The sequence below is a fragment of the Streptomyces sp. NBC_00083 genome (assembly GCF_026343295.1).
In the GTDB taxonomy this organism is placed as follows: Bacteria; Actinomycetota; Actinomycetes; order Streptomycetales; family Streptomycetaceae; genus Streptomyces.
Window position 1 is genome coordinate 3,130,201 of record NZ_JAPELY010000001.1, and the last position, 56,476, is coordinate 3,186,676.

The window sequence follows — 56,476 nt, forward strand, 5'->3', positions numbered from 1 at the left end:
CAGAACGCCAGCGCGCGGCTGAGCGCGGTGGCCGGCGCCTTCGGGTCGCGCGCCCAGGCGCGATGCTCCGCCAGATGGTCGTCGAGCGGCGTCGTGGTGGCAGGCTGCCGCTCGGCCGCGCACGCCGCGAGCAGGACGTCCATGATCTCGGAGGTGGTCCGGACGGTGTCCTCGGGCGCCTCATAGCCGGGTACAGGGGTGCCGTAAATGAGGAAGTAGCGCTGAGGGTCCTGCAGAGCCCAGTGGCGCATGGCGTCCGCGAGGCCGGCTAGATCGGTGCCGGCCACGGCGTGGGCCCGGAACGTGTCGGCGAGGCTGCGGTAGGCATCCCGGATGAGTTCGGTGATCAGGTCGTCGCGGCTCGCGTAGTAGCGGTAGAGCGCCGGCCCGCTCACCCCGATCTGCTTGGCGATCGCGTTGAGGGACAGCGCCGACGCGCCCGCGCTCGCGATCTGCTCCCAGGCGTGCTTCTTGATCTCTTCGCGCACCTGGGCGCGGTACCGCTCCCGGGGAGTCCTTGCTTCCGGCTCGGCCACGACCGCCTCCTCCACGCTGGCGACTGCATATCCAGTCTGTGGTTAGAGGTTATCACTGTCACTTTTGACTCTCACGACATGTCGGTGTGGCAGGAAAGATCCCCTCGGCCCAGCTCCGGAGCCGTCCGGTCTCCCGGCCCGTCAGTCCGGCAGCCGCGCCCCGCGAGTCGGCCCGGACTCGACGGGGAGCGGTGTGCGGTGCCGCACGGCAGACGGAACCGGATCGGCACCCAGATGTCGTGGGCGCGGGCCGCGGCGCAGCGGGTGCACGTACGGCGGGCGACGCCTGACTAGGGGCGGAGCCCCGCGAGCAGCGCGCCCGCCCTGGCGACGCCGCTCGGCCCGGCGTTCCAGTCGGCGCTCATGGGGCTGATGGCGACCTTGCCGGAGTTCACGGCTTCCACGTCGCCGCCCTTGGCCGGGGGCTGCGGCGCGAACTTCGCGCCGATCTTCCACGTGCCGTCACCCGCGTCCGTGAACTCCGGGACGAGAGGTACCTGGGGGTCCTGGAACGTCAGGGCGGCGCCCTTGGCGATGCCCTTCCCGTCCGCGCCGATGACCGGATAGTTGATGTTGAGCCCCACGCCGCGGGGCAGCAGGGGCCCCGACTCGGCTCGGTCCTGGAGGCGATGGATGAGCTTGGCCAGGAAGTCGACGGTGGGCTTCATGGCGTTGACCGTGGCCACCGGGTCGGGCGCGGCGAGTCCGCCCGTGCTGACGGCGATCGCCGGCACACCGGATTCGAGTCCGGCTATGGCGCCGCCCACGGTCCCGGAGTGGGTGGCCAGACCGGCCACGTTCGGGCCGAAGTTGGTGCCGGAGACCACCAGGTCCGGCGCGCGGCCCCGGAAGACCTCGGCGAGCCCGAAGGCGACCGAGTCGCCCGGGGTGCCGTCCACCGCCCATACCTTCGCCGCAGGATGCTTCACCGTGAGGCTGGTCCCGCTGAGCATCTTCGTCCCGGCGCCGCTCTGATTGGTCAAGGGCGCGACGATCGTCACGTCGTAGCCGGCCGAGGTGAGGCGCGCGAAAGCCGCCTGGATGCCGGGCGCGTCATAGCCGTCGTCATCGGTGAGCAGGATGCGCAGGGGAGCGTGGTGCGCGGGCCGGGGCGACGCCGCCGCCGGGACCGCCGCGGCGACAGCCGGCGTGCACAACAACAGTGCGGCCAGCGGCAGAGCGCGCTTGCGTCTCACAATGTCTCCTCGATGTAAGGGAGTTGATGGGACCGGCGGCCGCCCGACCCTCGACAGGCGACCGCCGGAGCTGTGGGTGTGCGTCGGGTCAGCGGACGCTGCGGATCGGGAGGATCGCGAGTGCCCCGATGAGGGACAGCGCGCCGCCGATCAGGAACAGCGCGCTGTAACCGCCGAACGCGGTGACGATCGCGGAGGCGACGAAGGGGGCGACGATCTGGGGCCCGGCGTTGGCGATGTTGAGGACGCCCATGTCGCGGGCGGCGTCCTCGGCGCTCGGCAGGACCAGCGTCACCACGGCGGTGTCCACCGCCATGAAGCACCCGAAGGCGAGCCCGTTGAGCGCGCTGAACACGATCATGCCGGTCCACGTCGGGCTGAGGACGGGAATGACCGTGACGAGCCCCGCCAGCGCCGCCGACGCCCCGACGAACACCTTGCGCCGGTTCCAGCGGTCGGACAGCAGCCCGCCGACCACGGTCGAGATCGCCATGCACGCCATCGACACCGGCGTGAGGATCGCCATCGCGGCCGCCGGCTCCAGACCGGAGGGAAGTGCGATGTGGTCCTGGAGGATGTACAGCTGATAGCCGATGACGGAGAAGTAGCCCAGCACCATGAGGGCCCGGCCGATGAAGGCCCACCGGAAGTCGTGGTGGGAGAGGGCCGACAGAAGCGCCGCGAGCCCCTGGCGCCGCGCCGCGGCCGGCGCGGGAGCCGGCGTCTCGCGCGGCACGTCGCGGAACGAACTGGCCAGCAGCACGGCGGCCGCCGCGACCAGCGCGCCGAAGACGAGATAGCCCGCGGTGATGCGGTCGGACAACTGGGAGGCGACGAGCACGCCGACGCTGCCTCCGATCGGCAGCGCCAGCCCCACCAGCGCTGAGGCCGTGCCGCGCCGGGCGACGGGGATCCGGTCGGGGACGATCGCCGTGACCGCCGCTTGGTAGACGTTCATGGTGGCCTGCACCAGACACCAGCCGATGCCCACCATCAGCGCGGTCCGTACGTTGCCGAGGAAGGCGAGCCCGGCCAGCGAGGCGAACGCGCCGCCCAGGATCCACGGATTGCGCCGGCCGCTGCGGTCGGAGAGCGCGCCGGCGATCGGGTTGAACGCCGTCGCGAAGACCGCGCTCACCCCGCCCACGAGCCCGAGCACGGCGACCTTGTGCGCCGGGTCGATGTCCGCGATCTGCAGGGGCAGGAGTACGGACCCCACGCCCATGTAGACGGCCAGCATGGAGGCATTGGCGACCAGGAGCAGCAGCATGAGCCCGCGCTGCCAGGACCCGACCGGGACGGCATCGGTAGTGGCAGCACCGTCCGAGTCGACAGGGTCGACAGGGGTGGGGGTGTCGCCGGGGCTGTGGGGCTCGGTGAGTTCGTTCGTGGTCATGACGGCCGCCGATGGGTGTGTGCCGTATTACGGCTGTCGAAGACGGACATGTCGACTCCTCGGGGACGGAGCAGAGGGGAAGGAGGAGGGGGAGAGGAGGGGAGAGGGGGAGGGGCCACGGCAGCGAGAGTCGCTCGGGCAGGGAAGAATTTCAGCCAGATGGTTACACGTGTTAGCGGTGTATGGGCATTGTGTAGCACCCCGTGGGGGAGTGGCGCTAGGGGTGGTGAACGGGAAAGGGTGGGAGGGGACTGGGGGGTTGATCGCCTCGGAGGGGGTGTGGCCTGCGCGTATGGATGGGGAGCGGGCGTATGGCGTGGCCGAAAAATGTATTGCCCTTGTGTCGGTCGCCGCCTAGGCGCCATACTCACCGCCGCCGCGCCCTTACTGCTTGTCGCTCACCCATGTGTCATCGGCGGGGCGGATTATCGCCTGCTGCCTGCTGCCTGCTGCCTGCTGCCTGCTGCCTGCTGCGTGGGCCGTGACGTGCCGCCGCATTGATCATGACGGCGCGCGATCGGTGTCACCGTCTATGCGGATATTGGTGGCGGCCGGTTGGGGGCGGGCTGGGTTCTCCGCAGGGGGAGCCTAGGGGCGTCCCATAAGTGGGCTGCCTCCATGGGGAGTTGCTGCCTTTGAGTTCACCCACGCGTGCAGATCATGCATAGGGTCGACCGTGCCATCCATGCGGTCTGTCCACCTGCGGGGGCCTCGCAGGTGGGTGCTGTCCCGTCCGTGAGCTGCCCGTACGTGGGCCCTGGGGTGGGGGCGCCATGGGGGCGCGCCGTCCGTCGGGCTTGCGCACGCTTGGGTGCGGGCCTGGTGTTGGCGCCGCCCGTATGTGGTGCCCGCGTATGTGGCGCCCACGTAGGTGGTGCCCACGCGCTTGGCGTCCTCGCGTGGGGCGCCGCACGCGTGGTGCCAGGGCATGTGGCGTCCTCACATGTGGGGCTCGTACGTGTGGCGCTCGACTCCTCCGTGTGGCGCCCGCACGTGTGGGGCTCGCACATGTGAGGCGTGGCCTTGGTTCGCCCCGAAGCCCAGCGGTGACCCCGACTCACCCTTCGTGCCGGGCCGCGCCCACCCCACCGAGCTACGCGCCCTCCGCTCCTCTCCTCTCCCCACCCGTTCCCTCTCCCCAACTCCACTCCATTCGCCGCCCCTTGCCCTCGTGACCTGAGAGGTCCGCCATGTTCACCACACCCCCAGTGTTCGCCCCTCCGCCGACCCCCGCGCCGCTCCTTCGTGACCGTCGCCCCGCTCGGCCTCCCCGGGGCGCCGCGATCGCCGGAGGGGTGCTTCTGCTCTCCGCTCTGGCCGTCGGGCTCACGCTCCGGGGTGGATCGTCCCTGTTCGGCGGCCTGGACGCGCCCTGGGTGAGGTGGGCGGAGGATCCGGGCGAAGGGGCGGCCACGGACTTCGCCGATGTCCTCGACCGGCTCGGCGGCCCGATCGGAACGCTCATTCCGCTCGTCCTGGTCGGAGTCCTGTGCGTCTACGGGCGGTGGCGGTCGGGCCTGTTCGCCTTCGTGACCGCCGTCGTCGCGAACGTGGTCGTGGTGCTCCCACTCAAGCAGGTCGTCAACCGTCCGAGACCGCCCCACCCGCTGGTCCTGGTCAACGACGGGTCCTTCCCCTCGGGCCAGGTGTTCACCACGGTGACGCTCGTGATGGTGATCGCGATCGTGGCGTTCCCTCCCCGGGCGAGACGTTGGTGGTGGCCGGTCGGCGCCCTGTATGCCGCCGCCATGATGTGGAGCCGTACATGGCTGCACGCCCAGTGGTTCAGCGACACGGTCGCCGGCGCCATGGCCGGGGCAGGCACCTGCCTCCTCCTGTGGCGCGCCTTCGCCACCCTGCTGGAACGAGAAGCCGTACGAGCGGCGGACGCCCGGCTGTTCTGAGGAGCCGTGTGCGGGAGGAGCGGCGGGCACACCCCCGGCCCGCGACCCCAGTCGAGTATGTTGAATTCTTGACGTTCGGCGAAAATGCGCCATATGGTCGGGGTGCGGGCAGCGCCCTCGTCGCGCAGCCTGGATGAGGAAGGAACGCTCATGGACAACTCACCGGACCGGGCCCCCGTCGTCGACCTGAAGGCAGGTCGTCTGCGGGGCGCCGTCGAAGAGGGCGTCACCGTATTTCGGGCGGTGCCGTACGCCACCCCGCCGGTCGGTCCCCTGAGGTGGCGCCCGGCACAGCCGCACCCGGGATGGAGCGGCGTGCGCGACGCGACCGCCGACGGGCCGAGCGTGCCGCAGATGTACGCGGAGGGCGGCGACCCCGTCCTCGGCGGCCACGGCTCGCCGCCGTTCGACGAAGACTGCCTCACTCTGAACATCTGGACGCCCGCCGTGGACGCCGGGCGCCGGCCGGTGCTCTTCTGGATCCACGGCGGCGGCTTCGTGTCGGGCTCGGGCTCCATGCCGATCTACTCCGGCGAGGAGTTCGCGCGGGACGGCGACATCGTCGTGGTGAGCATCAACTACCGTACGGGCCCGCTCGGTTACCTCTACCTCGGCGACGAGCTCGACGCGGCGGGGAAGGGGCGGGGGGCGGAGGAGGGCGAGGATCGGCCGTGCGCAACGGGGGCCGGGAACTTCTGGCTCACCGACCAACTGGCCGCGCTGCGTTGGGTGCACGACAACATCACGCATTTCGGCGGCGACCCCGACACCATCACCGTCGCCGGCCAGTCCGGTGGGGCGGTGTCCACGGCCGCGCTGGCCGGCCACCCCGAGGCGCGGGGCATGCTCAAGCGGGTCATCCTGCAGAGCCCGCCCTTGGGCCTGGACATTCCGGCGCCGGCCGCCTATCTCGAACGCACTGCCGCCTACCTGCAGTTCGCGGGTGCGGCAGACGTCGACGAGCTCCGCGAACTTCCATGGCCTCGACTCATCGAGGCGGCCGGCGCTCTGTTCGGGCACACGATGCGGTGGGGGTACTGGCCCACACCCTTCCTGCCCGTGCGGGACGGCGTCACCCTGCACGAACACCCCGGCCGCACCCTGCTCGACGATGCGGCCGCCGACATCGACGTCATGATCGGCTGGACGCGCGAAGAGGCGAACTTCGGGTTCGCCCTGGACGCCGGGTACGCCGAGGCGACGCGGGACCAGGTCGTCGCGCGGATCGCCGAAGTCTTCGACACGGATGCCGAGGCGGTGTACGCGGCCTATGCCCGCACCCGTCCCGGCGCCCGCCCCGTCGACGTGCTCATGGATCTGATCACGGACGAACTGTTCCGGGTGCCCTGTCTCGAACTTGCCGAAGCCCGAGCCGCTTCGGGGCGGCCGGTCTGGGCCTACCAGTTCGACCTCCCGGCGCCGGTCCACGACGGCAGGCTCGCGGCCGCGCACTGTCTGGAACTCCCCTTCGTGTTCCACAACTTCGACAAGTGGTCCCATGTGCCGCTCGTCAGGGGGATCGCCCCCGCCGTACGGGACGGACTCGCGGACACCATGCATCAGGCGTGGATCGCCTTCGTCCGCACGGGCAACCCCAACCACGCCGGCGTGCCCGAGTGGGAGCGGTACGGGGCCGAGTCGCGCGCCACGATGAGGTTCGACTCCGTCGTGACCTCGGTGAACGACCTGGCAGGCCACTCACGCACGCTGCACGAAGGCCGGCGGAGACCCTGAGGCGCAGCCGCTGTGCAAGCCGGCCCTCCAGTCTGTTACACGTGTAGGCTCACGGCCCCGTCACGGGGCGGGACCACGAGACTGCCGGGGACGGGAACGGGTGGGCCAGGGGCGGACGTGGCTGCAAATCCGTACGGGATCAGCAAAGAGCCGGCCCCCTCACCCCGCCCTCGTGAGAGCGGAGTCGGTGTTCCACAACCACCTTGATAACCAGGGAAGTTGGCGCGGAGCGGTGTCGGGCTCGGGCAGCGGTGTCCCCGCACGCCGCTGCCGCGGGATCCGGCGGACCTGTCCTCCTGCCGTGACCGGAACCGCTCAGCTCGCACTGCTCTTCCTCGATGTCGATGGGCCAGTCATCCCGTTCGGCGCGGCGTCCCAGCCGTACCCGACCTACGCGGCCGACCCCGAACTGCCGTGCGCCGACGGGAATCCGCTCGTGGCCAGGATCAACCCCGAACACGGGCCCCGGCTGGCGGCGCTGCCGTGCGATCTGGTCTGGGCCACGACCTGGATGGCGGACGCCAACGCATGCGTCGCGCCCCGCCTCGGCCTGCCGCAGCTGCCCATGGTGGAGTGGCCGGAGCCGTCCCGCACCGATGAACAGGACGCGCGGGACGGGCTGCACTGGAAGACGCGCGCCCTGGTCTCATGGGCCGCGGGGCGCGCGTTCGCCTGGGTCGACGACGAAATCACCGACGCCGACCGGTCCTGGGTGGCCGCCCACCATCACGGCCGGGCCCTGCTCCACCGGGTCGATCCCCGCCGTGGCCTGACCGACGGTGACTTCGTGACGCTCGACTCGTGGCTACGACGGCAGTAGCCCGCCTGGTGAAGTCCCGCCGGACGCAGGCCCCCGAGCCCCTGCCCTCCGGCTGCCTGACCGGCGCCGCACTGCGAACCACCTCGCGTAACGCGTGTAACGTGGTGGGTGCCACCGAATGGTCGGCTGCGAGGAGTGAGAAGGACGTCATGGCCGAAGCGAAGCCCCCCACACCAGCCGCCGCACCCGCCATCACCAGCGCGGACGTGGCCCGGCTGGCCGGGGTCTCCCGGGCCACCGTCTCCTTCGTACTCAACAACACGCAAGGGCACCGGGTCAGCGACGGCACCAAGGCCCGGGTGCTGGCAGCCGCCAAGGACCTCGGGTACGTACCGCACGCGGCGGCGCGATCCCTGCGGGCCGGGCGCAGCAACCTGGTTCTCATGCCGGCCTCGGTCTCCGCCATCGGCCGTCTGGTCAGTGACTGGGTGGACGACCTGCACAGCGAACTCGACCGGCACGGGTACACCACGGTGCTCCACGCAGGCCGCTTCCCGGACCCGGTCGCCGCCGCTCGGTCCTGGGCCGAGCTGAGGCCGGTCGCGGTCCTCGCGATGGACGGCGACCGGCTCACCGCGCAGGCCGCGGACGTGCTGCGGCGAGCCGGCATCCGCGGCCTGCTCGCCTTCGCCTCGCAGCCTGCGGAGGGCGTCTACACCGTGCCGTTCGACCACGCCTCCATCGGCGCGGCTGCCGCCGGACACCTCATCGCCCGGGGGCGCAACAGGATCGCCGTGGTGATGCCACAGGAGCGTGGACTCCAGGCGTTCGCAGGGCCCCGGCTGGCCGGTGCCCAAGCCGTCGCCGCCCGGCACATGGCGACCGTGACGCCCGTGGACCTGGCCTACTCCAGCGCGTCCGCCACGGCTCTGGCCAGGCGATGGGCCGCGTTGGACCTGGACGCCGTGTTCGCCTTCAACGACGAGTACGCCGCGCTGCTGATGCACGCGCTGCGGGCCGAGGGCATCTCGGTACCGGACGACGTGGCGGTCGTGGGCTCCGACGACCTGGTCCTCTCGGAACTCCAGCAGCCTCCGCTCACCACGATCCGGCTCGATCTGCCCTCCGCGGCCTGCATCGCGGACACCCTGCACGAACTGATCGAGAAGGGCACCGCGCCGCCGGTACCGGGCATGGAAGCCGTGCTGGTCCACCGTCGGACCTCCTGAGCACCGCCCTCCTCCGCCGGCGGCGCCGTCACCCCTCGCGTGCCAGCCGGTGCCGGAAGACCCACCACAGCATCAGCGCCGTACCCGCACCCGCCGCGGCTCCGGCGACCGTATCGCTGAGCCAGTGCGCGTGCAGCCATGTGCGGCTCCACATCATCGTTGCCGTAAACAGTGTGGCGACCACCCACCACGTACGCCTCCGCGCGGGCGGCACCAGCAGCGCACCCACCATGACCACGAGCATCGCCGCACCCGTGGCATGTCCCGAGGGGAAGGAACCGTGGTCCACCCGGACCAGCGGGTGGGCCGGGCGCGGCCGGTCCACCAGGTACTTGAGGGCCTGCACGACCACGAAACTCGCCGTGATGTAGGTGACGAGCAGATAGCCCACCGATGCCCAACGGCGGCGCACCACCAGGTAGATGAGGAGCGCGAGGGGTACGACCACACCCAGCGGGCCGCCGAACCAGTTCAGCACCGCGGCCACGGCGCCGTAGACGCCGCCGTGCGGGCCGCCCATCCACGACAGCCACCGGTCGTCGAGCCCCTGGAAGAAGGGGTGCCGGGGATCGGTGTCGACACACGCCCCCAGGACGACCGTGACGAGGAGAAGGACGGCCCCCAGTCGCAGAGCCCCGGGCCCTGGTGGGACCGGCGCGGCTCCGCGGCGGTGGCCCGCCGCGGAAGTGACTGAGGAGTCGAGTGTGCGGGACATGTGCGTGGGCCTCTCGAAGCCGGGTGTTCCGGCGACCGGATGGGATGGGGGCCGGCGGATGGGGACCGGCGGAAGGCGCCGGAGGTAGGGGAGGAGCGTGAGGTGGGCGGACGGGTGCAGTGGTGCGGGGGCGCCGGCCGGGCCCCCGCGCCACGGCATGTGTGCGCCCCACACAGCGAGGGTGCCGACGGGGCTCGGTCAGGCGCCCAGGTGCCGGGCGAGGAACGCCACGCCCCTGGCCACGATGGACGGGATGTCGGCCGAGCCGAGGAAGATGTGGTCGGCCCCCTCCACGGGCTCAAGGGTGACCTCGCCGCCGGCCTCCTCGAGCGCCTGGGCGAAGACCTCGCTCTGGCTGTACGGGACCAGCCCGTCCACCGTTCCGTGCACCAGGAGGAACGGCGGGATGTCCGGCCCGTGGGCGTACGTCGTCGGACTCGCGATCCGTGCCAGCTCCGGCCACTCCTCGGGGGTTCCGCCGAGGAGCGTGGCGAACGGATTGGGGAACGACGAGCCCGGCGGTATGGGCATCGGATGCGAGAGGAGCGCCACCAGTTCGTGGACCCCGTACCAGTCCACCACCGCGCTCACCGAGGTGGAACCCGTGGCCACACCGTCGGTGCCTTCGAGGGCGGGGCCGCCGGGGCTGTCCGGACCCACGACCCCGGCGAGCGCGGCGAGATGGCCGCCGGCCGACTCGCCCCAGACCCCGATCCGCTCCGGGTCGATGCCGAACGCGTCGGCGAAGTGCCGTACGTACCGGATGGCGGCCTTCACGTCGTGGAGCTGGGCCGGGAAGGGCGCCTCCATGCTGTGCCGGTAGTCGATGGAGACCAGTGCGAACCCGGCGCCGAGAATCGCCCCGTGCAGGAGCTCGGCCGGGACGGTCGGCGGGGGATAGCGGCGGTCGCCGTCGAGCCAGCCGCCGCCGTGGATCCAGATGACGGTGGGGAGGGGGCCGGCGGCCTGCGGCACATGGACGTCGAGCAGCCGGGGACGGTAGCCCGGGGTCGTGGCGTAGGTGACCCCGTCGAAGTGGCGTACCCCGTCCTCGGACACGGTGGCCGGCACGGGCTGCCCGTAGGGCGGAGGAGGCCAGGTCAGGTCGAGTCCGGCCGGAGGAGATTGCGTCATGGAGGCCCTTTCACGGCGGTTCGCCGCGATGCACGGCGAGCAGAGCGACGCGTCGGCTCGGGAGGGTTCGGGCGGTGACGACGGCGCCTGGAGCGGCGTTCGTAACGTTTGTCCGAAATCCTTGCGTTCCGCGGCGCGAGATGCCTAGCATGTTACACGTGTAACAACAAGTTGGAAGCGGCTTGCTGCCAGGAGTTCTAAGGCAACATGGCTTGTTTGCGCAAGGTCGGTTACACGAGCGATCAGGCTTCTTCCCCCCTTCGGGAGCCCCTCATGCTCACTCATCCCCCCTCGCTCGAGAGCCCCACGCCGCAGCCCTCGGCGCCCCGCTCTCCGTCCGGTCACTCCTGTGCCCACTGGTCGCTCGCGCCGACGGTCGAGCACGTCCCGCTGGTCCGGGCCCGCGTTCGCGCCGCCCTCGACAGGTGGCGCATACCGGCCGAGGTCGCGGACGCGCTGCTGCTGGTCACGAGCGAGCTGACCACCAACGTGGTGCGGCACGCCGCCGGCGTCACCGACCGGCTGCGCGTCACCGTGACCCTCACCGCGGGCTGGCTGCGGCTCGATGTCACCGACGGCGACCCCGTCCTGCCGCAGGCCCGGACCCCGCACCCCGGTGCCGAGAGCGGCCGCGGCGTGGGCATCGTCGAGTTCCTGGTCGCGGACGCGCGCGGCGAGATGTCCGCCCACGCCGACGCGTACGGGAAGACCGTCCGAGTGCGGCTCCCCGTCGCCTAGGAGGTGTCGACGGGGGCCGTTATCAAAATGGCGTGTCGTGCAATATTGACGCTCGACAATTCAGCGACATACTTGCTTCATTCTCCCGCTGCCCCCCGATTGAGGTGCCGCCCCATGGAGCTCTCCCCGTCCGCGCACGCCGACTCCTTCTGTCGTGATCGGCTCCCTCCCTTCTCGCTCTGGCCCGAACTGCACTTCGATCTACCGGAGTTGCAGTACCCGGACCGGCTCAACGCGGCCCAGCGCCTGCTCGACGACGCGGTCGAGCGGTGGGGCCCGGACCGCCCCTGTCTGCTGACGCCCACCGAACGCTGGACCTACGGCGACCTCCTGCGGCGCGCCAATCAGGTGGCCCGTGTCCTGACCGAGGACTTCGGAGTCAGGCCCGGACACCGGGTCCTGCTGCGCGGCCCGAACAACCCCTGGCTCGTGGTCACATGGTTCGGTGTGCTGAAGGCGGGCGCTGTCGCCGTCACCACCATGCCGCTGCTTCGCGCGAGCGAACTGTCGGAGCTGAGCGCCATCAGCCGCCCGTCCGTCGCCGTGTGCGACCACCGCTTCCTCACCGAACTCGCCGCCGCCGACGTATCGGGGATTCCCGTCATCGCCTACGGGGGCGACGGCGAGGACGACCTGGCGCGGCGCTGCGCCGACGCGAGCGGCGCGTTCACCGCCGTCGACACCGCCGCCGACGACGTGGCCCTCATCGCGTTCACCTCCGGCACGACGGGCCGCCCGAAGGCCACGCTCCATTTCCATCGGGACATCCTGGCCAACGCGGACACATTCTCGCGCCACGTGCTGAAACCCCGTCAGGACGACGTGTTCACCGGCACACCACCCCTTGCGTTCACCTTCGGGCTCGGCGGCCTGGTGGTCTTCCCGCTGCACGTCGGGGCGTCGACGCTGCTGATCGAGCAGGCGGGCCCCGAGCGGCTGGCCGACCTCGTCGCCGAACACCGGGTGACCGTGCTGCTCACCGCTCCCACCGCCTACCGGGCGATCATGGCGGCGGGTGCCGCGGGCAAGCTCGCCGGAGTGCGCCGGTGTGTTTCGGCGGGTGAGGCGCTGCCCGCGCAGGTGTGGGAGGAGTTCCACGCCGCCACCGGGCACCGCATCATCGACGGCATCGGCGCCACGGAGATGCTCCACGTGTTCATCTCCGCCGCCGACCAGGACATCCGCCCCGGCTCCACCGGCCGGCCGGTACCGGGGTTCCGGGCCCGGATCGTGGACGAGCGGGGGGACCCGGTGCCCGACGGGCAGCCCGGTCTGCTGGCCGTCACCGGCCCCACCGGCTGCCGGTACATGGACGACCCGCGCCAGAGCACGTATGTGAGACACGGCTGGAACGTCACGGGGGACACCTACATACGTGATGCCGAAGGCTACTTCTGGTACGTGGCCCGCAGTGACGACATGATCGTCTCGTCCGGCTACAACATCGCGGGGCCCGAGGTCGAGAAGGCCCTCGCCGTCCACCCCTGGGTCGACGAGTGCGGAGTCGTCGGCGTCCCGGACGCCAAGCGCGGCATGCTCGTCACGGCATATGTGGTGCTGCGCAAGGGAGTTGAGGCGGGCGAGGCGACCGTCACAGAGCTCCAGAACCATGTCAAGCAGACCATCGCGCCATACAAGTATCCGCGCGCGATCGAGTTCGTCGCCGAGCTGCCGCGCACCACCAACGGCAAGCTCCAGCGCGGCGAACTGCGCCGGCGAGCGGTCGGCTCCGCCGCGTCGTAGCCCACGGCGACGGGCCCGGCCGCCGACGGACACCCGCCGCGCTCCCTCGTCGCCCCGGCGCCCGCTCGCCGCAAACCCCTTGTCACTGAGCCGTCCCGGCCAGACGAAAGGCACCACCATGCCCAAGACCGCCGCCCCCCACGGGGAGCCCGCCCCCGCCGAGAGCCCCGCCGCCGGAGGAACGCCCGGCGCACACCTGCCCAGTGTCGTGGTCGAGAGCCGCGTGGAGTGGCAGGACACCGACGCGGCCGGCCACTACCACCACTCCACGGTGGTCCGCTGGGCCGAGGCCGCCGAGGCCGTCCTGTTGCGGAGGCTGGGCCTCGCCCGCCTCTTCGGCAGCATCCCCCGGGTCCGCTTCGAGGCCGACTACCACGCGCGGCTCTGGTTCGGCGAAAGGGTGCTGACCGAACTGCGGGTCACCAAGGTCGGCACCAGCTCCCTCCACTACGCCTTCACGGTCAGGGGCGAGGGGGACGAGGCCGCAGCCACCGGACGCATGATCATCGCTCACTCCGCCGCCCGGTCCACCGCATCCAGCGCCTGGCCCGGCGACGTGCGTGAACTCCTCACCACCGCCGGCCCCCAGGCCCCGGAGCTGTACGCGTGACCGGCGAGCGCCGCAATATGTTGCATGCTTGACGGTCGCCAAAATGGCGGCATATGTTGTTCGTGGAAACACTAGGAGGTACGCCGTGCGCGTAGCAGTTATCGGAGGAGGGCCCGGCGGGCTGTACTTCGCGGCCCTGGCCAAGCAGCTCTCCCCGAGTTGGGACATCACCGTGTGGGAGCGCAACGCGCCGGACGACACGTTCGGATTCGGCGTGGTCTTCTCCGACGAGACGCTCGACGGCATCGCGCAGGCGGACCCCCGCGTCTTCGACGCCATGTCCGCGGAATTCGCGCGCTGGAGCGACATCGACGTCCGCCACCGGGGCCAGGTCCTCACCTCGGGCGGCCACGGCTTCGCGGCGCTCGGCCGCAAGCGGCTGCTGCAGATCCTCCAGCAGCGGTGCGCGGCCCTGGACGTCGACGTCCGCTACCGCACCCAGGCGCCGCCGGTCGAGGAACTCTCCGCCCGGTACGACCTGGTGGTCGCGGGCGACGGAGTGCGCTCGGCGACACGCGCCACCTTCGCCGACACCTTCCGGCCCGAACTCGACGAGCGCACCTGCCGTTACATGTGGCTCGGCACCGACAAGGTCTTCGAAGCTTTCACCTTCATCGTCGCCGAAGGGGAGTTCGGGACCCTCCAGGTCCACGCCTACCCCTTCGACGACAGCCGCTCCACCTTCATCGTCGAGATCGACGAGGAGTCCTGGCGGCGCGCCGGTTTCGACGCGTTCGCGGACCGCGACCACCCGCCCGGCACCAGCGACGAGGACAGCATCGCGCTGTGCGAGCGCATACTCGCGGACCACCTCGACGGACACCGGCTGCTGCCCAACAACTCCAAGTGGATCCGCTTCACCACGGTCCGCAACGCCACCTGGCGCCACGACAACGTCGTGCTGCTCGGCGACGCCGCCCACACCGCGCACTTCTCCATCGGCTCCGGCACCAAGCTCGCCATGGAGGACTCGCTCGCACTCGCCGCCTGCCTCCACGAGCACCAGGACGTCGCCACGGCGCTCGCCGCGTACGAGAGCGAACGCAGGCCCGTCGTCGAGTCGACCCAGCGCGCCGCGCAGGCCAGTCTCGAATGGTTCGAGAACGTCGGACGCTACACCGGCCAGGACCCGCACCAGTTCGCGTTCAACCTGCTCACCCGAAGCCGCCGGGTCACCTACGACAACCTTCGCGTACGCGACGAGGCGTTCACCCACGCGGTGGACGCCCGGCACGCCGCGGAGGCGGCGGCGGACCTCGCCGGGCCCGGCCCGGCGGACGCCCCGCCGATGTTCCGCCCCTTCCGGCTGGGCGGTCTGCGTCTGCGCAACCGGGTCGTCGCCCCGCCCGTCGCCCTCTACACCGCGCGCGACGGCGTGCCGGGCGACTTCGAACTCGTCCACCTGAGCACCCAGGCCGTCGGCGGCTCGGGCCTGGTGTTCGCCGGCATGACCGCCGTGAGCGCCGACGCCCGTGCCACCACCGGCTGCCCCGGGCTGTACACGGACGAACAGGAAGCCGCCTGGCGGCGCATCGCGGACTTCGTCCATGAGCAGTCGGACGCCCGGCTGGGCATCCAGCTCACCCACGCGGGCCGCCGCGCCGCAGCCCAGCCACCCCGCCCCGGCGATGTCAATTATGCCTCTGAACAAGGCAGTTGGCCCTTGGTCGCGGCCTCACCGCTACCGTGGAACGAGAACAGTTCCGTCCCGCGTGAGGCCACCCGCGCGGACCTGGTCGCCATCACCCGCGACTTCGTCACCGCCGCCCGGCGCGCCGACCGCTGCGGCTTCGACGCCCTGGAACTCCAGCTCGGCCACGGCCATCTGCTGTCCGGGTTCCTCTCACCGCTCACCAACACGCGCACCGACGCGTACGGCGGCGATCTGGCCGGGCGGATGCGCTTCCCGCTGGAGGTGCTGCGCGCGGTCCGCGCGGTCTGGCCCGCGGGCAAGGCGCTCCTCGTACGGATCTCCGCCACCGACTGGGCCGACGGAGGCACCAGCGAGGCGGACGCCGTCGAGATCGCGCGCCGGCTCGCCGAGGCCGGTGCGGACGCCATCGACGTGTCCACCGGCGAGGTCGTCGCCCATGAACGCCCCCGCTACGGCCGCAGTTACCAGACGCCGTACGCCGACCTCATCCGCAACGCGACCGGCGTCCCGGTCGTCGCGGTCGGCGCGATCTCCACGTACGACGACGTGAACTCGATCATCCTGGCCGGCCGTGCGGACCTCTGCGCGGTGGGCCGCGCCCAACTCCACGATCCGCTGTGGACGCTGCACGCCGCGGCGGCCCAGGGGTACCGCGGCCCCGCCGCCCCCTGGCCCACGGCGTGGCGGGCCGGCAGCGGGCGCCCTCCCGGCGCGCGCACCGACCGTGTCCCGCCCCGCCTGCACCTGCTGCGGCAGCCGCCCGCTCCCGTGCACCAGCGCTGGCTTCCCCCGGCCCGCGCCACCGCCCTGCAGAGCGCGGCCCACTGAACCCGGAGGGACCCATGGAAACCCTGCCCCGCTTCACCGCGGCCGCCGTCCAGGCCGCCCCCGTCTACCTCGACCCCGACGCCACCGTCGACAAGGCCCTCGCCCTCATCGCCGAAGCGGCGGCGGGCGGCGCCACCCTCGTCGTCTTCCCCGAGGTGTTCATCCCCGGATATCCGTACTGGAACTGGACGATGAACCCGGTCCAGGGCTCGCCCTGGTTCGAGCGCCTGTACCGCTCGTCCATCGATGTGCCCGGCCCCCATGTGGACGCCCTGCGCGCAGCCGCCCGCCGGCACGGTGTCGTTCTCGTCATCGGCGTCAACGAACGCGACCCAGACCGCCTCGGCACGCTCTACAACACGCTCCTCACCATCGGCCCCGACGGTGAACTGCTCGGTGTGCACCGCAAGTTGGTGCCCACCTGGGCCGAGAAGCTCACCTGGACCGGCGGCGACGGAAGCTCCCTCACGGTGCACTCCACCCCCGTCGGACGGCTCGGCGCGCTCGCCTGCGGCGAGAACACCAACACGCTCGCCCGCTTCGCCCTCCTCGCCCAGGGCGAACTCGTCCACGCGTCCTGCTACATCTCGCTCCCCGTCGCCCCCGCCGACTACGACATGGCCGACGCCATCGCGGTGCGCACCGCGGCGCACAGCTTCGAGGGCAAGGTGTTCTCCGTCGTGGCCTGCTCGACCATCTCTCCGGAGATCGCCGACACCATCGCCGGCGACGACGAGGAGCTGCGCCGCACGCTGGCCCGCCCCCGCAGCGCGCTGTCCGGCATCTTCGGGCCCGACGGGCGTCCCGTCACCGAGCCGCTCGTGGACGACGAGGGCATCGTCTACGCGGAGATCGACCTGGCCAGATGCATCCAGCCCAAGCAGATGCACGACATCCTCGGCCACTACAACCGCTTCGACGTCTTCCAGCTCCACGTCGACAACCGCCCCCGCCCCCCGGTGACCTTCGCGACCGACCCCGCTCGCGCGTCGGCGCCGCCGGCCACGGCGCCCCTGGCCGCCGAGCACGACGGCACCACCAATCCCGGTACCAAGAAGGAGGACGCATGACCACCGAGCAGGACGACACCATGCTGGGCCGTGCCCGCGTCAGCGACACCCCGGAACTCACCGCCTACTACGGCGAACTCGCCGAGCTCGACGCGGGCGCGCTGTGGACCGTCGCCAACGACATCGAACCCTGGTACCCGCAGCCCAAGTCCGTGCCCGTGCTGTGGCGTTACGACGAACTGCGCCCGCTGGTCCACAAGGCGCTGCACCTGGTCGAGGCCGATGACGCGGGACGCCGCGTGGTCATGCTCGTCAACCCGGGCCGCAAGGACGTCAGCGCCGCCGCCGGACTCCTCTACACCGGGCTGCAGATCATGGGCCCGGGGGAGGCCATGACCGCCCACCGCCACCAGGCGGCCGCGCTGCGCTTCGTCCACGAAGGCACCGGTGCGTGGACCGTCGTCGACGGCCAGAAGCTGAGGGTCGGGCCCGGCGACTTCGCCATCACGCCCAACGGCACCTGGCACGAGCACGGCAACGAGAGCGAGGACGCCCCCGTCATCTGGCAGGACGGCCTCGACATACCGCTGGTCAACTCCCTGGACGCCGGTTTCTACGAGGTCCACCCCGACCTCTACCAGGCACCCGGCAAGGTCATCAACTCCTCGGTGCTCAGCTACGGCGGAAACCTGCTGCCCTACGGCGTGGAGAAGTGGACCCGTCCCTACTCGCCGCTGCTCGCCTTCCCCTGGGAGCCGACGTACGAGGCGCTGCGCAACCTGGCGAAGGCGAGCGCGGGCTCGCCCTACGACGGGGTCATCGCGGAGTACACCAACCCGCTCACCGGCGGCCCGGTCATGCCCACGATGGGCGCCCACCTGCAGTTGCTGCGGGCCGGCCAGTCCACCCGGGCACACCGCCACACCGGCTCGGTCATCTACACCGCGGCCAAGGGACACGGCTACTCCGTCGTCGCGGGACAGCGCTTCACCTGGAAGAAGGGCGACATCTTCTGTGTGCCCTCCTGGGCCTGGCACGAGCACCACAACCTCGACCAGGACGAGGACGCCTGCCTCTTCTCCTTCAACGACTTCCCCGTGATGCGCTCCCTCGGCTTCCACCGCGAAGAGGCCTACACCGACAACGACGGCCGCCAGAGAGCCGGTTGAGCCGCGGCGCCGTGCCGTGGCCGCCGGCCCTGACACCGGAGGCGGCACGGCGCCGCATCACACCAGGGGCGGTTCCCACCCCGCGCCGCCCCTGTACCGGGGTGGCCGCCGGGCACAGGGCCCCGCGGTCGCCCCGCCCCACCCCATGTGTCCCGCACACATGGGCATCCCGCACATGCATGTTCCGCACACCTGCAAGGAGCCCCCGATGCGACTGGTGACCTACACCCTCAACGACGACGGACCGCACCTGCTCGGCGCCCAGCTCGACGACGACCACATCGTCGACTTCGCCGTCCTGTCCGAGCGGACCGGCGTACGCCTTCCCCTCGACCTCCTGTCGTTCGTCCGCGCCGGAGAGCCCGCGCTGGAGGCGGTACGACGGCTCCTGGCCGACGGCCCGGCCGGCGCGCCCGCCGAAGCGCTGCGCCGCACCGGTGAGGTGTCGCTGCGCGCCCCGCTCCGCCCCGGCAAGATCATCGGGGTCGGGCTCAACTACGTGGAGCACGTCGCCGAGTCCAGCCGCAGCCTCGACACCGACAAGGAACTGCCGCCCCGCCCGGTGCTCTTCAGCAAGCCCGCCACCGCCGTCACGGGGCCGGGCCGGCCGATCCTGCACAACGCCGACCTGACCACGCAACTCGACTGGGAGTGCGAACTCGCCGTGGTCATCGGCCGCAGCGCCTTCCGCGTCAGCGAGGAGGAGGCGTACGGCCACATCTTCGGCTACAGCATCCTCAACGACATCAGCGCCCGCGACCAGCGCCGCTCGGGGCAGTGGTTCTTCTCCAAGGGCCAGGACTCCTACGCGCCGTTCGGCCCGGCCGTGGTCACCGCAGACGAGCTGAGGGACCCCATGGCGCTCGACCTGTCGCTGCGCGTCAACGGCGTCGTCAAGCAGAAGTCCAACACCCGGCACATGCTCTTCCCCATCGCGCGCCTCATCGCCGACATCTCCTCCGGCATGACCCTGGAACCCGGCGACGTCATCGCCACCGGCTCCCCCTCGGGCGTCGGCGCGGGCATGGTGCCGCCCGAGTTCCTGCACCCCGGCGACACGGTCGAAGCCACCGTCGAAGGCATCGGCACCCTCACCAACCCCGTGATCGACGCCCGCTGACCCTTCCCGACGTCTCCTGACACACTTTCACGAAGGACCACCCACCGTGCCGCACCCCACCTACCGCATCGGCCAGATCGTGCCGAGCTCCAACGTCACCATGGAGACCGAGGTCCCGGCCATCCTCCGGGCCCGCGAGACCGTTGCACCCGAACGCTTCACCTTCCACTCCAGCCGCATGCGCATGACCCATGTCACCCCGGAGCAGCTCAAGGCCATGGACGCCGACTCCGACCGGTGCGCGGTGGAACTCTCCGACGCCCACGTCGATGTGCTCGGCTACGCCTGCCTCGTGGCGATCATGAGCATGGGTCTCGGCTACCACCGCACCTCCGAAACCCGTCTGCACCGGCGGACGGTGGAGAACGGCGCGCCCGCCCCCGTCGTCACCAGCGCCGGGGCACTCATCCACGGCCTGAACACCCTGGGGGCGAAGAAGATCGCGCTGATCGCCCCGTACATGCGGCCGCTCACCCGGACCGTCGTGGACTACCTCACCCACGAAGGCATCGAAGTCCTCGACTACACCGCCCTCGAAATACCCGACAACCTCGACGTGGCCGCCCACGACCCCGCCCGCCTGCCCGGCCTCGCCCGCGCCCTCGACCACAGCGACGCCGACGCCGTCGTGCTCTCCGCCTGCGTGCAGATGCCCTCGCTCGGCGCCATCGACGAAGCCGAACAGCTCCTCGGCAAGCCCGTCGTCTCCGCGGCCGTCTGCACCGCCCACCAGATGCTCCGGGCGCTCGGCCTGCCCGCCGTCGCCCCGGGAGCCGGGCACCTCCTGTCCGGTGCGTACGCGGAGGCGCCGTTGGCCCGCTGACCACCCGCCAAGCCCCGACGGCGCGCCCGGCCGCCCTCCACCCGGACGGCGCGCCCGGCCCGTGGTGTCGATAGGATCGCGACCGCACACCACGGAAGGCGATCATGTCGGAAAGCCCGCTTCGGCCCAGCTCGTTGATCAACACGATCTACGGGGCGTTCCTGCGTGGCCTCGGCGGCTGGGTCTCCATCGCCGACCTGATCACCCTGATGTCCGAACTGGACGTCGAGGGCCCGGCGGTGCGCTCCGCGATGTCCCGTCTGAAGAAGCGCGGCGTCCTGGAGCCCGAGCGGCGCGGCGCCACCGGCTACGTGCTGAGCCCGGCCGTCCACGCCGTCTTCGACGAGGGCGACCGGCGCATCTTCAACAGCCTCGAACCGGCCGCCCTGAGCGACGGCTGGGCGATGGCCGTCTTCTCCGTCCCGGAGTCCGAACGCTCCTCGCGCTACCAGCTGCGCACCCGGCTGAGCTGGCTCGGCTTCGGGAACATCGCCCCCGGCGTGTGGCTCGCGCCCGGCCGGCTGCTCGACGACGCCCGAGCCATGCTCGTACGCCTGGAACTCAGCGACTACGTCCACCTCTTCGCCGCCGAGTACGCCGCCTTCAGCGACCTGCGGACCAACGTCAGCACCTGGTGGGACTTCCCGGCGATCCAGACCCAGTACGCGGCCTTCGCCGACACCTACGGCCCCGTCGCCGAGCGCCTGGCACGGCCCGGCGACATCGACCCCGCCGACGCCTTCCGCAGCTACGTGCCGATGCTGACCCAGTGGCGGCGGCTGCCCTACCTCGACCCGGGCCTGCCCACCGAGCTGCTGCCCCCCGACTGGAACGCGGTCACGGCGCGCCCCATCTTCCAGCGCCTGCACGACGTGCTCGCCGAGCCGAGCAGGCGTCACGTCCAGCAGATCACCGGGCTCCAGGCGTAGCAGCGCAGGCTCTCCGGAACCGCACACCGTTTCGTGCTTCCCCTCTGGACGGATCGCGATAACACGTGTAATCAAGTGTCCTGAAACCATCGCTCCGCTGCCGGGCGCGGATCCCCAAGTCCTGGCCGACCGACCCATTGCACCACTCCCTATGAGGTGAGCATGGCAATCCTCCGGTTGGTGGCACGACGACTCCTCTCGTCCGCGCCCCTGTTGTTCCTCGTGTCCGCACTCACCTTCGTCCTGGTGTCCCTGGTGCCCGGAGATCCCGCCCGAACGATCGTGGGCCAGCACGCGACGGCCGAGCAATATGCCGCCGTACGAAGCCAGTTGGGGCTCGACGACTCCTTGCCGGCGCAGTACTGGCACTGGATGGCGCACGCCCTCCACGGCGACCTCGGCTCCTCCCTGTTCAGTGGGGAAGCGGTGACCGCGGTCCTGAACGCACGACTTCCCGTGTCGCTCTCCCTCATCGTCGCGGGCACCCTCGTCTCCGGGATCCTGGGCGTCTCTCTGGGCGTGCTCACCGCGCGCCGGGGTGGATTTCTCGTCAGGATCGTCGACGGTCTCTCCCTCGTCGGTCTCGCGGTGCCGGCCTTCTGGTTCGCGCTCGTCCTGATCGCGGTCCTCGCCGTGAAGCTGCGGTGGTTCCCGGTCACCGGATACGTGCCGCTGACCGAGGATCCGGTCCAGTGGGCCCGCTGCCTCGTGCTGCCCGTGGTGTCGCTGTCCCTCGGCACCGTCGCCATGATCGCCAAGCAGACCAGGGACTCGGTCCTCGACACCCTCGGCCGGGACTTCGTCCGTGTCATGCAGGCCAACGGCTTCTCCCGCCGCTCCATCCTCTACCGGCACGTGCTGCGCAACGCCGCCCTGCCGGTGGTGACCGTGCTCGGCGTGGTCCTGATCAGCCTGCTCGCCACCGCCGTGTTCGTGGAGACGGTGTTCGCCATGCCCGGCCTCGGCCTCCTGACCCAGCAGGCCACGATCCAGCACGACATCCCCGTCATTCAGGGAGCCGTTCTCTACATCACCGTGCTGGTCGTCGTGGTCAACCTGCTCGTCGACCTGACCTACCGCCAACTCGACCCCAGGGTGCGTACGTCATGAACCGGACCACCGCGGCGACCGCCGCTCCCACCCCCGCACCCACCCCCGCACCCGCCTCCTCCGGCCCCGGCCTGGCCCGGCGCGTCCTGCGACGCCCGGCCGGGGCGCTGAGCGCCGGCTGGCTCGTCCTCCTGACGCTCGCCACCACCGGGGCGTCCGTGATCGCCCCGCACGGCCCGCTCGACCAGGACCTCGGCAGCGTCCTCGCCGGACCCTCGGGCGGCCACTGGCTCGGCACCGACAACCTCGGCCGTGACCTGCTCAGCCGACTGCTCTTCGGCGGACGCTCCACCCTGCTGGCCGTGGCCGAGGCGCTCGCCGTCTACCTGCTCATCGGTGTGAGCCTGGGGCTGGCGTCCGGATACCTCGGGGGCTGGGCCGACCGGATCACCACCCGGGCAGCGGATCTCCTGTTCGCCCTGCCCGGCATCATCATCGTCCTCGTGGTCCTGTCGGTCTTCCCCGGCAATCTGCATGCCGCGATGGTCACCTTCGCCGTCCTCGGCAGTCCGGGCATGATGCGCGTCCTGCGCTCCCAAACCCTCGGGATCCGTGGGGAGTTGTATGTCGCGGCCGCCAAGGTCGCGGGGCTGACGTCCGGTCGGATCCTGCGGCGGCACGTCCTTCCGCGGCTGACCAGCACGGTGATCGTGCAGGCGGCGCTCTTCGCCGCGATCGTCGTCATCATCCAGGCGGGACTCGGCTTCCTCGGCCTCGGCGCGCAGCCGCCGGACCCCTCCTGGGGCGGCCTCGTGGCCGACGCCTCGCAGATCATCGACCGTGACCCGTGGATGCTGGTCCCCGCCGGTGTGCCGCTGGTCCTCACCGTGCTGGCCCTCGGCATGCTCGGCGACACGATCCGGGACGCGGCCATCGCACGCTGGTCCGTCCCGCAGATGGCGGGACCGCGGACCGCCCCGCCGATCCGAGCGGGCGCCACCCCCTCCTCGGCCCCCGAGGCCGCCGACGAACCCGACCCGGACGCGCTGATCTCCGTACGCGGCCTCTCCGTGGAGATCGCCGGGACACCCGTCGTGCAGAACGTCAGCTTCGACGTACGGGCGGGTGAAACCCTCGGCGTGGTGGGGGAGTCGGGGTGCGGCAAGTCGGTCACCTCCCTCTCACTCCTCGGGCTCGTCCCGGGCGGGGGACACATCTCGGGCGGGCGCGTCGTGTTCGACGGCACCGACCTGGTCGGCGCGCCCGCAGCCCTCGGCGCCGTCCGGGGATCGCGGATCGCGTACGTCTCGCAGGAGCCGATGGTCGCACTCGATCCCACGTACACCGTCGGGCAGCAACTCGGCGAAGCCGTCCGGCACCACCGGCGGCTGCGCGGCCAGGCTCTGAGCGCACGGGTGACGGAGCTCCTGACGATGGTCGACATCCCCGATCCGGCGGCCGTCGCGCTGCGCCATCCGCATCAGCTCTCCGGCGGCATGGCCCAGCGCGTCGCCATCGCGCTCGCCCTCGCCGGCGACCCGGAGCTGCTGATCGCGGACGAGCCCACCACCGCGCTCGATGTGACCGTGCAGGCGGAGATCCTCACGCTGCTGCGCACCCTCCGCACCGAGACCTCCCTCGCGGTGCTCATCGTCACGCACGACTGGGGCGTGGTCGCCGACCTGTGCCACCGGGCGGTCGTGATGTACGCCGGGCAGGTCGTGGAGCAGGCCGGTGTCGAGGCCATGTTCGACCAGCCGCTCCACCCGTACACGGCGGGGCTTCTGGCCGCCAACCCCCACTTGGCGAGTGAAGGAGAGGCCCTGCCCACCATCCCCGGCGCCGTGCCCGCCCCGCGCGACTGGCCCTCGGGCTGCCGCTTCGCGCCCCGCTGCACCCTGGCCACCGGCCGGTGCACCGACCGGGCGATCACCCTGACACGACCCGCGCCGGGCCGGCTCACCCGCTGTGTCCACTCCTCGCAGCTCCTCCCGGAAGGCGCCGACTCATGACAAGCCCGCCCGTCCTGGACATCCGCGACCTCAGCGTCGTGTTCCCACAGGGCCGTCGCCTTCCCCCGCTGCACGCCGTGGACGGCGTCTCCCTGAGCATCGCGCCGGGCGAGACGGTGGGCCTCGTCGGCGAATCCGGATCGGGCAAGTCCACGATCGGGCGTGCCGTCCTCGGCCTGGCCCCCGTGCACGCCGGCCGGATCGACTTCGAGGGCACCGACATCACCCGTGCCCGGCCCCGCGACAGGCGAGAGCTGAGCGCCCGGCTGCAGGTGGTCTTCCAGGACCCGTACTCCTCCCTCAACCCGGCCCGGACGATAGGCCAGACCCTCGCCGAGCCGCTGCTCGTCCACCAGAGCCTCGACGCACGCGCGACGGCGCTCCACATCGCCGACATGCTGCGACGGGTCGGCATGCCCGCCGACACCGCGAGCCGCTACCCCGGTCAGTTCTCCGGCGGGCAGCGTCAGCGCATCGCCATCGCCCGCGCCCTCATGCTCCGCCCGAGCCTGGTCATCTGCGACGAACCGGTCAGCGCGCTCGACCTGTCCATCCAGGCCCACATCATGAACCTGCTGGGCGAGTTGCAGCGCGAGCTCGGCCTGGGCTACCTCTTCATCGCGCACGACCTGTCCGTCGTGCGCCACCTCTCGCACCGCATCGTGGTCCTGCACCGCGGCCAGGTCATGGAGTCGGGCCCGGCGCCCGCGCTGTACGCCGACCCCGTCCACCCCTACACCCGCGCGCTTCTCGACGCCGTACCCGAACCCGACCCCCGGGCCCAGCGCGCCCGCAGGCCGGCCCGGTCCGCGGCCGCCTCCACCGGCGCGCCCGCACCGGGCGGCTGCACCTTCGTCCACCGCTGCGCGCACGCCGTGGAGGTGTGTCACCGCGAGCGGCCCGCTCTGCTGCCGCTGCCCGGCGCGGGCGCCGACTCCGGACAGCGGCTCGTGGCGTGCCACCGGTCCGCGGAACTGCGCGCACCGGCCGGTGCGAGGAACGACCCACCCGGCGATCTGCCCACGGCTGTGGGCCCCACAGGTAAGGAAGCGCCATGCCCAGCAAGCGAATGACCCAGCGCGTGACCCGGCGCACGACCGGCGGCCTCGCGGCACTCGCGATGCTCGCCGTCGGCGCCACGGCCTGCTCGGGATCCGGCGCGGGATCCGGCGCGTCCGGCCACGGCCAGGGGGACACGCTCACCGTGGTCTCCCTCAGCGCGCCGGCCAGCCTCGACCCCGCGAAGGCGAACGTCGGCTCCGACAACTGGTTCGTCAACCTCACCTACGACACCGTCCTGCGTCAGCGGAGGGACGGGACGGCGGGGCCGGGCCTCGCCACGACGTTCGGCTATGTGGGCTCCGGCAACACGGAGTTCGAGTTCACCCTGCGCGGCGGCCTCAGGTTCGCCGACGGCAGCGCGCTCGACGCCAAGGCGGTGGCGAACTCCCTCGACTACAGCCGCAAGAACGGCCTCAACGTCTCCTGGACCTCGGCGATCGCCTCCGTGACCGCGACCGGGCCCCTCACCGTACGGATCCACTGCTCAAGCCCCAACCCCATGCTGCCCCAGCTGCTGACCCAGCTCCTCATGATCGGCTCGGTGATCAGCCCCAAGGGCCTGGCCCGGCCGGGACTCATGGGCACCCAGTCGTTCGGGGCCGGCCCCTACGTCCTCGACGCGGCGAACAGCGCGTCCGGAGACCACTACACGTACAGGCCCAACGCGAACTACTGGGACAAGACGAAGATCCACTGGAAGAAGGTGGTCATCAAGGTCGTGTCCAACCCCAACTCCGCGCTCCAGGCCGTCAGGACCGGCCAGGCGGAGGTGATGGGCATCTCGGCCAACCAGGTCGACACAGCGCGCGCCGGCGGTCTCGACGTGGTCGGTTCGCCCAACGCGGTACTCGGCCTCAACCTCGCCGACCGCAACGGGAGTTCGGCCAAGCCGCTCGCCGACGTACGGGTGCGGCAGGCGCTGAACTACGCCGTCGACCGCGACGCCATCACCAAGGCCGTCGTCGGGGGCCACGGTCACTCCACCGACGAGATCTCCCTGCCCGGCCTCGACGGATACGCCGCCGACTACGACCGCCACTACACCTACGATCCGGCGAAGGCCATGCGCCTGCTCGCCGAGGCGGGGTACCCCCACGGCTTCCCCCTGAAGGTCGAGACGCAGGGGTTCTTCGGCGTCGACCTCGTCACGCAGGCCGTCGTGGAGCAGTGGAAGAAGATCGGCGTCACCGCGGAGGTCACCACCGACACCAGCATCGGTCAGTGGCTCACCAACGCGACCTCCAAGAAGTTCCCCGTCCTCGGCTTCGGCTACGGCGGCGCCACGACGTACGCCCTGTCCCTCGACTGGATGCTGCCGCACCCCACGGCCTTCAACCCCTTCGCCACGTCGGACCCCAAGCTCACCGGCGTGCTCGCGGCCGCGGCCGCCGCCGCACCGGACCGGCAGGGCGCCCTCTACCAGGACGCGATGCGCTACGCCGTCGACCAGGCGTGGTTCGTCTCCGTCATGCGCATGGACGGCCTGTACGCCTACAACGGCAAGAAGCTGACCGGCTTCGACGTCAAACCCGGCTACCTCCCCGACCTCGCCTGGGAGGTGGCGCCCAAGTAGAGCCATGGTGGGCGGAGTTGGAGCCACGACTCGGGGGTGCGGGGGGAGGGGCCCGCACCCCGGAGGGTGGGGGAGGCGCAGGCGCGCCTCGGAGGCGTACAACCTTCCGGCGCAGCGCTCAAGGGAAGGCGTCCGAGCCGGGGTTCGGGGCGGCGGGGCGGAACTAGTCGAGGTGACGGCGTCGCACCGGCTCCCGGCCCTCGCGCCGGCGACGCGCGGGCTCGCCCGCACCCGCTTCGACGGGGTCACCGGGCGTCAGGAAAGGGCGAGTTGGGGCCGGTCCGGCTGGACTACCGTGACCGGATGACTTTCGACGGCTGGCTCGCGGACACCCGTGCCTCCTACGACACCGTGGCCGCCGACTACGCCGACCTGGTGCGCGACCTTCTCGATCGGACGCCCTACGAGCGGGCGGTCCTCGCGCTCTTCGCCGGCCGGGTGAAGTCCGCGGGCCCGGTCGCGGACGTGGGCTGCGGGGCCGGGCGGGTCACGGCCCATCTGCGGGACCTGGGCGTGGACGCGTTCGGCATCGACCTGTCCCCGGCGATGATCGACGTGGCCCGGCGGGACCACCCCGGCCTGCGGTTCGAGGTCGGCTCCATGACGGACCTCGGCCTCGCCGACGCGTCCGTGGCCGGACTGATCGCCTGGTACTCGCTGATCCACGTCCCCGACGACGAGCTCGACCCGGTCCTCCAGCACTTCCGGCGCGTGGTGCGCCCCGGCGGACCGCTGCTGCTGGCCTTCCACGCCGGCGACGGGACGAGGCTGAAGACGCGGGGCTACGGCGGTCATCCCATGAACGTGTACGTACACCTGCGCCGGCCCGCCGACCTGACCGCCCGGCTCGACGCCGCGGGCTTCGCCGTCGAGGCGCAGATGAGCCTTAGCTCGGCGGAGAGCGACGCGGGAGCGATGCTCCTCGCGCGCCGGATGCCGTGACCGCCGGGGCGCCGCCCCGGCTCAGGAGTGACGGGCCGCCGCGCGCCACGCGCAGACAGGTCAACGTGTCGGGTCTGGCGTCGCCTTGGTGCTCGGCCAGGGGATCACTCGGCGTCGACTGACCTCGGCAGGCCCGCGCGCCACCAGTATCGTCCCGCGACGAGTTCGTCGAGGGAGAGCAGCCGGGTGGAAAGCAACTGGGCCTGGGCGTCGGAGTGTTCGAGCGCGATGCGGAGATCCGATACGAGGTGCGCCGTCTCGCGGATCTCGCACGCGGCCCTGAGCGAGGCGACCGGGGTGTGCGTCGCGCGCGACACGACGTCGAGCACCGTCTCCAGGTGGGGGCCGCTGAACCGGACCAGGAACATCCAGTCGTCGGCCGGTTCGCCGAAGCGGGCCCACTCGAAGTCCAGCAGGGCCGTCACGTCCGCGTCCCGCGCGAGCCAGTTGCCCCAGTGGCAGTCCGCGTGGACCGGCACGTGGGCGCGAGCGTGGTGGGGCGCGCGCTCCGCCAGCGCCCGGAGGCCGTCGAGGAGGGGCCGGGGCACGGTCCCGTGACGGTCGAGGCGGGCGAGGGCGTCCACGTCGGCGACGAGTGCCTCGCGGCCGGTGAACCCGCCGTGGTCGAGCGGCTCGGCGAGCAGTTCGGCGACGGGGCCCGAGGGCGTCCATGTGTGCAGGGCGAGGAGGCGTTGGACGGCTTGCTCCGCCAGCGCGCGGGCGGTCGCACGGTCCACGCCGGGCAGGTGGATCCCGGGCGCCGTTCCCGGCACGCGGGCGTAGCAGGCGTAACGGATGGGCCGGGTGCCCAGCCGGTGGACGCCGCTGTCGAGCAGAGGGGCGGTGAGTCCGGCCGGCAGATGGGGTGCGAGGGCGATCTCGCGGTTCAGGCGCGCGTGGCCGTCGGCCTCGATGAGCTTCACGACGGCGTCCGCGCCGACGTAGACGTGGTGGGAGCTGCTCGGTGCGGTGCTCATGTGCCCCGGGTCGTGCCCCAGGGCTGCCGCGGCGATGGAGCGGGCGGCATCGTGTGCGTGCCGTAGGTCGGTCATGGGGTACTCCAGGCGTGGACGTTCGTGTGCCGGTGGAGTCGGCCCGGACCGCGGCGCGGCTCCGCCGTAGCGCGTCTCGCTTCCCGCCGGAAACGATCATGTGAGGGCCCCACACTACAGCGCGGGCGGCGGTGGGGGACGGGAGCGGGGGAGGGATGGTCGCGCCGAGCGGCCGATCGCGTAGGTCTGCCGAACGTGTCTGTGCGGTAAGGGAGTTCAGGCGTTCTGCCGCACTTGGATCGAGCGAAGTGCGGGGCATCGGGCGCGGCCCACCTGATCGAGCCCACGTACCATCAGGCGCGCCCGAAGTGCACCGAAGCGGAAGGAACACCCATGGCAGCAGCGCCCGTTCCGGCACCGATCACCCCGAGCCTGCACTCGACGGGTGAGGCGCCGCCCGCCGGGGGATTGATCATCTTCCTGAACGGCACGTCCAGTTCGGGCAAGTCGAGCATCGCGAGGGAGCTTCTGCCGATCCTCGGCGACACCTGCTTCTCCATGCCGGTGGACGCGTTCCACGCCCTGCGGACCACCCCGCCGGACCTCTCTCCCGACCGGCTCGCCGACGTGCTCAAGCGCACCTGGATGGGCTTCCACCGGGCCGTGGCGGGGATGGCGGCCGGCGGCAACAATGTCGTGGTCGACCATGTCCTCAGCGAACGATGGCGCCTGTTCGACTGTCTCTCCCTGTTCGTTCCCCAGGACGTCGTGCTGGTCGGTGTGCGCTGCCCCCTGCCGGAGCTGGAACGGCGTGAACGAGAGCGTGGTGACCGGCCGCCAGGGCTGGCCGCGCGGCAGCTGGCGCAGGTGCACGCCCACGGCGTGTACGACATCGAATGCGACACCGGCACCAGCAGTCCGCTCGACTGCGCCCGGCAGATCAGGGACTTCCTGCCGCACCGTCCGACCCCGACCGCCTTCGAGCGTCTGAAGTCGCTTCCGCACGAGGAGATCCGTAGAGGCGTGGCCCATAAGGGTGGGATTTGTAATATTAACCAATAAACCCGGCATGCCTCGACGCGCTGCCCCGTCCCTTCGGTGACCATCTCTCCGCACAGTGCTATCGGCGGAAGGGGTATCGGGATGGGGCTCCCGCGCGGTTGTCCGGCCGCTCGGCGCACGGTGCTCGTGGTCGCGTTCACGGCCGTCGCCACCCTGCCCGGCTCCCTCGCGGGGTTGCCCACGGCCCGCGCCGGGGGCGTGGGGGAGCACAGCCTGCGGCTGACGGTGACCGTGAACACCCGCCCGGGGCTCGGTGCCCTGCGGCCCGGCATCCGGGTGGGCGCGCCGGTGGTCAAGGTGTACCGGGTGGCCAACCTCGGGGAGGCCGACCTGTCCACGGTCCGGCTGACCGACCCGGCCGTACCGGGTTCGCTCATCCACTGCGCCAACGGCTCCGGCCACCCCGGATATCTGCGGGCCCTGTCGAGCACCGTGTGCTCCGCCGAGTTGCCCGCCGCCCCCGGCACGCACACCGGCTGGGTCGTGGCGACGGGGGTGGTGCCCTCGCTCGCGATGCGGATGCGGGCGTCCGCGCGGAGCGGTTACGGCGGCGTCGCGGGCGCCCTCACCCTCACCGAGAGCGCGCGACTGCTCAGCTTCACCGAGGCCGAGATCGGCTATGTGGTGACCAACCCCGGGAACAGGACGGTGTACGGCATCGCGCTGGCCGACCCCGTGCTGGTACCCGGCCCGCTCGACTGCGCCGGCCGTCAGGACATCCCGGAGCTGGGCCCTGGCGCGTCCGCCACCTGCACGGTGCGGGTGCGACGCGACCCCGGTGCCTACCGCAGCGCGGCGACGGCCACCGGAAGCGACCGCACGGACACCCTGGACCCGGAGGGGCGCAGCACGCCCCCGCCGGTCCTCAGCGCGCGGGCTGACGCGGAGTTCGTCCTTCCGGCGCTTCCGACGGCCCCGGCCGCGCCGGAGCCCCTGCCGCGCGCCGTGCCTCCCGGCCGCTCGTCGGCCGAGGCCCCGCCGCCCGCCGGTTCCGGCCGTCCGGGCGGACGCGGTCCCGGCGTCCCGGGCACGTCCCGTGGAACCGCTCCGGGTGCGGGCACGGCTGCCGGGCCGGGCGTACGCGCCGGCGCCGGGGGGCCGGCCGGGACCACCCCCGGCGGGGCCGGGGCGCCTGCGGGTGCGGGTGCTGTCGCCGGTGCGGGTGGCGCTGCCGGGGCCGCCGGCCCGGCGGGTCCGGCCGGTGGCGCAGGCCCCGCACCCGGCGGCCCGCCCGGTCCAGGTGCTGCCGGGGTGCCCGGCGCCGCGGCCGGTGCGGGCGCGGCAGCCGGACCCGGCGCACCCGTGGCGCCCGCCGCGCCCGCCGTACCGGCGGAGCCGAACGTGCCGGGCGGCGACAGCCCGGCCCGGCCGCCCGGCACCGGCGTCGTCGGCCCCGTACCGGTGGGCCCGGCCCGGCCGCCGGGGACGGCGCGTCCTCCCCGGTCGGCGGTGGCGCAGCCCCCGGTGCCGTCGCCCTCGTTCCTCGGCGCCCTGCAACGCCACGCGCAGGCGCACCCCGGCCTGTCCATCGCGGCACTGCTGCTGCTCTTCCTCCTGCCGGCCGCCCTCGCGGCGGTGCTGCTGGGCTCACGCCGCCCCTAGTCCCAAGGAGCCCAGGTGTCCTCTGCCGTACAGGCCCTCGCCATCATCCTCGCGGTGGCCCTGGTCGCCGCGGCGACGGTGGTGGCGAAGCACCGCTTCTTCCCACCGGATCCCGCCGACGAGCCGCGCGAGGACGTCGCCGAGTACATCTCGATGATGGTGGGCGTGCTGTACGCGCTGGTGCTGGGGCTCGCCCTCGTATCGGTGTGGGAGACCAGCGACAACGCGTCCTCCCACGTGCAGGCGGAAGCCGGCGCCCTGCACCAGACGTACTTGGTCGCGGATGCCCTGCCGGCCGAGGGACAGAGCCGGGTGCGCGCCATCTCCCAGCAGTACGCCGAGCACGTCGTCGACGCGGAGTGGCCGAGAATGGCGGCCCGCGAAAGCCTCGGCCCCGGCGGGTGGACGCTCCTCGCCGAACTGCGGGCCGCGACCCGGGTACCGGCCAACGCCACCCCTGCCCAGCAGATCGCGGCCCAGGAACTGCTGGCACAGCTGGGCACGCTCGACGAGGCACGGCGCGGACGCGAGCAGGACGCGCAGAGCAGCCTCTCGCCCGTCCTGTGGGTCGGACTGATCCTGGGCGGTGTGCTGACGGTGGCCTTCATGTTCCTCTTCGGCATCCAGCGCAACGCCACCCACATCGTGATGGTCATGGGCCTCGCCGCACTCATCACCTTCCTCGTGCTGCTCATCCACGAACTGGACTCGCCGTTCGGCGGCTACCTGGGCACGGACACCTCGGCGTTCACCCGCCACTTCCCCGGGTGAGCCGGCGCTCGTACACGATCGGCCACAGCACCACGAGGACGAGCAGCCAGACCGTCGTCACCGTCGCGAGGCGGGCTCCGAACCCCGCCAGGAGCAGGGGCAGCGCGCAGCACGGCAGGGAAACGTACAGGAGCGGGCGGTGTGCCCCGTCCGCCCGACCCGCCCGTTCCGCCCGTCCCGGCCGGGCGAGGGCGCTGAGCAGGAAGTAGCCGGACAGGGCCGAACACAGCAGCCACCGGGTGGCGTTCGGCAGGGTCTCCAGGTGCCCGACGGCGGCCCCGAGGGCGGCGGCCAGCGCGGCGAGGCAGCCCGCCACGAAACAGTGCAGGGGCAGCGCCGCGCGCGTGGGCAGGACGCCCGCCGCGAGATGCGGCACCCCCGCGTACCCGTGCCGGAACGACAGGGCCCACACCGCGGTGAGGAGGGCGAACGCGGCGACGGAGAAGCCGTACAGCTTCCGCTCCCACTCCACGTCGGCGGCGGCCTCGATCACCTGTGCCACCCCCTCGCCCAGCACGATGATGATGAACAGGCCGAGCCGCTCGCTGAGATGCTCCGTCTGCGACCGCGCGAACGACAGGCTTCCGGCGCGGACCCGGCCCGGCCGCCGGCCCTCACGGCGTTCGCGCCGCTCATGGGCCGCCTGGTGCTCGACGATCTCGCGCGCGGACACGGCGAAGGTGACGTACAGGTCCAGGACGACGCCCAGGGCCCACAGCCAGTGGCGGGCGGGGTCGTGCACCCAGAGGGAGACGATCCACGGAGTCACACCGAGCGACATCTGCGCGGCCGGCCAGTCCACGAGGACCTGACGCCGGTGCTGCCAGGCCCGGTTGGCGACCACCCGGGTCAGGACGTACGCGAGGGCGAAGACCCGGGAGCTCTGGTCGTTCCCCTCGTGCACACCCGGCACCGCGGCCGCCATGACGGCCATGCCGAACATCGCGACCAGCACGGTCCGGGTGTGCGTGCCCGCGTCGGCCACGTCGGCGTAGAGGGTGAAGCAGATCCACGCCGTCCAGAACGCGAGGAAGAGCAAGGCGTAGAGGCCGACGTCGGCCGGGCCGGGTGTGCCGTGCAGCAGGTGGGCGATCTGCGCCACGCCCGCGACGGCCACGAGGTCGAAGAACAGCTCCAGCCAGCTCGCGTGCCGGTCCTCGGGCGACGGCGCCCGCGCAGCCGTCCCGGCCGAATCGTCGCTCACACCACTCCCATCGCCGGTGGGCCGCCCCTGCCCGACGCGTCGCCCGGACGGAAGACGACAGTGCCACACCACGACCGGTGCCGCTGGTCCGCTCTCGTGTCCCGTGGCGAACGGGTGGTGGACACGCGGCGGGGCCGGCGCCGGAGCCGCGTCGGGAGCGGGGTTCGTCTTCGGCCTCGCCCGCAGGGCAGGCACACGTCATGGCGCGGTCGTGGCGGGCCGTGCGACGACGGTGTCCGGGCCCCGGCGTGCCGCGGCCGGGCTTCGGGGTTACGACGTAGACAGCACAGCACAATGTCCGTGCTTCCTGAACGGACCGACCGACCGCGAGGAACCATGGTGAGCCGCACATCCGAACCGTCGCGCTCCGCGGCCGGCCCTCCGCCGCAGACGCTGCGCGAGTACGCGCTGATCGCCGACGGGGAGCGGGGCGCCCTCGTCGGGCCGCACGGGGACATCGCCTGGATGTGCATGCCCCGCTGGGACTCCGACGCCGTGTTCGCCACCCTCATCGGCGGCCCCGGACACTACGCGCTCACCCCTGTCGGACGGTATGTGTGGGGCGGCTACTACGAGAACGGCACCCTCGTCTGGCGCAGCCGGTGGACCACCGGGACGGGCGTCGTGGAGTGCCGCGAAGCGCTGGCCCTGCCGGCCGACCCGCACCGCGCCGTGCTGCTGCGCCGCCTGCTGGCCGTCGACGGCGAGGCCCGGGTCACCGTCGACCTGGCGCCCGCCGCGGGTTTCGGCGCCGACCGCGCCCGCCTTCCGCACCGCGACGACGACGGCACCTGGAGCGCCCGCACAGGACCCCTGCGGTGGCGGTGGAGCGGTGTACCCGAGGCGCGTCCCGCCCGGTACGGTCACCGCGGCGGCCTCGCCGCGACGCTGACCCTCGAGCCGGGCGAACAGCGCGACCTCGTACTGGAGCTTTCCGAGCACGCCCTGCCGGAGCGGCCCGACGCGGACGCGCTGTGGAGCGCCACGCAAGCGGCCTGGGCCGCCGAAGTCCCCGCGCTCGCCCACACCCTCGCGCCCGAGGACGCCCGCCACGCCTACACCGTGCTGCGCGGCCTCACCAGCGCCTCCGGCGGCATGGTCGCGGCCGCCACCACCAGCCTTCCCGAACGGGCGGAAGCCGGCCGCAACTACGACTACCGCTACGTCTGGATCCGCGACCAGTGCTACGCCGGTCAGGCCGCGGCGGCGGCCGGCGGACACCCGCTGCTCGACGACGCCGTACGGTTCATCTCGGCCCGACTGCACGAGGACGGGCCGAGGCTCGCGCCCGCGTACACCGTGGCCGGGGGTCCCGTGCCCGAGCCGTCGCAGCTCGCGCTCCCCGGCTATCCCGGCGGGGGCAGCCGCATCGGGAACCGCGTGCGGACCCAGTTCCAGCTCGACGGCTTCGGAGAGGCGCTGCTCCTGTTCGCGGCCGCCCACCGGCACGGGCGGCTGGACACCGACGGGTGGCAGGCGGTGGACATCGCGGCCGACGCCATCGCCCGGCGGCGCTCCGACGCCGACGCCGGCATCTGGGAGCTCGACGCCCAGCACTGGACGCACAGCAAGCTGATCTGTGCGGCGGGCCTTCGCGCCGTCGCCCACATCGCGCCGTCCGCGAGCAAGGCCGCCGCATGGGCGTCGCTCGCCGACGTCGTCCTCGCGGAGACGACGGCCAACGGCGTTCATCCTTCAGGTCGTTGGCAGCGTTCGGCGAGCGATCCCTCGCTGGACGCGGCGCTGCTGCTGCCGCCCCTGCGCGGCGCGGTGGCGGCCGACGATCCGCGCACCACCGCCACCCTGCGCGCCTACACCGAGGAACTGACCCGCGACCACTACGCCTACCGCTTCCGGCACGACCAGCGGCCCCTCGACGAGGCCGAGGGCGCCTTCCTGTTCTGCGGCTACGTGATGGCGATGGCCGAGCACCAGCAGGGCAACCAGGCCGAGGCCGTGCGCTGGTTCGAACGCAACCGCTCGGCCTGCGGGCCGCCCGGCCTGTTCGCCGAGGAGTACGACATCAGCCAGCGCCAGCTCCGCGGCAACCTGCCCCAGGCCTTCGTCCACGCCATCATGCTGGAGAGCGCCGTCCGCCTCGCGGCCCCGCCGGAACACACCCCGTAGTCCCACCCCCGGCCGGGCGCACACACCTGCCTCCCGGGTGCGGAGTGTTCCTCAGGTGTGGAGGCGGCTGTTGGCACCGTCGTGGCTGTCGGCGCTGTCGTCGTCGAACCAGTAGTCCCCGGCCGCCAGATAGCGGAAGGCGTGTGTGCTGCGGTCCGGCAGCTCCACCGTCACCGCGCGCTTGCCGTCCTTGCGGGCCCGCAGCTCGTGGGTGCCGGGCCGCCAGTCGTTGAAGTCTCCGACGACGCTGACGGGGCCGGGCGGGGCGTCGACAGGGAGCACGAACGTGATCTCGATGCTGTCCTTGCTCCGCTTGCGTTCCAGCACGGAAACCTCCTGTGGGTGGATGGGGTTGGGCCCATCCTGGGGCCAGGACCGCGGCCCCGCACCCCGGCGGTGCCGCCGACGCGCGGGGCGGGCGCCCCCAACGGCCGAACACCGGCGGCCGCACGGGGTGCTGACCCTCCCGGGGAGCACTCGGGAGCCGCCGGGCCCGTGACGGGATCCCGGGCCCCGGCGCCTCGGCGTCACGGTGCGTGAGGGTTCGGGATGCGATCGGCGAGCGGCGCTGGTTCGCTGGAAGGGCTTGCGTCGTCTCCGGCCGCGGTCAGGGCGTGGCGGCTCGGCGGCGACAGCCCAAGCCCGGCCCAGGTCCAGGTCCAAGGAGCCCGCCATGTCGGACACCAGCCACAGCCGCGGACAGCGCGGCCACGACGACGTCCCCGGTACCGCGGCGGCCTTCGTCCGGCTCGGGGCGCTCGCCCAGGGGCCCGAGTACGAGGCGCTGCGCGACGACCTCGTGGCCCGGTGGCTGCCGATGGCGCGGCGCCTCGCGCTCAAGTACCGCAATCGCGGCGCCGAGATCGACGATCTGTACCAGGTCGCCGCGATGGGTCTGGTCAAGGCGGTGGACCGGTACGAGGTCGCGCAGGGCCCCTTCGAGGCGTACGCGATCCCGACCATCAACGGCGAGATCAAGCGGCACTTCCGTGACGCGCTGTGGGCGGTGCACGTGCCGCGCCGGATCCAGGACATCCGCAACAAGGTCCGGCTCGCCCGCCAGGAGCTGAAGGCGACGCGGCCGGGGGAGCCCACCGTCGCCGAACTGGCCGCCCTCTCCGGGCTCGACGAGCAGGACGTACGGGACGGACTCGAAGCCCTCGGCTCCTTCAAGAGCCTCTCCCTCGAAGCGGAGTCGCGTACGGAGGGCGGCGACGCCGGTGAGACCGTGTCCCTGACCGACACGCTCGGCGCCCCCGACCCCGGCTTCGACGCCGTCATCGACCGCGAGGCGGTGAGGCCCGCCCTCCGGGCCCTGCCGGAGCGGGAGTCGCAGATCCTGTACATGCGGTTCTTCGGCGACATGACCCAGAACCAGATCGCGGCGGCGCTCGGCATCTCCCAGATGCATGTCTCGCGCCTGCTCAACAGCACCTGCGCGCGGCTGCGGGACCAGGCACTGGCCGACCCCCGCGTCGGCGCGGCCTGACACCCCGCGCGGCCGCGCAGCCGACGCGCGGCGGCGCGGGCTTCGCCCTAGTTTGGCCCTGTCGGCGACGAACTCATCAGGCAAGGAGTCCGCATGGCGGGCAGGAGCAGGAAGAGCCGGGCCAAGACCGCGTCCACGGAAGGTGCGTCCAGGGAAGGTGCGTCCAGGGAAGGCGCGTCCCGCGAGGGCGCGGGCGAGGGCGGCGTGGGCGAGGACGGTACGGGCAGCGCCCCGGACGGCGGCTCCGCCCGTGCGGACCGGGCGGCCGAGCAGGTCAAGGCCAAGGTGAAGCAGGCCAGGGCCGACATCGCGGGCCGCTCCCGCACGGACGACCGGGGGACGCCGAGGGCCGGCAAGGAGTAGCGCCGCCCGCGCGCGGGCCCCAGTGCCTTTCTAGCCCCCTACGGGCCGTGTTTCCCCTCCCGCTGCGCGCGGGCCATCAGGGCGTCCCTGAGCGCGAAGACGGCGGTCCGGTCGGCGTCACGCGCGAACCGTTCGAGCAGTTCGGCCGCGCCGGGGTCCGGCCCGCCCTCCATCGCTTCGACGAGCGCGGCGATACTCGGCCACTGGTCGCTGGAATGGCTATCGTCCACGGGAAGTCCGGTTCTATTAGCAGATTCGAGGTCGGCACCGCCCCAACGGACTACTCATACCAGGACGAGACCGCTCATGGTGCCCGGCAGCGGCCCGAACCACCATTTAGAGCACGGCGTTCCGCCCCGCGCGCCGCCTCACACGCGCTGGGCGCGGTGGAGGAGCGGCTTGAGGAAGCGCGGCCCCAGCGCGGCACGCGCGGCGTTCGCGCCCGGAGCCCCGTGCACACCTCCGCCGGGATGGGCGGCTGCCGAGGCGAGGTAGAGGCCCTTGACGGGGGTCTCGGGCCGGCCCGTGCCCGGCACCGGCCGGAAGACCGCCTGTTGGTGCAGGGCAGTGGTGCCGTTGTTGATGGCGCCCAGGTGCAGGTTCTCGTTCATGGCCTGGAGCGTGGTGGGGGCCAGGATGCGGCGGGCGCGGATCAGCGACCGGAATCCCGGCGCGTACCGCTCCACCTGCGCCTCGACCCGGTCCGCCATGGCCTGCTGCTCGCCGTCGTCCCACCGGCCGGTGATTCCGTCGGGCCCGGCGTCGGACGTGATCTCCTGCGGCACATGCGTATAGGCCCACGCCGACTCCGTACCGGCGGGGGAGCGGCTGGGGTCCGCGGTGGTCATCTGTCCGACGAGGGCGAACGGACTGCCCGGGACCTGCCCCATCGCGATCTCGGAGGCGAACCGGGTCAGCCCGTCGACACCGTCGGCGAGGTGCACCGTCCCCGCACCGCGCGCCCCTGGCGCCGTCCACGGCACCGGCCCCGACAGCGCCCAGTCGACCTTGAACGTCGCGAAGTCCCACTGGAAGCGCGTCAGATCACGCACCAGGCGAGCCGGCAGGTGCTCCTCGCCCACCAGGTCCCGGTAGAGCGCCGGCGCGGAGACATCGGCGAGCACGGCCCGCCGCCCCCGGACCACCTCCCCGCGTCCCGTCCTCACCCCGACGGCCGTGCCGCCGCGTACGACGACGGACGCGACGCGCTCCCCGCACCGCACGGCGACCCCGCGCTTTTCGAGCCGGCTCACGAGCGCCGCGGTCAACGCGCCCGCGCCGCCCACCGGGACCGGAAAGCCGTGGCTCTGCCCGAGCATCGACATCAGCCAGCCGAAGCCGCCGCTGACCGCCGACTCCGGGGCCATGTCCGCGTGCAGGGCGCAGCCGGCCAGAAGGAGCCGGCCGCCGTCCCCCGCGAACTCCTCCTCGCCCAGGCGCCGTACGGGCAGAGCCAGGCTGCGGGCCAGCCGGACCCCGCCGGGTGCCCGCAGCTTCGCCGCGAGCCGCAGCCCGGCGCGCACCGGCGGGAAGGGCGCGAACAGGGCCCGCACCACGTCCGGGCCGACCGTGCACCACTGGTCGTACATGGCCTGCCACGCTTCGCCGTCGCGCGGCCCGAAGGCGGCCAGCCCCGCCGCGGTGTCCCGCACGTCGCGCTCCAGGACCGCGCACCTGCCGTCCCGCAGCGGGTGCGCGAGGACCCGTGGGGCATGGCTCCACCGCAGACCCTCCGCCGCCAGATCGAGCCGGGTCAGAACGGGCGAGGCGGCGGCCAGCGGATAGAAGGCGCTGAAGAGGTCCGACACGTAGTCCGGGTGGACGCCCCGGTCGCTGCGCACGGCGCCGCCGGGTTCGGGCTGCGCCTCCAGGACCTCCACGCTCCAGCCGGCGTCCGCCAGGACGTTCGCGGCCACCAGCCCGTTGGGACCGGCGCCGATCACCACGGCGTCAGGCATGCCGGACCCCGGCGGCAGGCCCGGCCCCGGCGGCGGCGCGCTCCACGACCCTGGCCAGCCGGGGCAGCATGCCCCGGTGGCGGAGCTGGAGCAATGCCTCGCTCACGGGATTGTGCAGGGTGCCGCCCAGGCCGCGCAGGGGGTGCTCGTCGCAGATGACCAGGGTGCCCGTGCCCCAGGGCCTGAGCTGGAGGAAGATCCTCGCGCTGCCCAGCGCCTTGAACTTCGCCTCCAGCTCCAGCTCCCGGCACGGCTCGCTGTGGCGGACGGTCGTCGTGCCCTCGCCCGACCAGGGGCCCACCCGCAGGGTGAACCGCAGCCGGGAGCCGGTCGTCGGCCAGGTGTCGTCGAGGGGCGTGGAGCTGTCCGGCCCCACCACCCACTCCCCGTACCGCTCGGGGTCCGCGAGCACCGCCCACACCTCGGTGGGGGAACGCTTGATCAGCTGGTGGCGGATGGCCATGGGAGAAGCTCTCCTTGCCGACGGGGCTGGGGCGCGTCCACGCAGCCGTGGAGCTACGGAACTCACGGCGCCCGGAACCTCCGGAGCCCGGACACGGGCGGATCGGGCGGTGCCGCTGCCGAGACCGTGCCTCCTCGAACGACCGGGACCGGCCTTCGGGACGGCGACGGAGCCGCTCACCGACCATGGTGCGCGCCCCGGTGGGACCTCGCATCCTGCCCGCTCCTCTCACCCGGGCGGCCGAGTCCCGGCACGCGCCCGCCTCCCCGGCGTACCGCGCGACGGCCCCCCGCGTCCCGGCCGCGGTCCGCGTGCGGTGTCCGGCGACCTTTCACAGACTGGGACCGGCAGGGTGCCCGCACCGGAGGAGAGTCATCGTGGAAGCGCCATCGACGGATCGTCCCGACGGGATCAGGGTCGCCTCGGTGCCCGCGGGCCACGTGTACGTGCGGCACTGCTCCGCGCCGGAACCCGACGGCGTCACCCGCCTCCGCGACCCTCTGCCCAGCGGCGGGCCGAGCAGCTCACGGCGGTGGTGGCCGCCGGTCATGCTGGACCCCGACTGGGTGAGCGCCCACCACGAGGACTTCGACGTCTTCCATCTGCACTTCGGGTTCGACGCGCACGGCCCCGAGCAGCTGACCGCCCTGGTGGACGCCCTGCGCCGGCACGGCAAGCCGCTGGTCCACACGGTGCACGACCTGCGCAACCCGCATCACCTCGACCCCGCGGCCCACGACGCCGCCCTCGACGTCATCGTCCCGGCCGCCGACCGTCTCATCACGCTCACACCGGGCGCGGCGCACACCATCGGCGAACGCTGGGGCCGGACGGCGACCGTGCTGCCGCACCCCCATGTGGTGGACCTGCCCCGGCTGGCCCGCCCCAGGCCGCCCGGCGACCAGTTCCGGGTCGGCGTCCACGCCAGGAGCCTGCGGCCCGACATGGCCGTCCTGCCCGTCGTACGCGTCCTCGCGGAGACCGTCGCCGGACTGACGGACGCGGAACTCCTGGTCAACATCCACCGGGACGTGACCGACCCCGAGGCGCCGGCCCACGCGCCCGAACTCCTGGCAGCGTTGCGGGAGTTGGTGCACCGGGGCCGCCTCACCCTGACCATCCACGACCGTTTCGACGACGAGCAGCTCTGGGACTACCTGGAAGCGCTCGACCTGTCCGTACTGCCCTACCGCTTCGGCACGCACTCCGGATGGCTCGAAGCGTGCCACGACCTGGGCACCGCCGTCGCCGCCCCCGACTGCGGCTTCTACGCGGAGCAGCGTCCCTGCCTGACGTACGGGCACACCCAGGAGGGCGGCCTGGACGAGGAGTCCCTGCGCAAGGCCGTTCTGCGGGCCTACGAGGAGCGGCCGGCGCCCCGGGCCGGCGTGCGGCACCGGGCTCGGGAGCGGACCGAAGTCGCCGCCGCCCACCGCGCGCTCTATGCCGGCCTGGTGGGCCGGGCGGAGTGAGCCGGCCCGTGGGAAACACGGACCGGTCGGGAAGGCGCGGCCGACCCGGTTCGCCGCCCGGACCCGGGGCACGCGCTCACCGAGCGAAACGTGTGGATTCGAACCATCTGAGGCGGTACACCCGCGAGGAGGCGACATGAGGGCACTCACCTGGCACGGCAAGCGAGACGTACGCGTCGACACCGTGCCCGACCCCACCATCCAGAAGGACGACGACGTCATCATCAAGGTGACGACGACCGGCCTGTGCGGGTCCGACCTCCATCTGTACGAGGTGCTCGGGCCCTTCCTCGACCCGGGCGACATCCTCGGCCACGAACCCATGGGCGTCGTCGAAGAGGTCGGCCCCGGCGTCACCGCGGTGAAGCCGGGGGACCGCGTGGTCATCCCCTTCAACGTCTCCTGCGGCACCTGCTTCATGTGCGGCCAGGGCCTGCACTCGCAGTGCGAGACCACCCAGGTGCACGAACACGGCTCGGGCGCCGCCCTGTTCGGCTACACCAAGCTCTACGGACAGGTGCCGGGCGGCCAGGCCCAGTACCTGCGCGTGCCCTTCGGCAACACCCTGCCCATCCGCGTCCCGGACGGCCCCTCCGACGAGCGGTTCGTCTACCTCTCCGACGTCCTGCCCACGGCCTGGCAGGGGGTCGAGTACGCCGCCGTCCCGCCGGGCGGCAGCGTCGCCGTCCTGGGCCTCGGCCCCATCGGCGACATGAGCGCCCGCATTGCCGCCCACCGCGGCGCCGAGACCGTCATCGGGATCGACCTCGTACCGGAACGCCTGGAGCGGGCCGGGCGGCGCGGCGTCCACACCCTCGACCTCCAGGAGCACGGCGACCACCTCACCGACGCCGTACGCGAACTCACCGGAGGCCGGGGCCCGGACGCCGTCATCGACGCCGTCGGCATGGAGGCCCACGGCAGCCGCGTCGCCGCCGCGGCCCAGAACGTGACGGGCCTCCTGCCCGACGCACTCGCCTCGGCCATGATCAAGCGGGCCGGAATCGACCGGCTCTCCGCGCTCTACACGGCGATCGACCTCGTCCGCAGGGGCGGCACCATCTCCATCTCCGGCGTCTACGGCGGCGCCGCCGACCCGATGCCGCTCCTGACCATGTTCGACAAGCAGCTGCAGCTCCGCATGGGACAGGCCAACGTCCGCCGCTGGGTCGACGACATCCTGCCCCTGCTCACCGACGGCGACCCGCTGGGCGTGGACGACTTCGCCACGCACCGCATGACGCTGGAGCAGGCGCCCGACGCGTACGAGATGTTCCAGAAGAAGCGGGACGGTGCCGTCAAGGTCATCTTCACGCCGTAGCCCCGCCCGCCCCACACCCGGAACATCCCCTGCCACCCCCGGACACGCACGGCGCCGCACCCGGCCGGGGCTCCCTCGCACGAGGGAGCGTTCATCCACGGACAGCGGGTACGCGGCGTGAACGGCCCCGGCCATGCGAGCGGCCGGGCGAATGCCATGGACCCCGCGGATGCGGGTGACAACCACCCGTGGTCCGTTTGAGGTTGGCGACCGAACGGTCATGGCTGAGGTGTCCTGAAGACCGCCACTGGGAGAGAACACATGACGACAGAGCACCACCACGCAGACTCCACCGCGAGCGGCGACGGCCTGCCGGGCAAGCCGGGGCCGGTCTCGCCGCCCGCGGCCGAGCCCACGCGGCCCGCCGGGCCGCTGCCGCCCAAGCCCGACCAGCGGGGCCCGGAGACCGTGAGCCCGACGGGCCAGGCCACGGGCGCCGACCCGGCCCGCATGGCGCAGAGCGGTGCCTACCTCACGACCGCGCAGGGGACGCGGGTGTACGACAGCGACCACTCGCTCAAGGCCGGGCCGCGCGGCCCCGTCCTGATCCAGGACCACCAACTGCGCGAGAAGATCACGCACTTCGACCACGAACGCATCCCGGAACGCGTGGTGCACGCGCGGGGCGCCGCCGCCCACGGCGTCTTCCAGGCCTACGGCACCGCCGGCGAGGTGTCGAAGGCGGCCTTCCTCGCCAAGGGCGTGGAGACCCCGGTGTTCGTCCGGTTCTCCACCGTCCTCGGCTCACGCGGCTCGTCCGACACGGTGCGTGACACCCGCGGCTTCGCGACGAAGTTCTACACCGAGGAAGGGACCTTCGACCTCGTCGGGAACAACATTCCGGTCTTCTTCATCCAGGACGCGATCAAGTTCCCGGACGTCGTGCACGCGGCCAAGCCCCACCCCGACCGCGAGATCCCGCAGGCCCAGAGCGCCCACGACACGTTCTGGGACTTCGTGTCCCTGCACACCGAGGCCACCCACCACACACTGTGGAACATGTCCGACCGCGGCATCCCCCGCTCCTACCGGATGATGGAGGGCTTCGGCGTCCACACCTTCCGGCTGGTCAACACCGCCGGCAAGAGCGTCCTGGTCAAGTTCCACTGGAAGCCGAAGCTCGGCGTGCACTCCCTGGTCTGGGAGGAGGCGCAGCTCATCAACGGCATGGACCCCGACTTCCACCGCCGTGACCTCTTCGACGCGATCGAGGCCGGCGCCTTCCCGCAGTGGGAGCTCGGGATCCAGGTCTTCCCCGACACCCCCGAGCAGACCTTCGAGGGAATCGACCTCCTCGACCCCACCAAGTTCGTGCCCGAGGAACTCGCACCGGTTCAGCCCATCGGCCTGATGACGCTGAACGCCAACACCAAGAACTACTTCGCCGAGACCGAGCAGGTCGCCTTCCACCCCGGGCACCTCGTCCCGGGCATCGACGTCACCGACGACCCGCTGCTCGCCGGACGCCTCTTCTCCTACCTCGACACCCAGATCAGCCGGCTCGGCGGCCCGAACTTCGGGCAGATCCCGATCAACCGGCCGCACGCGCCCGTCAACGACATGCACCGCGACGGCATGCACCAGACCGCCGTGCACACCGGAGTCGCCCCGTACCGGCCCAACACCCTGGACGGCGGATGCCCCTTCCTCGCGGGCGCCGACATGAGCGCCTTCGTGGAAACCCCGGTGAGCATCCCCGAGACCAGCAAGGTCCGGGAGGCTCCCGCGTCGTTCGCGGACCACTTCAGCCAGCCCCGGCTGTTCTGGCTCAGCATGAGTGCCCCCGAGCGCGAGCACATCATCGCCGCCTACACCTTCGAGCTGAACAAGTGCTTCGAACAGGCCGTCAAGGAACGCAACTTGAAGGTGCTGGCCAACATCGACCCCGAGCTGTGCGAGCAGGTGGCCGCGGGCCTCGGCCTGCCGGCGCCGCAGGCCACCGTGCCGCTCGTGCCGGCCGACCCCAGCCCGGCCCTCTCCCAGCTGGGCAGCACCTGGCCCACGGACGGCCGCGTGATCGGCGTCGTCGCCGACGCCGCGGCCGACCTGGACGGCGTACGGAGCGTGCGTCAGGCCGTCCTGGACGCCGGCATGGTCCCCCTCGTCATCGCGCCGACGGGCGGCACGCTCGGCTCCGGCGACGACGCGATCGCCGTCCAGCGGACCTTCGCCACGGCCCGGTCCGTCGAGTACGACGCGCTCCTGTTCGCCGGATCCCCCGAGCCCGGCGACGACGCCTACGGCGCACGCGACGCCAAGGCCGGCTCGCCCGCCACCGCGGGCGCCGACCCGCGTGTCCTGCTCCTGCTCACCGAGGCGTACCGGCACGGCAAGGCGCTCGGCGGATGGAGCGACGCCCGCGGGCTGTTCGCGTCGTCCGGCATCGGCGCGGACGAGCCCGGTGTCGTCCTGAGCGACAGCGGCACGGCAGCGGTGGAGAAGGTCAAGGGCGCCCTGGCCGAGCACCGGGCATGGGACAGGTTCCCGCCCGCTGCCTGACGCACCCTGTGTGCCCGCACCCCATCGGTGCGGGCACACGGCTGTGCGTGGGGAGCGGGGAGGTGGGGCGAGCCCATGTGCGGGGCGGGCCGCGGTGTGTGGTGGGGCGGCAGATGGGGTGGGTCGCCGAGGGCGGTGGGCGGCAGGTGGGGTGAGCCGCTGTCTTCACTCCGCGAGGGCGGTCATGCGGGCGCACTCCCGCACGACCGAGCCGAGATCGTGGTGGCGTCGGAGGAGCTCGCGCTGACGTTCGGCGCCGGTGCCCCGGGTCGTCAGGCGGCCCAGTGTGTCCCGCACCCGCTCCAGATCGCCGCTCTCGGACAGTGCGTCCCGCACGTGGTCGAGGAGGGCGGCGACCACCTCGGCGGCGGGCGCCTCGCGCATCGTGCGCGGGTCGACCAGCGCACCGGTCAGGCCCGAACGGGCGGCCCGCCAGGACGCCAGGCGCAACAGGCCCGCACTGACGTCGGCCGGTGGCCGGCCCGCCCGCCAGGACGCGGCGGCCGTATCCACCAGAGCACGCACGAGCGCCGCGATCAGGACCGTGGTGCTCGGCTGCAGACAGACGTCGGCGACACGGACCTCCAGCGTCGGATAGCGCGCGGAGAGCCGGGCGTCGAAGTAGATCATGCCGTCGTCGCGCAGGGCACCCGTGGCGATCATGGAGTCGACGTGGCGGTGGTAGCGGTCGGCCGAGCCGAACGCCTCGGTCGGGCCGGCGGACGGCCACCGGTTCCAGACCCGGCTGCGATAGCTGCTGTACCCGCTGTCCTCGCCCTGCCAGAACGGCGAATTCCCGCTGATCGCGGTCAGCACCGAGAGCCACGGCCTGATCCGGTCGAGCACGGCGACACCCTCGTCGTCGGATTCGACCGCCACATGCACATGGCAGCCACAGGTCAGCTGCTCACGGGCGGTGAGACCGAGGTTCTCCGCCATCCAGAGGTGGCGCTCGCCGAGGTCCAGCGAAGGCTCCACCGGCACCGGAGACGTGGCGAGGGCGGCCACAGTGGCCCCCGCCTCCCCGGCACGGGAGGCCGCTTCCCGACGACGGCGAACGATCTCGTCCTCGATGTCGCCCATCGCCGTGAGCGGGATGGTCGCGAACTCCACCTGCTCCTGCTGGAGTTCCTTCTCGAACGCCTGCTCCTGGGGGTCACCGGGCTTCGGGGAGGGCTCCTGGGCGGGGGAGACGACGACCGTGGAGAGCGCCAGGGCCTCTCCGGTGCGCGCACTGACCACGAGCAGCTCTTCTTCAACGCCGACGGTGCGCATGCGCGGCCTCCGATCCGTCCCCACGCTCCATACGAGACGTGTGCCCCGGCGGAGCGGAGTCATACGGGAGGGCCGGTCCTACGGGGACCGGGCACGGCAGCGGGCCTCGCACCGGGACCCGGGAGCGGAACGACGACCCGGGCCCGTATGGACCCGCCGCTACACGGGGTCGGGGTCCAGGCCGGGAACGGCCATCCGGCTCGCCTGCTCGCTCTGCTCCTGGGCCCGGCGGGCCTTGTCCCTCAGACGCTTGCGCTGCTCGGGGTCGGTGGCACGCTCGGCGGCCTCGCGCCACTCCAGCGCCCTGGCCTCCAACTCACGCGCACGGCTGCGGTATTCGTCTCCCACACTCATGGTCACTCCTCGGTAGGGCGGTGGAACGCGGTCGCTGCCAGCTTGGGCGATGTCGTACGAAGCAGCATCCGGGGTTCGGCCATGCGCGGAGCCCGCGTCCCGCACCGGCTCCCTCGCCCCGCTCCCGTGCCGGGGACGCGATCGTCCCTTTGGAGCAGAGGCTCGGGCAGGCGCCGGAGATGTCTGGGCATATTCGGGTAGCAGAGGTATGTCAGCCGCACACATACGTCGTGCGACGCCGCTGCGCAGGGGCCACGACGCCCCCCGGTAACAAGGCAGAGGAGTTCGAGCAACATGGTGATCGCTCACCCGACATCGCAGGTAATCGCCGCGGGACCCGCCACGGCGCTGCTCCTGGTCATCGTGGGAGTGGTGGTGGTGGGCGGGCTCCTCGCGATGTTCATGGCCGGCCGCCGCCGCGCGGCCCGCAAGCCCCCGCCCCCGCCGGCACCGCAGCCCGGCGCGGACTCCTGGGACACCCCGCCGTCGTCCCCCGACGCGGGCGACCACAACGACGGCAGGTAGACGACGGCAGGTAGACGACGGCGGGCACGTGCCCCAAGTCCCTTACCCAGTCGGCCCGAGAGATCGTCACGTCGTGGTGGGCCGCGGGGAGCGGCTGGTGCGAGTACAGGATGGAACGTTGAGGGAACTGGGTCAGACCTTCGTCCAGTGGAGGCAGTGGGCGAGCTGGGAGTGTGCGGCGGTGGCCCGGTCGGCGCGGCGGGCGCTGACCGGCTCGGGGCCCGAACGGGACACCGCGGTCCAGGCGTTGAAGGCAGCCGCGGCCGCGCTGATCGCCTGGGCCCTCGCGGGCTGGTGGTGGAACGCGCCGATGGCGATGCTGGCTCCGTGGACCGCGCTCTTCCTGGTGCAGAGCACCGTCTACCGGTCGCTCAAATCAGCCCTGCAGCAGTTCCTGGTGGTCGTCGTCGGCACGCTCCTGGCGGCCGGAGCCGGTGCGCTCACCGGCAACACCATGTCCGCCATGCTCATCGCGCTGCCGGTGACCATGCTGTTCGGCTCGTACGCCCGCTTCGGTACCCAGGGCCTCAACGCGCCGACCGCCGCGCTCTTCGTGCTGGTCTACGGCACGTACTCGGGCTTCGACATCCTCCACCGCTTCCTGGAGACGCTTCTCGGAGCCGCGATCGGGCTCGCGGTCAACGCCCTCGTGCTCCCCCCGGTGCACTCCCGCAGCGTGCGCCATCTGCGCGGACGGCTGCCGGAGGAGAGCGCGGCGCTGCTGCACACGGTCGCGGACGGACTCGACGAAGGTGACATGGGCCAGGAGGACGCGGAGGCCTGGCACGATCGCGCGCGGCGGCTCACCGACCGCGTGACCGACCTGCGGACGGCCCGCCGCTGGTCGGAGGAGAGCTACCGGTTCAACCCCGGCCACCGCCTGCGCCGTTCGGCTCCGCTGCCGCCGGCCGCCGACTGGGACTACACCTGGGACCGCATCACCAACCACCTCGAAGCCATCACCAGAACACTGGCCGAGACGGCTGTGAACCGGTCCGGCGAGGCCGCTCTTCCGGGCCCCGCCCCGCGGATCGTGGCCGAACTCCTGAGAGCGGCCGGCGACGTGTGCGGGCTCGACGACACTCTGGAGGGTTCGGACTCCACCGGGAAGGACGCCGACGAAGAGGCCGCGCGGCGCACCCGTGACCGCCGCGAGGCGCTGCGGCGGGCGTACGCCGCGGAGACCGAGCTGACCTCGGTCTTCCGGGAGCGCGGCGACGCGTTGCAGGACGCGCTCGCGGCCGTCACCGCGGACACCATCCGCCTCCTCGGCGACCTGTCGACGGTCGCCGGACGGGACCCGGAGGACGGCACCGACGAAGAGGCCGGTGCGCGTCACGGGGACAACGCGGAGGCCGGGGGAGCCGGAGCCCGGGAGTGACCACCCGCTCAGCCGTCAGCCGTCAGCCGTCAGCCGTCAGCCGTCAGCCGTCAGCCGTCAGCCGTCAGCCGTCAGCCGTCAGCCGTCAGCCGTCACGCGGCCTGCCGCCGGCCGTCGAGGGCCTCGATCAGTTGCTCCCGGGTCATGGTGGAACGCCCTTCGATGCCCGCGGCCGTCGCCTTCTTGTAGAGCTCGGCCTTGTTCAGGGCGTGCGGGTCCCGGCCCTTGGGTGAGGCCTGAGCGCGCTTCTTGCCCGTCGGCTTCTTCTCCGTCCGCCGGGCGGTCCGCTTCGCGGGGCTTCCCCCCGCGGTGGCCTTCGTGCCGGTGTCCTTGGGACCGCGGGCGCCCTCCACACTGGCGCGCAACGCCTCCATCAGGTCGACGGCTGCCGACGGCTCGGGCGCGGGATCGGCCTTCTCCACGCTCTCACCCGCCTTCTTCGCGTCGATCAGCGCGGCGACCTTCTCCTGGAAGGTGTCGTGGAACTGCTCGGGGTCCCACTTCATGCTGAGGGTGTCGATGAGCTGCTCCGCCATCTTCAGCTCCTTGGCCGAGGCGGAGGCCTTGCCAGGAAGGGAGTCGATCTCCTGCTTCGGATCCCGGATCTCATCGGCCCAGTGCAGCGTGTGCAGGGTGAGGAGACCGTCCTCGGCCTTCACGGCGACCAGGTATTCGTGCTGGCGCATCACGAACGTGGCGATGCCGGTCTTCTCCGCACGGCCCAGCGCCTGGGTGAGCAGGCTGTACACCTTGCCGTACCCCTTGCCGCGCGGAGCCAGGTAGTACGTCCGGTCGAAGTAGATCGGCTCGATCTCGTCCAGGCGCACGAAGCCGGTGATCTCCAGGGTCTGGGAGCGGCCGGGAGCGATGTCGTCCAGCTCGTCCGGTTCGACGATGACGTACTCGTCGCCCGTGTCGTAGCCCTTGACGATGTCCTTCGCATCCACCTCCTCACCCGTCCGCTCGTTCACCCGGCGGTTGCGGATCCGGTCGGAGGTGCCGCGCTGGAGCTGGTGGAAGTGGACGGTGTGGGTGTCGGTCGCGGTGTAGAGACCCACCGGGAGGCTGACCAGGCCGAAACTGAGGACTCCTGCCCACACGGGTCTGGCCACGACGCCACCGCCTTCGCTTTCGGCCCCCTCTCCAGCCAGGTTCTCAAGCCGGGCGAGCCGTGTCGCGTCGACGTGGGCGATGCGGTCCCGAGGCGTGGGTGCGGCGCCATGGGCGCCGCACCCATACACGTGTCGCCCGTACGGTCCAATCCCACACATGCGCTCGGCGCTCCCCCCGGACAGTGGCCGGAGGGAGCGCCGAGTACGCCGGGACAACGGCGCTGCGACGGGGCTGAGTCAGCCTCGGCGCCCCGCGACCAGGCGGTACAGGAAGAGCACGATCACCGAGCCCACGACCGCGGTGATCCAGGTCGACAGGTGGAAGAAGCCCTTCATTCCGTCCACTCCGAAGACGAGCTGGCCGAGCCATCCGCCGAGCAGCCCGCCCACGATGCCGATCACGATGGTGACCAGACAACCGCCCGGGTCCTTGCCCGGAGTCAGCGCCTTGGCGATGGCTCCCGCGATGAGTCCGATGATGATCCAGGCGATGATGCCCATGACGAAGACCTGCTTCCTTTCGTTCCATGGCCCGGCGGCGACGCCGACCGGGCGGTGACAGCGGGGAGCCGGCCCCCCGTTCGCCTTCTACGCCGTACCCCCGCAGCGGGTCCGCTCACGGGACCTACGGTCCCAGGACCGGGACCGAAGGTCCTGGTCGCAGCCGCACGGATGGGGGTACGAGGCGCGGAAATCGTTCCCGGTCCCGGAGTGGTCGCACATGCCGATGGAAGAAGATGGCGCCCGCCGCACGGCGGAAGAGGAAGCCGACCGCCCGGCCGCGGACGCCGCTGCCCACGGTGGGCACGGCGCGCACGCGAGGAAACGCGGGCCGCGCGAGGCGTGGGGCGACTTCAGGGGCTCCCCGTTCTTCCCGGCCGTCGTGCTCGTCTTCATCCTGTCCGCCGCGGCGGGCCTGTTCGCCGGCTCGTACACCTACTCCATGGCCAATCCGACCCCGCACCACATCCCGACCGCGCTGGTCGCACCGCCCGGATCCGTGCAGGCCGAGAAGTTCGTGGCGGGCCTCGACAAGGCGCTCAACACCTCACTCGCACTCCATCCGTACGAGGACGAGCGCGCCGCACGCCAGGCCATGGAGGAGCAGACCGTCTTCGCCATCGTCGACGTACGACCGGACGGGGTGCACATGGACGTGGCCGGCGCCGCCGGTGCTTCCGTGGCCCAGGTGCTCACCCAGGCCGCGCCCCCGGTCGCGAAGGCCATCGGCGTTCCGGTGACGATCACCGATGTGAAACCGCTGCAAAGGGGCGATCCGCGCGGCCTCGCGCTGTTCTACATCTCGCTCGCGGCGGTGGTGCTGGGGTTCGTCGGCTCCATCCAGCTGAGCGTGCACGCGCGGACCCTGAACCCGCTGGAGCGGATCGCCTTCACGGTGGCGTACTCCCTGCTCGGCGGGTTCACGATCGCCGCCGTGGTCGACTGGGGGCTCGGCGCGGTGCGACTGCCGTTCATCGAGTCCTGGATGATCCTGGCGCTCACGATGTTCACCTCGGGCATGGTCTTCACCATGTTCAACACCCTGATCGGCCGGTGGGCCATGCTGCCCACCTGGGGGCTCATGGTGCTGCTCGGCAACCCGTCGTCGGGCGGCGCGGTGTCCTGGCCCCTGCTGCCGTCGCTCCTGGGCCACGTCGGGCGCTGGCTGCCGCCGGGTGCCTCGGTCAACGCACAGCACACGGCGGTGTACTTCGCCGACGCCCAGCACGCCTTCCCGTTCCTGGTCCTCGCGGCCTGGTCGCTGCTGTCCTGCGCGGTGTTCTGGTTCTGGCGCCACCGTCACCCCGGGGGACGCGATCGCGGTGCGCCGGCCCACGGGGTGGCCGTCGGGGCGTGACCTCCACGGACTCGCGGCGGCACCGGGCAGCACTTCGCCCCGCCGGCAGGGCCGACGGGGCGAGACGGTGTGGCCGGCGTCTGTGTTACCAGCGGTACCAGCGACCGCTTCCGCCACGGGGGCGCGCGATGAACCCGATGAGCCAGATCACCAGGACCACGATGGCGATCCACCACAGCGCCTTCAGTGCGAAGCCGGCACCGAAGAGGATCAGGGCGAGCAGCAGAACGAGAAGCAGGGGAACCATAGTCATCAACCTCCGGTCCACCGTGTGCCCGGTACAGCGAGGGCCACGCATTGCGATCGACGTGCTTCATGTTCACCCTTCCTGACACGACGGGCCACTTGTGGAGCACGGGCGATCCGGGGGTTTGAACGCGCCGTATCGGGCGAGGTGTGGGGAGGTCAAGCCAAGAGCTCAATGTGCGGGAGTGGTTTTTGTGTCGGGTGACCAGAAGGCCGAAGCCAAGGTCGAGCAGGCCAAGGGCAAGGTCAAGGAGACGGCGGGCCGGGCCGTGGGCAACGAGCGACTCGAAGCCGAGGGCGGCGCCGAGCAGGCCAAGGGCGACGCACGCGAGGCCAAGGAGAAGGCCAAGGACGTCTTCAAGGACTGATCGGCGATCAGCGGGTGCTGATCGGTTCGACGGCACATGGCGGGGCCCAGCCGGAACACCCGGCTGGGCCCGCATGTGTGCGCAGACGGTGGTTCGGGCGGTGGCTCCGGGCCGCACTCCCGCCCGTCACCTCACCCGCAAGCGCGCCCACGACGGGCATCACCACCGGCGCCACGACCGTAGTCGCACAGGCACAGGCACAGGCACAGGCACAGGCACCGGAACCCGCACCCGGCGCCCACCCCGCCTCGGGCCCCCGCATCTGCCGAGGCGCCCGTGCGTCCCCCGCGCGGCACCTGCCCGAAACGCGGCCGAACCCGCAGGTGGACATGGGTGGAGGCATGGCGCGGGGTTGATCGCAGGACTTGGGACACGTGAGGGGACTTGAGAGAATGGCGTTCATGGATATCGCGCGCAGGAACAACGTCACCGTCACCGGCAACCCGCAGGGGCGCCCGGTGGTTCTGGCGCACGGGTTCGGCTGTGACCAGAACATGTGGCGCCTGACGGTTCCCGCACTCGCCGACGACTACCGGGTGGTGCTGTTCGACTACGTGGGCGCGGGCCGCTCGGACACGTCCGCGTTCTCCGAGGACCGTTACGGCTCGCTGAGCGGGTACGCCCGTGACGTGGTCGAGGTGTGCGAGGAGCTCGACCTGCGCGACGCGGTGTTCGTGGGCCACTCCGTGAGCTCCATGGTCGGGGTGCTGGCCGCCGCGGAGGCTCCCGAGCGGATCGGCGCGCTGGTCATGGTCGCCCCGTCGCCGCGCTACATCGACGAGGACGGGTACCGCGGCGGGTTCAGCGCCGAGGACATCGACGAGCTGCTCGCGTCCCTCGAATCGAACTACCTCGGATGGTCGGCGGTCATGGCGCCGGTCATCATGGGACACGAGGACCGGCCCGAGCTCGGCGAGGAACTGAAGAACAGCTTCTGCGCCACCGACCCGGAGATGGCGCGCGTCTTCGCCCGGACCACCTTCCTGTCCGATTCGCGGGACGACCTGAAGACGGTGACGGTGCCGACGCTCGTCCTGGAATGCCTTCAGGACGCCATCGCGCCCCGCGAGGTCGGCGCCTTCGTGCACGAGGCGATCCCGGGCTCGACCCTGATCACCCTCGACGCGACCGGGCACTGCCCCCACCTGTCCGCCCCCGAGGCCACCAACGAAGCGATCCGGGGCTTCCTGGCCGGCCTGCGATGATGTGCCGCAACGGGGAGCACCCCGATCCGCACGAGGCCGAAGCGGGCCGGACCGCGGACGCCGCGTTCGCCGCGCTCCTGGAGGACAGCGTCGACGAACTGTACGAGTGCGCGCCGTGCGGCTACCTCTCCACCCTGATGGACGGCACCATCGCCAAGATCAACACCACCCTGCTGGAGCTGCTCGGCCTGGAACGCGACGCCGTGGTGGGCCGGTTGCGCTTCACCGACCTGCTGACCGTCGGCGGCAAGCTGTACCACGAGACGCACTTCGCGCCGCTGCTGCGCATGCAGGGCGAAATCGGTGGCATCGCCCTGGAGATGAAGCAGTCCGGCGGCGGCCGCCTGCCGGTACTCGTCTCCTCGACCCTCAAGCGCGGCGGCAGCGGAGAGCCCCTCCTGATCCGCACCACCGTCTTCGACGCCCGGGACCGCCGGGCGTACGAAGAGGAACTGCTGCGCGGCCGCAAGGCGGCGGAAGCCGCACGCAAGCAGGCCGACGAGGCCCGCAGACAGGCGGAGGCCGACCGCGCCCGCCTCCAGGACGCCCTCGCCGTGCTCCAGCAGTCCCTGCTCCCCGACACCCTGCCGAAGGTCGCCGGGATGGAGACGGCCGCGTACTACCACACGGCCCATCCCGAGCGCCTGGGCGGCGACTTCTACGACGTCTTCCCCATCGGCGGAAACAGGTTCGCCTTCTTCCTCGGAGACGTGTGCGGCAAGGGCCCCCAGGCCGCCGCCGTCACCTCCCTCACCCGCTACACCCTGCGCGCCGCCGCCCTGCACGACCCCGACCCGGTCTCCGCGCTGACCACGCTCAACACGGTGCTCCACGCGCGGTACGCCGGCGGCGGTGACCCGCGGTACTGCACCGCGGTCTTCGGCACCCTGGACCCCGACCCCGAGACGGGCAACGTCTCCGTCCACCTCGCTTCGGGCGGTCACCCTCCGGTCATCGTCGTGCGGGCCGACGGCTCGGCGGACTTCCTGCCCACGCCCGGCGGCCTCCTCGTGGGCATCCTGCCCGCCGCGCGCTTCACGGCCGCCACAACCGTGCTCACCCCCGGCGACACGCTCCTGCTCTACACCGACGGCATCACCGAGGCCCGCACCGGAGAGGACCGCAACAGCCTGTACGGGGACGAGGCCCTGCTGGCCTTCGCCGCCGGGCACGCCGGCAAGCCCCCGGACGCCGTCATCCAGGCCCTGACCGGCCTCCTGAACAGCTTCGGTGAAGGCCTCGACGACGACACCGCCCTGCTCGCTCTCGGCGTCCCCGCCGCCAACCCGCAGACGAGAAGCCCCGAATGAGCCCACTCAAGATCACCTCCCGAGACTCCGCGACCGGCCCCGTCCTGGCGGTCTCCGGCGAACTCGACTACGCCAGCGCCGAAGGCCTGCGGGACCTGATCGCCGCGACCACCCTCGAACCCGGGCAGCGCCTCGTCCTGGACCTGGGCGGCATGGACTTCTGCGATTCGAGCGGCGTCAGCGCCCTGATCGCCGCCCACAACCACGCCCAGGCGGCCCAGGCCCACGCGGCGCTCGCGGCCGTGCCCGCCAACACCCTGCGCATCCTGCGCATCGTCGGCCTGGACCAGATCTTCCCGCTGTACCCCGACAGTGCCACGGCCACCTGCGCCTGACGCACACGTGGTGACCAGCTAGTCCGCCACGACGTCCCTGACGAAGACGATCCCGTCGGTCGTCGCCAAGTGGGCGGGGTCGAACGGCGCGTAGCCGAACCAGGGAGACACGCGGGGTGTCGGCGGTGTGGGGGCGAGGGAGGCGGCGAGCGCGGGTGCGTCCACGAGGCAGCGGTCCTGCGGCTGGGCGTACAGCAGCCCCTCGACGCTCGCCGGAGGCGGGGCCTCCACCCCTTGGTGGCTGATCGTGCCGACAGCGGTGGCGAGGAAGGCGTAGTCCCTGCCCAACCGTGCGCCGACGAGAGCCCCGGCGCTCCACCACTCCAAGCGCGCCCCGCCCATCCGCATCGCGCTCCTGTCCCGCTGGAGATGCGCGTTGTGGGCATGGACGAGCCCCGGTCCACGTTCGGCGACGGCGGCGAGATTCTCCGCCATCATCCGGTCCCGCAGGGCGACCAGCCGGGTCATGCGGTTCGGTGAGGTGTCGGCCATCCAGGAGTGGTAGCGCAGCAGACCGGTCGCGGTACGTCCGTACAGACGGGCCCGGTCCCAGGCGTCCCACGAGGACGCCGCGATCAGCTGCGGCGTCTGCTCCTCGAAGAGCGCCACCAGGTCGTCGGCGAGCAGCCGCAACTCCTTGGCCTCGGCCGACCGTCCGAAGGACCGGGCCGGGTCCGTCATCGCGGCCGGCTCGGTCCACACGTCGTCGGCGCCGAGCAGGCGGTCGAGCGTTGCCTCGGTGCAGGGGAGCAGATCCGCGCCCACCTGGTGGGACAGGTAGAAGTGCAGCGCGGTGAGGGCCTCGCGGGGGCTCGCGGCCTCGGTCATCTCCAGGGGGCCGTCGATGCCGGCGAACCGGAGCCGGTCGGATGCGGGCCGGCCGTCGTTGAACGCGCGCATCCACTGGACGAGTTCGCGGTTGGCCGCGCAGTCGTTGAACCATGTGTGGCTGAACCCGTGGGCCATGACGTCGCCGAGCGTGCCGCTGCCCGAGGTGACGTAGTCGTCCACGAGCAGGCCTTTCGTGCAGTCGCTCTCGAGCGCGATCGTGCGGTAGCCCTCGTGCTCGACGAGGTGCCGGAAGAGTTCGTTGCGCAGGTCGAGCAGGGTGGCCTCACCGTGGGTGGGTTCCCCCAGGGCGAGCAGCCGGGGACGGGTCGGGAGCAGCTTCATGACGGTGGCCGCATCCACGGCGTGCACGGCGTCCTTGATGTCGATTGCCATGGATTCAACGGTATCCTTGAAGCTTCGGTGGAGACTTTCCAGCGATACCCTCGGGGAAATGACCCAGAACCTTAAAACCGGTCATCGGCTGAG

The 56,476-nt window shown here is 72.0% G+C and carries 52 protein-coding genes (2 of these 52 running past the window's edge); 35 read left to right on the plus strand and 17 right to left on the minus strand.

Features of this window, described 5'->3' with window-relative positions:
• The 3 genes from OOJ98_RS13955 to OOJ98_RS13965 all read right to left on the minus strand — a co-directional run.
• On the minus strand, positions 1–536 hold the 5' portion of the coding sequence (locus OOJ98_RS13955) for a TetR/AcrR family transcriptional regulator (RefSeq protein ID WP_267054982.1). Its footprint begins 112 nt before the window's first position; 536 of the gene's 648 nt are visible here — the first part of the coding sequence; it begins with the start codon at positions 534–536; its stop codon lies beyond the left edge, outside the window.
• A 290-nt stretch (positions 537–826) separates the two neighbouring features.
• On the minus strand, positions 827–1,732 hold the full coding sequence (gene surE / locus OOJ98_RS13960) for a 5'/3'-nucleotidase SurE (protein ID WP_267054983.1): 906 nt from the start codon (positions 1,730–1,732) through the stop codon (positions 827–829).
• Positions 1,733–1,820: 88 nt separating this feature from the next.
• Complete coding sequence (locus tag OOJ98_RS13965) at positions 1,821–3,128, minus strand: MFS transporter (RefSeq protein WP_267054984.1); 1,308 nt, start codon at positions 3,126–3,128, stop codon at positions 1,821–1,823.
• Between the two features lie 1,295 nt (positions 3,129–4,423).
• Here OOJ98_RS13965 and OOJ98_RS13970 point away from each other — a divergent pair.
• The 4 genes from OOJ98_RS13970 to OOJ98_RS13985 all read left to right on the plus strand — a co-directional run bounded on the left by OOJ98_RS13970 (position 4,424) and on the right by OOJ98_RS13985 (position 8,755).
• Positions 4,424–5,032 carry a phosphatase PAP2 family protein gene (locus OOJ98_RS13970; RefSeq protein WP_267054985.1) on the plus strand — a complete coding sequence of 203 codons (609 nt, stop codon included), beginning with the start codon at positions 4,424–4,426 and terminating at the stop codon, positions 5,030–5,032.
• Positions 5,033–5,182: 150 nt separating this feature from the next.
• The gene (locus OOJ98_RS13975) at positions 5,183–6,766 is read left to right on the plus strand and encodes a carboxylesterase/lipase family protein (protein WP_267054986.1); all 1,584 of its coding nucleotides are present in this window, start codon (positions 5,183–5,185) and stop codon (positions 6,764–6,766) included.
• A 301-nt stretch (positions 6,767–7,067) separates the two neighbouring features.
• Entirely contained in the window at positions 7,068–7,586 is a 519-nt protein-coding gene (locus OOJ98_RS13980) for an HAD domain-containing protein (RefSeq protein WP_267054987.1), read from the plus strand.
• Between the two features lie 149 nt (positions 7,587–7,735).
• Positions 7,736–8,755 (plus strand): LacI family DNA-binding transcriptional regulator, encoded by a 1,020-nt coding sequence (locus tag OOJ98_RS13985; RefSeq protein ID WP_267054988.1) that lies wholly within the window; start codon positions 7,736–7,738, stop codon positions 8,753–8,755.
• A 28-nt stretch (positions 8,756–8,783) separates the two neighbouring features.
• Here OOJ98_RS13985 and OOJ98_RS13990 read toward each other — a convergent pair whose 3' ends face one another.
• A complete protein-coding gene (locus OOJ98_RS13990) occupies positions 8,784–9,470 on the minus strand; it encodes a phosphatase PAP2 family protein (protein WP_267054989.1) in 687 nt (228 codons plus the stop codon).
• Between the two features lie 198 nt (positions 9,471–9,668).
• Positions 9,669–10,604: an alpha/beta hydrolase gene (locus tag OOJ98_RS13995; RefSeq protein WP_267054990.1), complete on the minus strand. Its 936-nt coding sequence runs from the start codon at positions 10,602–10,604 to the stop codon at positions 9,669–9,671.
• A gap of 273 nt (positions 10,605–10,877) precedes the next feature.
• Between OOJ98_RS13995 and OOJ98_RS14000 the strand changes: the two genes are divergently transcribed.
• From OOJ98_RS14000 to OOJ98_RS14065, 14 genes are all read left to right on the plus strand, one after another.
• Positions 10,878–11,342, plus strand: coding sequence for an ATP-binding protein (locus OOJ98_RS14000; protein ID WP_267054991.1), 465 nt, complete (start codon positions 10,878–10,880; stop codon positions 11,340–11,342).
• A 114-nt stretch (positions 11,343–11,456) separates the two neighbouring features.
• A complete protein-coding gene (locus tag OOJ98_RS14005) occupies positions 11,457–13,085 on the plus strand; it encodes a benzoate-CoA ligase family protein (protein ID WP_267054992.1) in 1,629 nt (542 codons plus the stop codon).
• Between the two features lie 118 nt (positions 13,086–13,203).
• Positions 13,204–13,695 (plus strand): acyl-CoA thioesterase, encoded by a 492-nt coding sequence (locus tag OOJ98_RS14010; protein ID WP_267054993.1) that lies wholly within the window; start codon positions 13,204–13,206, stop codon positions 13,693–13,695.
• An 85-nt stretch (positions 13,696–13,780) separates the two neighbouring features.
• On the plus strand, positions 13,781–16,177 hold the full coding sequence (locus OOJ98_RS14015) for a bifunctional salicylyl-CoA 5-hydroxylase/oxidoreductase (RefSeq protein ID WP_267054994.1): 2,397 nt from the start codon (positions 13,781–13,783) through the stop codon (positions 16,175–16,177).
• A 14-nt stretch (positions 16,178–16,191) separates the two neighbouring features.
• Positions 16,192–17,247 (plus strand): carbon-nitrogen hydrolase family protein, encoded by a 1,056-nt coding sequence (locus OOJ98_RS14020; protein WP_267054995.1) that lies wholly within the window; start codon positions 16,192–16,194, stop codon positions 17,245–17,247.
• On the plus strand, positions 17,244–18,356 hold the full coding sequence (locus OOJ98_RS14025; protein ID WP_267054996.1) for a cupin domain-containing protein: 1,113 nt from the start codon (positions 17,244–17,246) through the stop codon (positions 18,354–18,356). The genes OOJ98_RS14020 and OOJ98_RS14025 overlap by 4 nt, the downstream gene beginning before the upstream one ends.
• A gap of 208 nt (positions 18,357–18,564) precedes the next feature.
• On the plus strand, positions 18,565–19,476 hold the full coding sequence (locus tag OOJ98_RS14030; protein ID WP_267054997.1) for a fumarylacetoacetate hydrolase family protein: 912 nt from the start codon (positions 18,565–18,567) through the stop codon (positions 19,474–19,476).
• A 100-nt stretch (positions 19,477–19,576) separates the two neighbouring features.
• Positions 19,577–20,299, plus strand: a complete 723-nt coding sequence (locus OOJ98_RS14035) for an Asp/Glu racemase (protein ID WP_267055638.1) — start codon at positions 19,577–19,579, stop codon at positions 20,297–20,299.
• A gap of 104 nt (positions 20,300–20,403) precedes the next feature.
• Positions 20,404–21,228: a PaaX family transcriptional regulator C-terminal domain-containing protein gene (locus OOJ98_RS14040; protein ID WP_267054998.1), complete on the plus strand. Its 825-nt coding sequence runs from the start codon at positions 20,404–20,406 to the stop codon at positions 21,226–21,228.
• A 180-nt stretch (positions 21,229–21,408) separates the two neighbouring features.
• Positions 21,409–22,338 (plus strand): ABC transporter permease, encoded by a 930-nt coding sequence (locus OOJ98_RS14045; RefSeq protein WP_267054999.1) that lies wholly within the window; start codon positions 21,409–21,411, stop codon positions 22,336–22,338.
• Positions 22,335–24,290: a dipeptide/oligopeptide/nickel ABC transporter permease/ATP-binding protein gene (locus tag OOJ98_RS14050; protein ID WP_267055000.1), complete on the plus strand. Its 1,956-nt coding sequence runs from the start codon at positions 22,335–22,337 to the stop codon at positions 24,288–24,290. Before OOJ98_RS14045 ends, OOJ98_RS14050 begins: the two co-directional genes overlap by 4 nt.
• Positions 24,287–25,363, plus strand: coding sequence for an oligopeptide/dipeptide ABC transporter ATP-binding protein (locus tag OOJ98_RS14055; RefSeq protein WP_267055001.1), 1,077 nt, complete (start codon positions 24,287–24,289; stop codon positions 25,361–25,363). Before OOJ98_RS14050 ends, OOJ98_RS14055 begins: the two co-directional genes overlap by 4 nt.
• A complete protein-coding gene (locus OOJ98_RS14060) occupies positions 25,345–26,925 on the plus strand; it encodes an ABC transporter substrate-binding protein (RefSeq protein WP_267055002.1) in 1,581 nt (526 codons plus the stop codon). The genes OOJ98_RS14055 and OOJ98_RS14060 overlap by 19 nt, the downstream gene beginning before the upstream one ends.
• 303 nt (positions 26,926–27,228) lie before the next feature.
• Positions 27,229–27,867 carry a class I SAM-dependent methyltransferase gene (locus OOJ98_RS14065; RefSeq protein WP_267055003.1) on the plus strand — a complete coding sequence of 213 codons (639 nt, stop codon included), beginning with the start codon at positions 27,229–27,231 and terminating at the stop codon, positions 27,865–27,867.
• Between the two features lie 104 nt (positions 27,868–27,971).
• Here OOJ98_RS14065 and OOJ98_RS14070 read toward each other — a convergent pair whose 3' ends face one another.
• Positions 27,972–28,919: a phosphotransferase gene (locus tag OOJ98_RS14070; protein ID WP_267055004.1), complete on the minus strand. Its 948-nt coding sequence runs from the start codon at positions 28,917–28,919 to the stop codon at positions 27,972–27,974.
• 333 nt (positions 28,920–29,252) lie between these two features.
• Here OOJ98_RS14070 and OOJ98_RS14075 point away from each other — a divergent pair, with 333 nt between their 5' ends.
• The 3 genes from OOJ98_RS14075 (at position 29,253) to OOJ98_RS14085 (ending at position 32,294) form a co-directional block, all read left to right on the plus strand.
• Positions 29,253–29,921 carry a chloramphenicol phosphotransferase CPT family protein gene (locus OOJ98_RS14075; RefSeq protein WP_267055005.1) on the plus strand — a complete coding sequence of 223 codons (669 nt, stop codon included), beginning with the start codon at positions 29,253–29,255 and terminating at the stop codon, positions 29,919–29,921.
• An 81-nt stretch (positions 29,922–30,002) separates the two neighbouring features.
• Entirely contained in the window at positions 30,003–31,523 is a 1,521-nt protein-coding gene (locus tag OOJ98_RS14080; protein ID WP_267055006.1) for a hypothetical protein, read from the plus strand.
• Between the two features lie 15 nt (positions 31,524–31,538).
• Positions 31,539–32,294 carry a DUF4239 domain-containing protein gene (locus OOJ98_RS14085; RefSeq protein ID WP_267055007.1) on the plus strand — a complete coding sequence of 252 codons (756 nt, stop codon included), beginning with the start codon at positions 31,539–31,541 and terminating at the stop codon, positions 32,292–32,294.
• On the opposite strand, the gene OOJ98_RS14090 is transcribed toward OOJ98_RS14085, so the two are convergent.
• Positions 32,272–33,498, minus strand: coding sequence for a low temperature requirement protein A (locus tag OOJ98_RS14090; protein ID WP_267055008.1), 1,227 nt, complete (start codon positions 33,496–33,498; stop codon positions 32,272–32,274). The two genes, OOJ98_RS14085 and OOJ98_RS14090, sit on opposite strands and share 23 nt — an antisense overlap.
• Positions 33,499–33,834: 336 nt before the next feature.
• On the opposite strand from OOJ98_RS14090, the gene OOJ98_RS14095 reads away from it, so the two are divergent.
• Entirely contained in the window at positions 33,835–35,625 is a 1,791-nt protein-coding gene (locus OOJ98_RS14095) for a glycoside hydrolase family 15 protein (protein WP_267055009.1), read from the plus strand.
• A 51-nt stretch (positions 35,626–35,676) separates the two neighbouring features.
• Here OOJ98_RS14095 and OOJ98_RS14100 read toward each other — a convergent pair whose 3' ends face one another.
• On the minus strand, positions 35,677–35,952 hold the full coding sequence (locus OOJ98_RS14100; protein ID WP_267055010.1) for an isoamylase early set domain-containing protein: 276 nt from the start codon (positions 35,950–35,952) through the stop codon (positions 35,677–35,679).
• A 346-nt stretch (positions 35,953–36,298) separates the two neighbouring features.
• Here OOJ98_RS14100 and OOJ98_RS14105 point away from each other — a divergent pair, with 346 nt between their 5' ends.
• Both OOJ98_RS14105 and OOJ98_RS14110 read left to right on the plus strand, forming a co-directional pair.
• The gene (locus tag OOJ98_RS14105) at positions 36,299–37,114 is read left to right on the plus strand and encodes a SigB/SigF/SigG family RNA polymerase sigma factor (protein ID WP_267055011.1); all 816 of its coding nucleotides are present in this window, start codon (positions 36,299–36,301) and stop codon (positions 37,112–37,114) included.
• A gap of 93 nt (positions 37,115–37,207) precedes the next feature.
• Positions 37,208–37,477, plus strand: coding sequence for a hypothetical protein (locus OOJ98_RS14110; protein ID WP_267055012.1), 270 nt, complete (start codon positions 37,208–37,210; stop codon positions 37,475–37,477).
• A 38-nt stretch (positions 37,478–37,515) separates the two neighbouring features.
• Here OOJ98_RS14110 and OOJ98_RS14115 read toward each other — a convergent pair whose 3' ends face one another.
• From OOJ98_RS14115 to OOJ98_RS14125, 3 genes are all read right to left on the minus strand, one after another.
• On the minus strand, positions 37,516–37,707 hold the full coding sequence (locus tag OOJ98_RS14115) for a hypothetical protein (RefSeq protein ID WP_267055013.1): 192 nt from the start codon (positions 37,705–37,707) through the stop codon (positions 37,516–37,518).
• 138 nt (positions 37,708–37,845) lie between these two features.
• Positions 37,846–39,435: an NAD(P)/FAD-dependent oxidoreductase gene (locus tag OOJ98_RS14120; RefSeq protein ID WP_267055014.1), complete on the minus strand. Its 1,590-nt coding sequence runs from the start codon at positions 39,433–39,435 to the stop codon at positions 37,846–37,848.
• Complete coding sequence (locus OOJ98_RS14125; protein ID WP_267055015.1) at positions 39,428–39,898, minus strand: SRPBCC family protein; 471 nt, start codon at positions 39,896–39,898, stop codon at positions 39,428–39,430. Before OOJ98_RS14125 ends, OOJ98_RS14120 begins: the two co-directional genes overlap by 8 nt.
• 377 nt (positions 39,899–40,275) lie before the next feature.
• On the opposite strand from OOJ98_RS14125, the gene OOJ98_RS14130 reads away from it, so the two are divergent.
• The 3 genes from OOJ98_RS14130 to OOJ98_RS14140 all read left to right on the plus strand — a co-directional run bounded on the left by OOJ98_RS14130 (position 40,276) and on the right by OOJ98_RS14140 (position 45,190).
• Positions 40,276–41,370: a glycosyltransferase gene (locus OOJ98_RS14130; protein ID WP_267055016.1), complete on the plus strand. Its 1,095-nt coding sequence runs from the start codon at positions 40,276–40,278 to the stop codon at positions 41,368–41,370.
• Positions 41,371–41,506: 136 nt separating this feature from the next.
• A complete protein-coding gene (locus OOJ98_RS14135) occupies positions 41,507–42,691 on the plus strand; it encodes a zinc-dependent alcohol dehydrogenase (RefSeq protein WP_267055017.1) in 1,185 nt (394 codons plus the stop codon).
• Between the two features lie 261 nt (positions 42,692–42,952).
• On the plus strand, positions 42,953–45,190 hold the full coding sequence (locus tag OOJ98_RS14140; RefSeq protein ID WP_267055018.1) for a catalase: 2,238 nt from the start codon (positions 42,953–42,955) through the stop codon (positions 45,188–45,190).
• 165 nt (positions 45,191–45,355) lie between these two features.
• Here the strand turns inward: OOJ98_RS14140 and OOJ98_RS14145 are convergent, their stop codons facing one another.
• Entirely contained in the window at positions 45,356–46,465 is a 1,110-nt protein-coding gene (locus tag OOJ98_RS14145) for a glutamate--cysteine ligase (protein ID WP_267055019.1), read from the minus strand.
• A 159-nt stretch (positions 46,466–46,624) separates the two neighbouring features.
• Positions 46,625–46,819: a DUF6381 family protein gene (locus OOJ98_RS14150; protein WP_267055020.1), complete on the minus strand. Its 195-nt coding sequence runs from the start codon at positions 46,817–46,819 to the stop codon at positions 46,625–46,627.
• Between the two features lie 294 nt (positions 46,820–47,113).
• Between OOJ98_RS14150 and OOJ98_RS14155 the strand changes: the two genes are divergently transcribed.
• Together OOJ98_RS14155 and OOJ98_RS14160 are read left to right on the plus strand one after the other, a co-directional pair.
• Positions 47,114–47,344 (plus strand): DUF6479 family protein, encoded by a 231-nt coding sequence (locus OOJ98_RS14155; RefSeq protein WP_267055021.1) that lies wholly within the window; start codon positions 47,114–47,116, stop codon positions 47,342–47,344.
• Positions 47,345–47,441: 97 nt separating this feature from the next.
• A complete protein-coding gene (locus OOJ98_RS14160; protein WP_267055022.1) occupies positions 47,442–48,725 on the plus strand; it encodes an aromatic acid exporter family protein in 1,284 nt (427 codons plus the stop codon).
• Between the two features lie 92 nt (positions 48,726–48,817).
• Here the strand turns inward: OOJ98_RS14160 and OOJ98_RS14165 are convergent, their stop codons facing one another.
• Together OOJ98_RS14165 and OOJ98_RS14170 are read right to left on the minus strand one after the other, a co-directional pair.
• On the minus strand, positions 48,818–49,837 hold the full coding sequence (locus OOJ98_RS14165) for a Ku protein (protein WP_267055023.1): 1,020 nt from the start codon (positions 49,835–49,837) through the stop codon (positions 48,818–48,820).
• A 237-nt stretch (positions 49,838–50,074) separates the two neighbouring features.
• Entirely contained in the window at positions 50,075–50,338 is a 264-nt protein-coding gene (locus tag OOJ98_RS14170; RefSeq protein ID WP_267055024.1) for a GlsB/YeaQ/YmgE family stress response membrane protein, read from the minus strand.
• A gap of 220 nt (positions 50,339–50,558) precedes the next feature.
• On the opposite strand from OOJ98_RS14170, the gene OOJ98_RS14175 reads away from it, so the two are divergent.
• Positions 50,559–51,695, plus strand: a complete 1,137-nt coding sequence (locus tag OOJ98_RS14175; RefSeq protein WP_267055025.1) for an ABC transporter permease — start codon at positions 50,559–50,561, stop codon at positions 51,693–51,695.
• An 85-nt stretch (positions 51,696–51,780) separates the two neighbouring features.
• On the opposite strand, the gene OOJ98_RS14180 is transcribed toward OOJ98_RS14175, so the two are convergent.
• Positions 51,781–51,942 carry a hydrophobic protein gene (locus OOJ98_RS14180; RefSeq protein WP_267055026.1) on the minus strand — a complete coding sequence of 54 codons (162 nt, stop codon included), beginning with the start codon at positions 51,940–51,942 and terminating at the stop codon, positions 51,781–51,783.
• 193 nt (positions 51,943–52,135) lie between these two features.
• Here OOJ98_RS14180 and OOJ98_RS14185 point away from each other — a divergent pair, with 193 nt between their 5' ends.
• The 4 genes from OOJ98_RS14185 (at position 52,136) to OOJ98_RS14200 (ending at position 55,159) form a co-directional block, all read left to right on the plus strand.
• Complete coding sequence (locus OOJ98_RS14185) at positions 52,136–52,309, plus strand: CsbD family protein (RefSeq protein WP_267055027.1); 174 nt, start codon at positions 52,136–52,138, stop codon at positions 52,307–52,309.
• Positions 52,310–52,710: 401 nt separating this feature from the next.
• Positions 52,711–53,514, plus strand: coding sequence for an alpha/beta fold hydrolase (locus tag OOJ98_RS14190; protein ID WP_267055028.1), 804 nt, complete (start codon positions 52,711–52,713; stop codon positions 53,512–53,514).
• Complete coding sequence (locus OOJ98_RS14195; protein ID WP_267055029.1) at positions 53,514–54,824, plus strand: PP2C family protein-serine/threonine phosphatase; 1,311 nt, start codon at positions 53,514–53,516, stop codon at positions 54,822–54,824. The genes OOJ98_RS14190 and OOJ98_RS14195 overlap by 1 nt, the downstream gene beginning before the upstream one ends.
• On the plus strand, positions 54,821–55,159 hold the full coding sequence (locus tag OOJ98_RS14200; protein ID WP_267055030.1) for an STAS domain-containing protein: 339 nt from the start codon (positions 54,821–54,823) through the stop codon (positions 55,157–55,159). The genes OOJ98_RS14195 and OOJ98_RS14200 overlap by 4 nt, the downstream gene beginning before the upstream one ends.
• Before the next feature lie 18 nt (positions 55,160–55,177).
• Here OOJ98_RS14200 and OOJ98_RS14205 read toward each other — a convergent pair whose 3' ends face one another.
• A complete protein-coding gene (locus tag OOJ98_RS14205) occupies positions 55,178–56,383 on the minus strand; it encodes an erythromycin esterase family protein (protein WP_267055031.1) in 1,206 nt (401 codons plus the stop codon).
• 58 nt (positions 56,384–56,441) lie between these two features.
• On the opposite strand from OOJ98_RS14205, the gene OOJ98_RS14210 reads away from it, so the two are divergent.
• Positions 56,442–56,476: the beginning of a TioE family transcriptional regulator gene (locus OOJ98_RS14210; protein WP_267055032.1), read on the plus strand. Its footprint extends 718 nt past the window's final position; only the first 35 of its 753 coding nucleotides appear in the window; its start codon is at positions 56,442–56,444; its stop codon lies off the right edge, out of view.

Bases quoted from the DNA above. Each gene is read 5' to 3' on its own strand.
- OOJ98_RS13975 (WP_267054986.1), top strand. From the start codon at position 5,183: ATGGACAACTCACCGGACCGGGCCCCCGTCGTCGACCTGAAGGCAGGT.
- OOJ98_RS14200 (WP_267055030.1), top strand. From the start codon at position 54,821: ATGAGCCCACTCAAGATCACCTCCCGAGACTCCGCGACCGGCCCCGTC.
- OOJ98_RS14175 (WP_267055025.1), top strand. From the start codon at position 50,559: ATGCCGATGGAAGAAGATGGCGCCCGCCGCACGGCGGAAGAGGAAGCC.
- OOJ98_RS13990 (WP_267054989.1), bottom strand. From the start codon at position 9,470: ATGTCCCGCACACTCGACTCCTCAGTCACTTCCGCGGCGGGCCACCGC.
- OOJ98_RS14055 (WP_267055001.1), top strand. From the start codon at position 24,287: ATGACAAGCCCGCCCGTCCTGGACATCCGCGACCTCAGCGTCGTGTTC.
- OOJ98_RS14095 (WP_267055009.1), top strand. From the start codon at position 33,835: ATGGTGAGCCGCACATCCGAACCGTCGCGCTCCGCGGCCGGCCCTCCG.
- OOJ98_RS13995 (WP_267054990.1), bottom strand. From the start codon at position 10,604: ATGACGCAATCTCCTCCGGCCGGACTCGACCTGACCTGGCCTCCTCCG.
- OOJ98_RS14050 (WP_267055000.1), top strand. From the start codon at position 22,335: ATGAACCGGACCACCGCGGCGACCGCCGCTCCCACCCCCGCACCCACC.
- OOJ98_RS13985 (WP_267054988.1), top strand. From the start codon at position 7,736: ATGGCCGAAGCGAAGCCCCCCACACCAGCCGCCGCACCCGCCATCACC.
- OOJ98_RS14205 (WP_267055031.1), bottom strand. From the start codon at position 56,383: ATGGCAATCGACATCAAGGACGCCGTGCACGCCGTGGATGCGGCCACC.
- OOJ98_RS13965 (WP_267054984.1), bottom strand. From the start codon at position 3,128: ATGACCACGAACGAACTCACCGAGCCCCACAGCCCCGGCGACACCCCC.
- OOJ98_RS14075 (WP_267055005.1), top strand. From the start codon at position 29,253: ATGGCAGCAGCGCCCGTTCCGGCACCGATCACCCCGAGCCTGCACTCG.
- OOJ98_RS14010 (WP_267054993.1), top strand. From the start codon at position 13,204: ATGCCCAAGACCGCCGCCCCCCACGGGGAGCCCGCCCCCGCCGAGAGC.
- OOJ98_RS14150 (WP_267055020.1), bottom strand. From the start codon at position 46,819: ATGAGTGTGGGAGACGAATACCGCAGCCGTGCGCGTGAGTTGGAGGCC.
- OOJ98_RS14195 (WP_267055029.1), top strand. From the start codon at position 53,514: ATGTGCCGCAACGGGGAGCACCCCGATCCGCACGAGGCCGAAGCGGGC.
- OOJ98_RS14135 (WP_267055017.1), top strand. From the start codon at position 41,507: ATGAGGGCACTCACCTGGCACGGCAAGCGAGACGTACGCGTCGACACC.
- OOJ98_RS14035 (WP_267055638.1), top strand. From the start codon at position 19,577: ATGGAGACCGAGGTCCCGGCCATCCTCCGGGCCCGCGAGACCGTTGCA.
- OOJ98_RS14060 (WP_267055002.1), top strand. From the start codon at position 25,345: ATGCCCAGCAAGCGAATGACCCAGCGCGTGACCCGGCGCACGACCGGC.
- OOJ98_RS14125 (WP_267055015.1), bottom strand. From the start codon at position 39,898: ATGGCCATCCGCCACCAGCTGATCAAGCGTTCCCCCACCGAGGTGTGG.
- OOJ98_RS14005 (WP_267054992.1), top strand. From the start codon at position 11,457: ATGGAGCTCTCCCCGTCCGCGCACGCCGACTCCTTCTGTCGTGATCGG.
- OOJ98_RS14155 (WP_267055021.1), top strand. From the start codon at position 47,114: ATGGTGATCGCTCACCCGACATCGCAGGTAATCGCCGCGGGACCCGCC.
- OOJ98_RS14105 (WP_267055011.1), top strand. From the start codon at position 36,299: ATGTCGGACACCAGCCACAGCCGCGGACAGCGCGGCCACGACGACGTC.
- OOJ98_RS14145 (WP_267055019.1), bottom strand. From the start codon at position 46,465: ATGCGCACCGTCGGCGTTGAAGAAGAGCTGCTCGTGGTCAGTGCGCGC.
- OOJ98_RS14000 (WP_267054991.1), top strand. From the start codon at position 10,878: ATGCTCACTCATCCCCCCTCGCTCGAGAGCCCCACGCCGCAGCCCTCG.
- OOJ98_RS14170 (WP_267055024.1), bottom strand. From the start codon at position 50,338: ATGGGCATCATCGCCTGGATCATCATCGGACTCATCGCGGGAGCCATC.
- OOJ98_RS14110 (WP_267055012.1), top strand. From the start codon at position 37,208: ATGGCGGGCAGGAGCAGGAAGAGCCGGGCCAAGACCGCGTCCACGGAA.
- OOJ98_RS14030 (WP_267054997.1), top strand. From the start codon at position 18,565: ATGCGACTGGTGACCTACACCCTCAACGACGACGGACCGCACCTGCTC.
- OOJ98_RS14070 (WP_267055004.1), bottom strand. From the start codon at position 28,919: ATGACCGACCTACGGCACGCACACGATGCCGCCCGCTCCATCGCCGCG.
- OOJ98_RS14190 (WP_267055028.1), top strand. From the start codon at position 52,711: ATGGATATCGCGCGCAGGAACAACGTCACCGTCACCGGCAACCCGCAG.
- OOJ98_RS14080 (WP_267055006.1), top strand. From the start codon at position 30,003: ATGGGGCTCCCGCGCGGTTGTCCGGCCGCTCGGCGCACGGTGCTCGTG.
- OOJ98_RS14180 (WP_267055026.1), bottom strand. From the start codon at position 51,942: ATGGTTCCCCTGCTTCTCGTTCTGCTGCTCGCCCTGATCCTCTTCGGT.
- OOJ98_RS14140 (WP_267055018.1), top strand. From the start codon at position 42,953: ATGACGACAGAGCACCACCACGCAGACTCCACCGCGAGCGGCGACGGC.
- OOJ98_RS14120 (WP_267055014.1), bottom strand. From the start codon at position 39,435: ATGCCTGACGCCGTGGTGATCGGCGCCGGTCCCAACGGGCTGGTGGCC.
- OOJ98_RS14040 (WP_267054998.1), top strand. From the start codon at position 20,404: ATGTCGGAAAGCCCGCTTCGGCCCAGCTCGTTGATCAACACGATCTAC.
- OOJ98_RS14065 (WP_267055003.1), top strand. From the start codon at position 27,229: ATGACTTTCGACGGCTGGCTCGCGGACACCCGTGCCTCCTACGACACC.
- OOJ98_RS14020 (WP_267054995.1), top strand. From the start codon at position 16,192: ATGGAAACCCTGCCCCGCTTCACCGCGGCCGCCGTCCAGGCCGCCCCC.
- OOJ98_RS14025 (WP_267054996.1), top strand. From the start codon at position 17,244: ATGACCACCGAGCAGGACGACACCATGCTGGGCCGTGCCCGCGTCAGC.